The following is a 57,671-nucleotide window of genomic DNA, read 5'->3' as shown; positions in this document are numbered from 1 at the left end:
TTAAAGTTTTCCCGGGTCCCCTTCAGCTCCAGGACCATGATCCCTTCCCGGCGGGGGAAGATGTTGGCATGCAGGATGGCAAAGGTCAGTTCGTAGTCTCTGGCAAGGTAACAGACCACCGGTTCGGGGGAGGCCTCCTTGGGGAATTTAAGGATCAGTATTTTTGATTGCACGCGTCAGGTCTCCGAAGGTTGTTCCAGGGTAAAAAACTCGCCGAGGAACCTTTTTTGGTTCTTATCGGCTTATTAAGGGCGGGCCACGTTTGAAGGGCGGTCATGGTCAGCAGACCCCTTCTGCACTCGGAATACGGGCGGCACCCTGATTGTAAAGCTCTCTATCGTACCGGGTCTGATGGGGGGTGTCAATATAGCAGGGCCTTCTATGGATGGGCGTTTCATGGGGGAAGTGCGGCCGTTCTTTTTTTGGAAAAATGCAGACATACCTTTGCTATTTGGTTCTTTGCGGGTATCATTGACAAACAAGGGCGTGCGATGGTAGCGATTAAAAAACAATCAGAAGACAAATCAATTAGGCGGGGGCTTTTTTAAATTTCTCGCCACTCATACAGATGGAGACCGACCATGGACACCCCCCCCTCATTCGTCAAGGTCTCTGCTTTCATGGCATCTCACCTGCCTGATTTCTTTGACCATTACGGTATGAATTATTGTATTGACGGGCCTCAACTTGAATATTTTGTTTACAGCAAAGAAACGGGCTTCGATGTTTCTTGCTCTTTAACCGTCAATTTTGACGATGATGCCGGCAAGATCAATGTCATGAGTTTCTACCCTGGCCTATTCCAGCACCCAGGAACCCGTTATTTTTCTGCCGTCTGTTTTTTTATGATCATGCAGCATTTTGCGAATTTTAATAACATAAAACGTGAATGTCGAATCTGCCTCAATACAAAAAAAACTGTATTTTACTCTTTTTATGCATTGCTCAAGGATTTTGATTTCCACCTTGAGGTGTTTGGTGAAAAAGATCGGGTCGATTTAGAGAGCTTTTTTCTGTCCTTAAACATGGATACCTCCATGGTCATCGAACGCGACCTTGTGGACTATTAGCCGTGGCGATGCCCCACCCGCTTCTCCCCATCCCCGTTGTTCTCCTCTCCAACAACGTGTTTTTAAATAATCAACACGCCAATTGCATTGAAACTTATTATCTTTGTCCATGGCGTAAAAAATATTTACAAGGGCGGGGTGCTTGGGTTTAATGGAAAGAAGGTGCCTTTTACCCGGCATTCGGCAAAAGCGTCCCAAACGGCAACCCCCCCAATCATCCCAACGGCTGTGTTTGTATGAGACGTATACCCATCCGGATTTTCATATTTATCTTTATCTCCCTTATCATTGCGATCTCTTCCATCGGTACCGGCTTTATCCTGATGCGTGAGGCGGAGTACGCCCTGCTCCAGGAAAAACAGCGCAAGCTGTTCGCATTGGCCCGTGTGCTGGACTCCGTCCTGGTGGGCACCTTTGACGAGATTCTGGACAGTGAGGGTCTTGCCGGGGCTTCCCGGGAGGCCCGCATCGGTGCACTGAACCGACGGTTACGGGCCGTTACAGACCGGGTTGCCCTTTCGGAACCGGGGGTGGGGGTGGGGTATTACTCCCGAAGCCTGGATGCCATCATCACCTACGGTCCCAGTGAGACCTTAGGGCATAAGGTGGGCCAGAGCATCAGCGCGGATCATAAGGGGCGGTTTGTCATGGCCACGGGAATGCCGAGGGTGCAGACCGCAGGGCTGGTCCGTGGCGAGATCATGAACTGCATGTATCCCATCAACAGGGACGGGGAGGTGATCGGGTACATCTGGTCCAACGAGTTGATGGACGACATCAACGACCAGATCCGCAAGATGCTTTACCGATTCTATGTCGCCATTGCCGCAGGGATTGTCTTTTCCTTTGCCGGTACCGCGTTTATTGCCCACGCCGTGGGACTCAGGATCCGGGAGATCAAGCGCGGCATAAAAGCCATCGAAACCGATGTCACCCACCGCATTGCCCCCATGGGAGGTGAGCTCGGCGAGATAGCCGTGTCGGTCAATGAGTTTGCCGAAGTCCTGGAGTCGAGGCGGCGCCTTGAGGAGCAGATGCAGAGGACAGATCGCCTGGCCGCCTTAGGGGAAATAGCAGCGGGCGTGGCCCATGAAATCCGAAACCCCATGACCTCCATCAAAGGCTTTGTCCAGCTCATCGAAACCGGCATGGAACCGGAAGACGTCCGGCGCAAATACACGTCCATCGTCATCGCAGAGGTGGATCGCCTGAACAAGATGGTAAGGGAGCTCCTCTACTATGCGCGCCCCTCCGATTCCCTGAAGCTGGCCGTGGACATCAACGGGATTCTTGCCGATACCCTGCTTCTCGTGAATCTCAACGCCACCCGGCAGCATGTGCAGATCGTGATGGACTACGGAGAAGACCTGCCCCGGGTGGTGGTGGACCAGGAACAGATCAAGCAGGTCTTCCTGAACATCCTGATCAACGCGGTACAGGCCGTTGAAAACGGGGGGCACATTCGCGTGGAGAGCATGGCCTTGGACCGTGGGGTGGCCGTTGTGGTGGAAGATGACGGCAAGGGCATCGAACCCGCACAGGTTGCGCGTCTGTTTGATCCCTTTTTTACGACCCGGGACAACGGAACTGGCCTGGGTCTTGCAGTTGTTCAGAAGATCATTGATCTTCATCACGGGGTGGTGGAGGTGGAGAGCCGCCTGGGAGAGGGGACACGTTTTCGGGTGGTTTTACCGGCAAAGCCTGAAGGGGATGGGGATGGGAACTAAGAAAATGCGCGTGCTGGTGGTGGACGATGAGTCCCATGTCCGGATTCTTCTTTCCGAGGTACTTAAAATGGAAGGGTTTATCTGTGTTCAGGCGGAGAACGGCAAGGATGCCCTGGCATGCATGGAGGCTGAACCGGTGGACCTGGTCCTCATGGACATCCGCATGCCGGTGATGGACGGCATGGAGGCGGTTCGCATCATGCGGGACACCTGGCCCGAGGTGCCTGTGATCATGACCACCGCCTTTGCCGGGGTGGACACCGCCGTGGAAGCCATGAAGCTGGGGGCATACAATTACATCTCCAAGCCCTTCAACAATGAGGAGATCATCGTCAATGTCAAGCGCGCCCTTGAAATCCAGAGCCTGACCCGCGAGGTGGAAGACCTGAGGCGGGTGGTGAGGACCCGCTTTTCCATCAACAACATCATCGGAAAATCCGCCGGCATGCAGGAGGTGTTCAAGGGCATCGGCCGGGTGGCTCCCACCAACTCCACCGTGCTGATCCAGGGCGAGAGCGGAACCGGAAAAGAGCTTGTGGCCCGGGCCATTCACTACAACAGCCGACGGAGCCAGGGGCCCCTGGTGAACCTTAACTGTGCCGCCATTCCCGAAGGGCTCCTTGAAAGTGAGCTGTTCGGCCATGAAAAGGGCTCCTTTACAGGGGCCATGAACCACCACCCCGGAAAGTTCGAACTGGCTGCCGGTGGAACGATTTTTCTCGACGAAATCAGTGAGATGAGCCCGAACCTTCAAGCGAAACTTTTACGGGTTCTTCAGGACCGGACCTTTCAGCGTGTGGGAGGGACCCGGACCCTTGCCGCCGATGTCCGGGTGATCGCAGCCTCCAACAAGGACCTCTCCGAGGCCATCCGCCAGGGGAGCTTTCGGGAGGATCTCTACTACCGCCTGAACGTGGTTCAGCTGGAAATTCCCCCGTTGCGTGATCGCCGGGAGGACATCCCTTTGCTGGTGGACCACTTCATTGCCCGCTGCAACAAAGAGATGGGAAAGCAGGTGCAGCAGATCTCCCATGAAGCCCTGAAGCAGCTCACGGCCTACGCCTGGCCCGGCAATGTCCGGGAGCTTGAAAATGCCGTGGAACGCGCCGTTGTCATGGGGCAGGGGGGCGTGATCATGACCGAAGACCTGCCCGTATCTCTCCAGGGGATTCAGCCCCGCGCCGTAACCCGGGTGAACCAGGACCGGGGAGGCTCCCTCAAAGAGATGATGGAGGCCGTGGAAGCGGATATTCTGCAAAGCGCCCTGGACGACACCGGGTGGAACCGCGTGAAAACGGCGGAAGTACTAAAAATGAGCCGCAAGGCCCTGATTTATAAAATTGATAAATATGGATTAAGCCAACGCTGAACCCCTTTCCCCTTTGACCTCGAATTGTCTCTGATCTCTGTGTAAACCTTACACAGCCTCCTCCCGAACTTTGCACACCTTTTTGACGTATTATCCCGATTGATTTGTGGGTTTTTCTTCGGATCGGTAACAAAATAAGCGCATTGCGGTCGATGTCTGTTCCTTGGCATGCTTGGTGCTAATTCCTAATGGAATGCGTTGGGTTTAACTGTGGGTGCGGTGCCGTGACAAGGGTGTTTCGGGTTGCGCCACAACAAGGGAGGAATCACTATGATACGAGGTCTCGCTGCCTTTTTCAGCAGAATTGTCCGTCGCTGGTTGCCGGATGCGTTTCTTTTTGCCGCTATCCTGACCTTTCTCGTTTTTATTTTCGGCATGATCTTTCAAGGTCAATCGCCGGTTTCCATGGTGAAATACTGGGGTGAGGGGTTCTGGAAGCTTCTCGCCTTTGCCATGCAGATGGTGCTGGTGCTCGTCACCGGACACACCCTGGCCCGAACCCAGGTGGTGGAGTCCTTTCTAAAGGCCATCGCCGGGGTGGCCAAGACACCGTCCCAGGCCATCGGCGTCACCACCTTCGTGGCCCTTGTGGCCTGCTGGGTGAACTGGGGCTTCGGCTTGATCGTGGGAGCGCTCCTTGCCCGGGAGATGGTCAAGAAGGTCAAGGGAATCCACTACGGCCTTCTCGTGGCATCGGCCTATACGGGTTTTATTATCTGGCACGCGGGACTCTCCGGGTCCATCCCCCTTAAGGTGGCCGATGCCAAAGGCTTCATGGCAGCGATTACAGGTGGCACGCAAATTCCTGTGTCCGAGACAATCTTTGCCTGGCAGAGCCTTCTGATTTGTGTGATCCTTCTTGTCTCCCTTCCCATCATCAACCGCATGATGATGCCCAAGGCCGAGGATGTGGTGGAAGCTGATCCCGCGCTGTTTGCCGATGAGCACGAGGAGGCACCTCAAAAGCCCCGTTCCGAGATGACCCCGGCCGAACGGCTGGAGAACTCCATGGTGATCTCCATGCTTCTTGGCGCCATGGGCTTCGGGTACATCATCTACTACTTCGTCACCGGCGGCAAGCTGGGCCTCAACAGCGTGAACCTTATCTTTCTGTTTGCAGGCATCATCCTTCACAAGACACCTGCCAACTACCTTCGGGTAATGAACGACGCCATTAAAAACACCGGCGGCATCGTGCTGCAGTTTCCCCTTTATGCGGGCATCATGGGGATGATGGTCCATTCAGGCCTTGCTGCCGCAATCTCTCAGTGGTTTGTGGAGGTCTCCACCGTAACCACCTTTCCGTTTTTTACCTACCTTTCCGCAGGGATCGTCAACTTCTTCGTGCCTTCCGGCGGCGGGCAGTGGGCCGTACAGGGTCCCATTGTGATGCCTGCGGCCCAGGAGCTGGGGGTTCCCCTTGGCAAGGCGGCCATGGCCATTGCCTGGGGCGATGCCTGGACCAACATGATTCAGCCTTTCTGGGCCCTGCCCCTCCTCGGGATCGCCGGGCTCACCATCCGGGATATCATGGGCTACTGCACCGTGGCCCTGCTCTGGGGAGGTTTCGTCACCTCGGCGGTGCTGATGCTTCTTTAACCAATCTTCAGGATCTACAGGATATATTAAACGGCCTTCGGAGGCATATATGAACAAGGTAAAGACGCTGGACCAGGCGGTCCGGAGCATAAAAAACGATGATGTGATCATGCTGGGCGGGTTTATGACCGTCGGCACCCCTGAGCTGCTCGTGGACGCGGTGGTGGCCAAGGACCTGACGGGCCTGACCATCGTCTGCAATGATGCCGGCGTTCCCGGGAAAGGGGCGGGCAAGTTCGTGCGCCAGGGGTCGGTGAAAACCTTTTACGCTTCCCATGTGGGGCTTAACCCCGAGTTCGGCAAGGCCATGACCGAAGGGCGCATTGAGGCCATCCTCGTGCCCCAGGGCACCCTGGCCGAGCGGATCCGTGCGGCCGGAGTCGGCCTTGGCGGGATCCTTACCCCCACGGGGGTGGGCACCGAGGTGGAAAAAGGAAAAGAGACGATTGTTGTGGACGGGCGGGCCTATCTGCTGGAGCCCCCCATCAAAGGGGACGTCGCCCTCATCAAAGCGCACAGGGCGGATCGGGCCGGGAACGTGATATTCCGCAAATCAGCCCAGAACTTTAACCCCCTGATGGCCATGGCCTGTGAGTACGTTGTTGTGGAAGCCGAGCACATTGAGGACACAGGGACCATGGATCCCGACCATGTGATGCTTCCTGGAATTTTTGTGGATGCCGTTGTGCAGGCAGGGGAGGTGGAAAATGGCTGATAAACCAACAGGCAGAGAACTGATTGCGCGGCGCATCGCCCGGGAGTTCAAGGATGGCGACATCGTGAACCTGGGTATCGGCATGCCGACCCTCGTGGCCAACTTTATCCCCGAGGGGGTGGAGGTGCTGCTTCAATCCGAAAACGGGTTCATCGGTATCGGACCGGCGCCCGCGGAAGGGGAGGCGGACCCGGATCTCATCAACGCCGGGAACCAGCCTGTTACCATCTTGCCGGGGGGGTGCTTTTTCGACAGCGCCACCTCCTTCGGCATCATCCGGGGCGGTCACATCGACGCCACGGTCCTGGGGACCCTGGAGGTGGACCAGGAGGGCAACATCGCAAACTACATCATTCCCGGAAAAATGGTGCCGGGCATGGGGGGCGCCATGGATCTGTGCACCGGGGCGAAGAAGGTGATTATCGCAACGGATCACACAAACCGGAAAGGGGAATCCAAAATCCTCATGCGCTGCAACCTGCCCCTCACAGCCGTCCGGGAAGCCAACCTTATTGTTACGGAACTGGCCGTCATGGAGGTCATCGAAGGTGGCCTCCTGCTCAAAGAGACCGCTCCGGGGGTCAGCGTGGAAGAGGTCCTCGCCAAGACCGAAGCCGTGCTGATGGTCCCGGATACCGTGGGGTCCATGATCTGAGGACTCCTACTCTCCCACCGGTAGGTCTCTGAAATCGGGGGAGCCCCCTGGCCGCGGGCTCCCCTCCACCCCTTCTTGTTTTCCTTCCTTTTTCCCATCATTTCTCTGCAGTGACTTTCTGTTGACATTTCATTATGAACGGATCATTTTGCAATGACACCCGGTGTGTGGTATGCCGATCGGCCGTACCCGGCCCGGGGGACTTTTTTCTCGTTGCCGAGGGCTCTTCGTGTCATGCCCTTTGTGAACCGCTTTGGAGAACGGAGCCATGGTAAGGAAACAGGTGGGTCAGATTTTAACGGCGGTGCTTCTTGTGTTTTTGGTCGCGTGTTCAGGGGACGAGGAAACAGAGACGCCCCGGATGTACGATGCGCAGCGGGAGGCCCTTGAACAAGCCCGGGAGGTGGAGGCCGTGCTGCAGAAGGCTGATGAAAAAAGGCGTGAAGAGATCGAAGAGATGGAAACCCATTGACGGCACGCAGTGGCCGTTGCTGAGCAGATAGTGAGGTGAAAAGATGAGACGATTTGTGATGTGGGCGGTGAGTGCGTTGTTCCTGGGCGTTTCTTTTGGGGCCGGTGCAGAAGAGGTGCCCGTGTCGGTGTTTGTGAGCATTGCTCCCCAGAAGGCTTTTGTGGAGCGTATCGGCGGGGACCGGGTAGAGGTGAAGGTTCTGCTCTCCCCTGGAGAAAGTCCTGCCATGTACCGACCCAAACCGTCCAAGGTGGCAAGCCTGGCGGAAGCCGATCTTTTTTTCCGCATGGGCCTTCCCTATGAAACCCATCTGATGCCCAAGATTACGAGTATGGCAGGGGACCTGAAGGTGGTGGATACCCGAAAAGGGGTGCCCATGCTGTCCATGGCGGAGCACCACCACGACAAAGAGCACGGGGGGCACGACCACCACGACCACCATAATCACCACGATACCCATGAAGGCATGGATCCACATATATGGCTTGACCCCATGCGGGTGCAGATTCAGGCCGTCACCATGCGGGACGCCCTTATCTCCTTGGACCCGTCGGGGCGGGCAGTGTACGAGGCCGGGTGCAACGCCCTGATAAACGAGTTGGATGCCCTCCACGGGCAGATCTCAAAAGCCCTGGCCCCCCTGGCCGGGGAGACCCTTTATGTGTTTCACCCTGCCTTCGGGTATTTTGCCGATGCCTACGGGTTGGTACAAAAGGCAGTTGAGGTGGAGGGGAAGAGCCCCAAGGGCAAAGCCCTTGCAGGGTATATCGGGCAAGCCAGGGCCGACGGTGTCCGTGTCATTTTTGTCCAGCCCCAGTTTGACCGCCACACCGCCGAGAAGGTTGCCGCAGCCATCGGCGGAGCGGTGGTTCCACTGGATCCCCTGGCGGGTGATTACTTCGGAAATTTGAGGGAGATGGCTGATAAGGTGTCAGAAGGGTTGAAAGACCAGGGAAAATAGGCGTACCCGTATGGATTGTTACAGGACGGCTTTCCTCTGAGGCGAGGTAAAGCCGTTTATGATTTCTGGCCCTGGGTCAGCAATTGTGTTAGATATGGCCTTGGGTTTGGGTGTTTTTCAAGCAGGGGGAATTCAATCAGACAACCTTGGGTCTTTCGGCGCTTTCAATGGAAACGTGAGCATGCTCCGTTTTCTACATGGCGTCGGGAACGCAAGGGGCGTTGGCATAATCCGAGGGTCTCGGGTGTCAGCGTCATAGCAGGCAGGGCCTGGTCTGGAGGGAAGGGTGCTGGATAAATGGTTGGTGACGGAAGGTGGTCCAGATACCGGTGAGTCTCACCGGGCGGGCAGGAAAGGAGAAGAAGGGGGCGATATGCCTGCGCAACTTCTTCTTCAGGCCAAGGCAGGCGTGGCATGCATCGGGCTGGAACCCTCCGGCGAGATCTCCCAGTGGGAGAGCTCGGCCGAAGCGCTGTTCGGCTACGGGGCGGCCACCATGGCCGGCCGTGATTTGAGTTTTCTTGTGCCTTCTCCGGAAGAGGGAGAGACCCTGCGGGGGTTTATCAAGGCCTGCCTCAGGGGGGCGAGCGCCTCGGAGGTCTCCACGGCCTGCATGACCGAACGGGGGGATGTTTTTTTCTGTCGCTGGTATGCGGTGCCGGCGGTTCGTGAATCCGGTCTGGCAGGGCTGGCTGTGCTGGTCAAAGATGTCACAAAGCAGATCCTTGCCGTCAATGAACTCAACCGGGCGAGGAATCAGGCCCGGAGTCTTTTCAGCAGCTCACCCATCGGTATTTTCCAGGCAGACATCAGGGGGCGCATCCTTGTGGTGAACCCCGAACTGTCCTGGATGCTCGGCTACGAATCCCCCAGGCAGCTTACGGAGATCCAGGATGATGTCTCGTCCCTTTTTGCCGACCCGCTTCGGGCCGAGTCTTTTTTGTTTCAACTCTACGAAGGGGAGCAGCTGAACCGTTTTCGCTGCCAGCTGTGTCGGCGGGACGGGGAAAAGACCTGGGCCTTGTGCTACGGTCAGGTGACCCGTAACGCCAAAGAGCGCGTGAACGGGTTTTACGGTTTCTGCATCAATATTTCCATGACCGTCCGTGTGGAGCAGGAGCTCAAGCGCGTGAACGAAGAGCTTCGCAAGGCATCCATCATGGACGCCACTACCCGGATTGCCAACCGGGGCCACTTTGACGAGTGCATTGTCACGGAATGGAACCGTCACCTCCGGGAACAATCGGAACTCTCTCTGATCCTCTGCGATATCGACCATTTTAAGCTGTACAACGACACCCACGGGCATCAGGCAGGCGACCATTGCCTGGCCTGTGTGGCCGGGGCGCTTGTCTCCTGCGTGCGCCGGCCCGGGGATCTGGTGGCACGATACGGGGGGGAAGAGTTTGTGGTGATCCTTCCCCATACCGACCTTAACGGAGCACGGCACCTGGCCGAAACCATGCGGCGCTGTGTCGAAGGGCTGGCCGTGACGGATGAACGATCCGAGGCCGTAACCCACGTCACCTTGAGCCTCGGGGTGGCCTCCCTGTTTCCGGGGTCTGAAACCCGGGAAACCGAGTTGGTGCGACTGGCAGATGAAGCGCTCTACAAAGCCAAAGAGCAGGGGCGCAACCGGTGTGTTGTAAGTGGAGAGTCCGTAGGCGGGGAGATTCCGGCGTAACAGCAACTGGGAAGGATTCATAAAAAAAGGCACCCTGATTTAGGGTGCCTTTTTTTATGGAAACCATGTATCCGAGGAGAAGGGCAGGGCCCTTGACTAACGGATAATCATCGTCTCGGGGTCAAGGACGGCTTTTTTGTCGGCCTTGGAGCCTTTGACGGATTTTACATAGATGGTGTTGTTCTCCGGGATGATCTGGAGCATGGTGGAGAAGATGTCATCAACGCCGGCAAGCTGAACGGGCAGGCCGTTTTCAGCAGGCGCTTCGTGGCGGTGGGTCTTGACGGTGAAAAGGGCAAAGTATCCCATGCGTGAGGCAAGGGCCTTGAGCTCTTCCATGTCGGCGCGGCCCTTCTCTTCGAAGGGGTAGCCATCGATGATCATCATGTCCGGGTTGAACAGGTCCTGCTCGACCAGGTCGTTGATACGCTCTTCCAGGCGGGCCATGGAGAAGCCGTCCACGTTCATGGTCAGGATCATGCGGTTGGGAAGAATCTCGTCGTATGCGGACTGGGGCTCTTCCACACGGTTCAGGTCTGCCAGGTTGGCGAACATTTCGTTGTACCAGACGCTGACCTTGTTCACGGGCTCGTCCAGGCTGACATGAAGTACCTTCTTGCCGCAGGCCATGGCGTGGAGCGCCATCTGCACAACCAGGGACGTCTTGCCGAGGCCGGCACGGGCCATGACGGCACCGAGTTCACCCCCGTTGATCATGTCATCGCAATCGATGCCCAGTGCACCGAAGGGGTTCCTGAAGATCAATTCCTTTTTCGTCATAGTATCCTCTCTTGTCGCTGAGGTTCGTACTCAAAAATGACCCCATGGTGTCAACCCGGCAGTCCTCCCAACCAAAAACCGGATGTTCGGATAGCTGCCGGGTGATGTGTTCCATCAGGCTATCTGGCAGCTTTCTCTTCGTTCACTTTTTTGACGATCTCTTCCGATACGGAGGTGGGCACGGTCTTGTACGTGCTGAACTCCATGGTGTACTGGGCTTTGCCCTGGGTGGAAGATCGAAGAACGGTGGAGAAACCGAACATCTCAGCAAGGGGAACCTGAGCTTCGATACGGCTCATGGTTCCTTCATCCTGTGAACCAAGGATAATACCACGGCGCTGGTTAATCAAGCCCATACATGGACCCTGGAACTCATTGGGGCTTTCAATCTCAACCTTCATGATGGGTTCCTGGATCACAGGCTTGGCTCTGTCGTAGGCCTGTTTGAATGCGCCACGTGCCGCAGCCTGGAAAGCCATTTCAGAGGAGTCGACCGCGTGGAAGCCGCCGTCAACAAGGGTAACGGCAATGCCGGTGACAGGGAACTCAAGCTTGGGACCTTTGGCCATGCAGCTTTCAAAACCCTTCTCACAAGAGGGGATAAACTGGGTGGGGATACGTCCACCGACCACCTTGCTTTCGAAGGAGAACTGCTCTTCTTCGAGGGGCTCGATGTAACCCATGACTTTACCGAACTGGCCGGAACCACCGGTCTGCTTCTTGTGGGTATAGTCAAATTCGGCGCGGCGCGTGATGGTTTCACGGTAGGCTACGCGGGGCTTTCCGGTTTCCACTTCGGCGTTGTACTCACGCTTCATACGCTCAACATACACCTCAAGGTGAAGTTCGCCCATGCCTTCGATGATGGTCTCGTTGGTCTCGTCATCGATGAAGGAGCGGAAGGTGGGGTCCTCTTTGGTGAATCGGTTGAGGGCCTTGCTCATGTTGATCTGTGCTTTGTTGTCCTTGGGCGTGATGGACAGGGAGATTACGGGCTCAGGGACAAACATGCTCATCATGGAGTAGTTGATGGCGGAGTCGACAAAGGTGTCGCCGGAGGCGCAGTCTACACCGAAGAGGGCGCCGATGTAACCGGCAGGAATCTCGGTGATGTCCTCCATGTCGGAGGCGTGCATGCGAACCAGGCGGCCCACTTTGATTTTACGTCCGTTTTTGGCGTTGTTGACCGTGTCGCCTTTTTTCAGGGAACCCTGATACACACGGATGTAAGTGAGCTGGCCGTACTGACCGTCCTCGAGTTTGAAGGCCAGGGCCACGGTGGGCTTCTCGCTGTCGCCTTCAAGAACCACGGGAGCCTCTTCGTTGTCGAGGTCCAGGGCTTCGTTGGTGATGTCGTCGGGGGTCGGCAGGTAACGGGTTACCGCATCGAGGAGGGGCTGAATCGCTTTGTTCTTGTAAGCGGAGCCCATGAAAACGGGGGTGATCTGGCGCTCGATGGTACCGATACGGACCGCGTCCACGATCATTTCCTGGGTGATCTCAGCCTCTTCGAGGATGGCATCGGTGAGGGCTTCGGAGAAGAGGGATGCCTGGTCGATAAGCTCTTCACGCTTGGCCTGGGCCTCGTCAACGAGCTCTGCGGGGATCTCTTCAACACGGATCTCTTCACCGTTGTCGCCGTCGAAGTAGTAGGCTTTCATGGCAACAAGGTCCACAACGCCCTGGAGGTTGTCCTCAAGGCCGATGGGCAGCTGCATGGCAACGGCGTTGTGACCGAGCTTGTCGTTGAGCTGCTCGATAACGCGGAAGGGGTTGGCACCGCTTCGGTCGCACTTGTTGACGAAGGCGATACAGGGAACCTTGTAACGCTTCATCTGGGCGTCAACCGTAATGGACTGTGACTGAACACCGGCCACAGAACAGAGAACAAGGATGGCACCGTCAAGGACACGCAGGGAACGCTCAACTTCGATGGTGAAGTCAACGTGGCCCGGGGTGTCGATGATGTTGATCTCGTGTCCCTTCCATTCGCAGTACGTGGCTGCCGAGGCAATGGTGATGCCCCTTTCCTTTTCAAGTTCCATGGAGTCCATGGTGGCGCCGACGCCGTCTTTGCCCTTTACATCATGGATGGCATGGATCCTGTCGGTGTAAAAGAGAATGCGCTCGGTCAGGGTGGTCTTCCCGGAGTCGATGTGGGCGCTGATGCCTATGTTTCTAACTTTCTGCAAGTCGGTCTTCATTGTCACGTATCCTTCTTGAAAAAACGATCGAGGCAGCACATGACAACCCAAAAGGGAATGATGAACGTATCATTCCCTGTCCGGTGGGTGTGAGTCACACGTTACCCCGGTTTAACGAGCCTTTCCAGATTTTGCTCATGGTGGTTTGTTTGCTTAGACCAGACAAAAGGCCGGCGTCAGGAGCAATCAAGGGCACCGAATATATACAAAAGCATACGATTGTCAATGTTAAATTCTCATGAGGGAACCTTTTTTTCTCAACAAACGGGCGCGGCAAGGGGCAAAGGGGATGCAATCGGGAACAGTGAAGGCGCGAAAATGGGGGTGGATAGGGGGCTCCGTCGCAGGTCGCAAGGGGTATGGATCGTTGTTTGGGAAAAAGTGTGTGGTTGGCGTCAAATCTTGGAATCTTGGATAGTTATACTGGATTGGTACCCCGGGGTCAATGGTGAAAATCCGGGCTGCCGGTAAATCCGTCGGCAGACACCTGCTCACCCGGAAGGGCTGTTCCAAAAAATCATGGGACTGTCTGCCCCGCCGAGCCCCGGAAACAGAGGCTCGGCTGCCGCCGGGGCCTTCGGGAGGCGTTGGGGAACCCTTCGGTACGCTCCGCCGGTTTTCCTTGCGCGGGTGGTGTGGAGATGCTAAAAGGAAGCCACAATCAGTTGTAACTTTGCTGGGGGTGCCCTTAACCGGGCTGAGACGGAGATATTCCAACCCTTTGAACCTGACGCAGTTTGTACTGCCGTAGGGAAGCCCACATACACGTTTTTTAAGTCACCGCCGAACATAAGGCTGTGACACCTCACGTATCAGGCTGCCCGCGGGCGGCCTTTTTTTATGGCCCCTTGCGGGCCGGTCCATGGCCCTTGCCACACAGGCTGTTGGATCTTTCCCGGGATCATCGGTCCTTCGCCATGGAAATCCTTTCCTTGGTATCTCCCCTTATCATGCATGCTCTTGCCCTCCAGCTCATGGCCCGGAACCGGTGCGCCTTCTGCACGGTTTTCTTGTGCGCACACAGCGCGCAAGGGGTTCCGGGAATATCAGGAGGTGACTCTATGATGGTCAACGGTAGTGAAGAGAATCTGTCCGAAGGGGGTATGACCCTTGAGCGGTTCCTTGAGAACAAAGGGCTTCCCCCCGGCAGTGTGGTGGTGGAACGCAATGGAGAGGTGGTGGAACGGTCCCGGTTCGGGGCGGTGACACTGGATGATACGGATAATCTTGAAATCCTGCGATTTGTGGGAGGGGGGTGCTGATGGACGATTGTTTTCATATTGGGGGGAAAGAATTTTCAAGCAGGCTTTTGGTGGGAACGGGCAAATACCCTGCCGACGGGCTGATCCCCGCCGTGTGCGAGGCGTCCGGCGCCCAGGTGATCACCGTGGCCCTGCGCCGTGTTGATTTTGCCTCGGAGACCGACAACGTGATGAAGCACATCCCTGAGCACATGGTGCTTTTGCCCAACACCTCCGGGGCCAGAAACGCCGAAGAGGCAGTGCGCATCGCACGGCTTGCCCGCGCTGCCGGGTGCGGGGACTGGATCAAGATCGAGGTGATCAGCGATCAGCGGTACCTGCTCCCCGACAACCTGGAGACCACAAAGGCCACGGAGGTGCTCGCCGCCGAAGGGTTTCATGTGTTCCCGTACATGAACCCCGACCTGATGGACGCACGGCGCATGGTGGATGCCGGGGCTGCCGCTGTGATGCCCTTGGGGGCTCCCATCGGCACCAATCGGGGGATCCGGACCCGTGAAATGGTACGGATTCTCATTGACGAGATCTCCCTTCCCATCATCGTGGATGCAGGGATCGGCAGGCCTTCCCAGGCGTGCGAGGCCATGGAGATGGGAGCTGCTGCCTGCCTTGTCAACACGGCCATTGCCTCCTCGGCCGATCCCGTGGCCATGGGGCGTGCCTTCGGCCAGGCCGTTGAAGCCGGTCGTGCAGCTTACCTTGCAGGGCTCGGCGCATCGCGCACCGAGGCCTCGGCCTCCTCCCCCCTCACCGGGTTCCTCGGGCAGGGGAGGGCGTGATGGGTTTTTTCGATGTGTGGAAATCGTTGGACCCGGGTGAGATTTTACGCCGCATCAACGCGGCAACGGAACGTGATGTGCGTGCCGCCCTTGACGCACACAGATGTTCCACAGACGATTTAGTGGCCCTGTTGTCGCCGGCGGCGGTCCCTTTTCTTGAGGAAATGGCTCAGAAAGCCCATGAGTCCACCCTGCGGCAGTTCGGTCGCCAGATCCTTTTGTTCACCCCCATCTATATCTCCAACCACTGCATCAACCAGTGTGTCTATTGCGGGTTCAACGCCAAGAACAAGATCCATCGGCGGCAGCTGAGCCTTGAGGAGGTGGAGTTCGAGGCGGCGGCCATCGCCAAGACCGGTCTCAAGCACATTCTTCTGCTCACCGGCGAGGCACCGAACGTGGCGACCCCCGGTTACATTGAAGAGAGCCTGTCCATCATCTCCAGGTATTTCACCTCCGTGGGGATCGAAATCTACCCCGTGGACGAGGAGGGGTATGCCCGGTTCGTGGACGCCGGAGCCGACAGCCTTACCGTGTACCAGGAGACCTACAACGCCGACCTGTACAAGACCCTGCATCCGGCCGGTCCCAAACGGGATTTCAGGTTTCGGCTGGAGGCCCTGGAGCGTGGCGCCCGGGCACGGATGCGCGGGATCAACCTGGGAGGGCTCCTGGGACTGGATCACTGGCGCCGTGAGGCCTTTTTCACCGCCATGCACGCCGACTGGATCATGACCACCTTTCCCGAAGTGGAGCTGGGGCTCTCTCTGCCTCGGATGCGGCCCCATGCCGGATGCTACGAGCCCGCCCATATCGTCTCGGATACCGACATCGTCCAGGCCATGACCGCCTTCCGGCTGTTTCTGCCCCGGGCCGGGATCACCCTGTCCACCCGGGAGAGCGCTGCCTTCCGGGACAACGTGCTCCCCTTGGGCATCACCCGCCTGTCGGCGGGCTCCTGTACCTCGGTGGGCAGCCACACGGAGGAGGAGGGCTCCGGGCAGTTTGATATCAATGACGAGCGCAGCGTTGTGGATATGGACGCGAACTTGAGGGGGCATGGGTATCAGCCGGTGTATCAGGACTGGAGGATGGCCTGATGGATACCCTCTGGGGCTCCCTGACCGCTCGCCTGGGCAAAGAACCCATGGGACGCGTTTCCTCGGCGCGCATCGGCATTGCTGGGGCCGGGGGCCTGGGCTCCAACTGCGCCATGCACCTTGTGCGTATGGGGTTCCGGCGGCTTGTCATCGCCGATTTTGACCGGGTGGAGCCTTCCAATCTCAACCGTCAGTTCTTTTTCGCCCGTCAGGTGGGGGAGAGCAAGGTGACAGCCTTGAGGGACAACCTTTCCGCCATTGAGCCGGAGGTGGCGGTGGAAACCCACTGCGTCCAGGTGACCCGGCAGAACATCGGAGAACTCTTTGACTCGTGCGATGCCGTGGTGGAGGCTTTTGATCAGGTGGAAGCCAAGCAGCTCCTTGTGGAGCGTTACCTCAACAAAAAGACCTTTCTGGTGGCCGCCTCCGGCATCGGGGGGTGGGGAAATGCAGATCGCATCGTCACGCGCAAAGTTACCCCCACCTGCTATGTGGTGGGGGACGGGGTCACCGAAGCGGACGAGGCCGCCCCTCCCATGTCTGCTGTGGTCTCCATTGCGGCGGCCAAGCAGGCGGATTTGGTGTTTGGATGGGTGGTGAAAGGGCTTAAGGGCTAAGGGCGAAAGGTAAAAGGCTAAGGTTAAAAGGTTTGCAACTATTCAGCTTACGCCTCCGGCGGCCTTGCCGAGGGCTAAACTTTTGCCTGATTTTATAAAGGCGGGTTTTACAAACAGGTTTTAAAAAACAGTTGCAGGCCAACCTGGATCAAAGGCGGATGTGTTTTGACCCGAGGGACGAGGGGCAAAGCGAATCCGCAACCTGCTTTCAAGGTGGCACACCTTGCCGCCGGAGGCCGCTTTTTAACAGGAGAATAAGAAACCATGAGATCCATAGCGGGTGCCGATATTTACGGCATCACCGGGGAGGAGCACTCCCGGGGTCGGGACAACATCACGGTGGTGAAGGCGATGATCGATGCCGGTATCACCCTGATCCAGTACCGGGAAAAAGAGAAAACCATGCTGGAGAGATACCGGCAGTGCGAGATCCTGCGCAGGCTGACACAGGACGCGGGGGTCACCTTCATCGTCAACGACCACGTGGATCTTGCCCTTGCCGTGGAAGCCGATGGCCTCCATGTGGGGCAGGACGACCTGCCCATTCCGGTGGTTCGGAAGCTTGCGGGGCCGTCCATGATCATCGGGCTCTCCACCCACAGCCCGGCCCAGGCGGCAGCTGCTGTGGAGGCGGGTGCAGACTACATCGGTGTCGGCCCCATTTTTACCACGCAGACCAAAAAGGATGTCTGCGACGCCGTGGGGCTTACCTACCTCGATCATGTGGCACAAAGGGAAGACATTCCCTTTGTGGCCATCGGGGGAATCAAGGAACACAACATCGCCGAGGTGAGAGCCCACGGCGCGGAAACCATTGCTCTGGTGACGGAGATCGTCGGAGCCGAGAATATTTCAAAGCGGGTCAAAGCCATCCGCAAAGCCATGGAGAGAAACTAAAATGAGCTATACAACCCAGATGAACGCGGCCCGTAAAGGGATCGTTACCGGCGCCATGGAGACCGTGGCCAAAAAAGAGAACATGCCCATAGAGACCCTTATGGACCGCATGGCCAAGGGCACGATCGCTGTTCCGGTGAACAAGAACCACACCGTCATCGATCCCGAAGGCGTGGGCGAAGGGCTGCGCACCAAGGTCAACGTCAACCTGGGGATCTCCAAGGACTGCCGCGATCTGGAAGTGGAGATGGCCAAGGTCCGCGCCGCCGTTGCCATGAAAGCCGAGGCCATCATGGACCTCAGCTGCTTCGGCAAGACCCAGGAGTTCCGCAACCGCGTCATCGCCGAATGTCCTGCCATGATCGGCACCGTGCCCATGTACGACGCCGTGGGGTTCTACGACAAGAACTTGAAGGACATCAGCGTGGACGAGTTCTTCAGGGTGGTGGAGCGTCACGCCGCAGACGGGGTGGATTTTGCCACCATCCACGCAGGCCTGAACCGCGCCACCGCCGAGAAGATCAAGCGAAACGATCGTCTTACTGGGGTTGTCTCCAGGGGCGGGTCCCTCTTGTACACCTGGATGATGTTAAACGATGCGGAAAACCCCTTTTATGAGCACTACGACCGGCTCCTTGAGATCTGCACCAAGTACGACCTCACCCTGAGCCTCGGCGACGGCTGTCGCCCGGGGAGCATCAACGACTCCACCGACGCCGCCCAGGTGGAGGAGCTCATCACCCTGGGAGAACTCACCAAGCGCGCCTGGGAGCAGGACGTCCAGGTGATGATCGAGGGCCCCGGGCACATGGCCATGGACGAGATTGCAGGCAACATGATGATGGAAAAACGCCTCTGTCACGGTGCGCCGTTTTATGTCCTCGGCCCCCTGGTCACCGACGTGGCCCCCGGCTACGACCACATCACCAGCGCCATCGGCGGGGCCATCGCAGCGGCCAACGGCGCCGATTTCCTTTGCTATGTCACCCCGGCCGAGCACCTGCGCCTCCCCGATCTCGAAGACATGAAAGAGGGGATCATTGCCACGCGCATCGCCGCCCATGCCGCCGATATCGCCAAGAAGATCCCCGGCGCCCGGAATTGGGACAACGCCATGAGCAAGGCCCGCGCCGACCTGGACTGGGAAGGCATGTTCTCCCTGGCCATGGACCCTGTAAAGGCACGAAGCTACCGGGAAAGCTCCAAGCCCGAGTTCGAGGACAGCTGCACCATGTGCGGTAAGATGTGCGCCGTCCGCAACATGAAGCGCGTCCATGAGGGCAAGGATATTCAGTTGAATGATTAAAAACAGGCCATAAAAGCAGGTGACAGATCATAGGTAAATAGGTTGTTGGGAGGGCGTTTGGGGCCATGTTGAACCCGCTTTATGGCTCAGACAATTAATAAATGTAGGCCTTGATCATCGTTAAGGCCACCTTCCCGTTTATCGTACCACCCGCATCATGAAGCCCGGCAGTATCCCATAACCAACATGGGTTCCCGTCTTCGCGGGAAAGACGGTACAGAGTGTGATGCCCTTCGCACCTCCTCGTCTTCCCCGGCTGCCCGGGAAAAAAGGCCGGTTGTTCCGTTTTGCTGTTCGGCACTTGCCACCTTTCGTATCGTCAAGTGGCCGGGGACCCATGCCCGGAATTCCATGTTCCGTCTGTAGTATGGCGACCAAAGGTAATTCGCGGTTTTTATGGTCCTGGTCGAAACGATGACTAAGGTCTAAATGTACAAGTTGACTGTGAATGCCGCAGTGATTTAACCCGATGAATCCGCCTGCGCTCAAGGCTATGCGTAACCATCCAACCCACGTCAATGGGCTACGGCGCGACAAACGAGGGGTGAAGCGCAGCGGCAACCAGCTTTCAAGGTGGCTCACCTTGCCGCCGGAGGCAGCCAGGTTAAAGACGCCTCCGGCGGCCCTGCCGGGGGCCAAACTTTTGAAAAGTTTGACAAACAGGTTTTGCTCAATTTAACAGAAACCTTCGCGGAAGCCCTCACCCTGAGGAACGAAGGGGGAGGGCTTTCGCAACCTGGGGTCCAGGGGATCATCCCCTGGCCGCCGGAGGCAGGTTTTCCCTGCCCACTTTAACCATAGAAGGCATCGCTTTTGTCTGTCTTGCCTTGCGGTCCTTAATTAATGAAATGTAAAAAAGTGTCGCTTGTTTTCATTAAAAGATGAAGGCGGGCGGCATTTTTTTTTAGATATTTTTGATTGCTGCCGGGTGGGGATGTGGGGGGCAGTTGGCGCCCCTGGCTTGGGATGGGGTGGGCATGGCGGCAGGGCACGTTGGTGTCGGCTGTGTAGCTGTATGGCCCCGTGATAATGGCTGTTTCCGGCTTTTTTAGCTGGAGCGGGGTGGGGCTCTCCTTTTGAATTTGGTGCTTCCGGGGTGATCCTTAAACGGGAACGCTTGTTCGGTTCGGACCGGTGGAAAGGGCTTGTAGCCCTTGGGATGCAACCGGTTCCTGACTTGACAGCCCGGAATTGTCCCGGCTAAGAAAGAAACCGCAATCCTTGAAAAATGTGATGGGGCAGGCAGGTTCGTCGGAGCTGCGGGGCCCCTTTTTTTGTAACCGGAAACGTTAAGGACACCTTCGATGATGACAGCGCTTAAAAAATGGACGATAGCGGTTGTGTGCCTTTTGATGCTCCCGGCTCTTTCCGAGGCGGGGTATAAAAAGGAGTACAAGCTCAGTTGTGTGGTGGGGCCCAAGATGCCCTGGGGGGAAGGGGCGACCCTGTTTGCCGATCTGGTGCGGGAGCGCACCGAAGGCCGGGTCAACATCAAGGTGTACACGGCAGGCTCCCTCATGGCGGGCAAACAGACCAACGAATTTCTCCTGCTGAAGCGGGGCGTGGCAGATTTTGCCTTTGCGTCCCCCATCAACTGGTCATCCACCCTGAAACCCCTGAACCTTTTCAACCTGCCTTTTTTCTTTGAGGATTACGCGGCCCTGGACAAGGTGACGGCAGGGGAGGCGGGCAAAGCCATTGAGGCCATGATCGCGAAAAAAGGCGTGACGGTCCTGGGCTGGGGAGAAAACGGATACCGTGAGATCACCAACTCCAAGCGGGCCATCAAAACGCCTGCGGACTTAAAAGGGCTGAAAGTCCGCGTGGTGGGCACCCCCATCTTCATCGATATCATGAAGTCCATGGGCGCCAACCCCGTGAACATGAACTGGGGCGAGGCCAAAATCGCTTTTCAGCAGGGCGTTGTCGATGCCCAGGAAAACCCGGCCGTTGGCATTGAGATCCCGTTGAAGATCTGGCAGTTCCACAACCATGTCTCCTTCTGGGGGTATGTCATCGACCCCCTCATGTTTACCGTGAACCAGAAAACCTGGAAAAAATTCTCGGAAAAAGACCGTGTGATCATTCGTCAGGCGGCCGTGGACGCCGGCCGCATGCAGAAGGCCGTCGTGAGAAAAGGCCTGGTGGCACCGGACCTTTCCGCCCATGAGCTGATGCGGGAAAACGGCATGGAGGTGACGGTGCTCTCTTCCGAAGAGAAAACAGCCTTTCGGTCTCTCACCGAGCCTGTGTACAAAAAATGGGTGCCCCGCATCGGTGAAGAGCTGGTGGAGAAGGCCAAAGCGGACATGGGGAATTAGGCCTTCATGAGCACCCTGAAACATATTGTCCGCAATTTTGAGGAAGTCTTCGGAGCCCTGCTTCTGGGCTCCATGTTTGTCCTGGGGCTGGCAAACGTCGTTACCCGCTATTTTTGCGAATTTTCCCTGGCGTTCACCGAGGAACTGGAGGTGGCTGGCCTTGTGTGGCTCACCATGCTTGGAACCAGCGCGGCGTTCAAAAAGAGCCACCACCTGAACCTGCAGTACTACGAGAAAAAGCTCTCCCCGCGGGCGGCCACCATGGTCCGCATGGGAGGGCTTGTGCTGGCCATCGTTTTGTTTGCGACCCTTGCAGGCCTCAGCTGGTTTCACATCTACGACCTCATCGACCTTGAGATCACCACCGAGGCCTTGGAACTCCCGGAGTGGATTTATGCCCTGGCCATTCCTGCGGGATCCGTCCTCGTGATTGTCCGTATCGTTCAGGTGCTCATCGCCGAAAAGGCGAAACTCAAAGGAGTGTGACCATGGGATTGCTGCTGTTTTTTCTGTTCATGGTGCTGCTCCTCTCCGGCGTGCCCATTGCCGTTGCCATCGGGCTCTCCTCGGTGGTGGTCATCTGGCTGGCGGATTTGGGCATCGCCGTGGTCTCCCCCAACTTCTATTCGGGTATCGCAAAATTTCAGCTCCTTGCGATTCCTCTCTTTATCTTTGCCGGGTTCCTGTTCGAACGCTGCGGGATTTCAGAGCGCCTGGTGCGCTTTGCCAACCTGCTGGTGGGGCGCAAAAAAGGGAGCCTTGCCATTGTGGCGGTGCTGGTGTGCGTCTTTTTCGGGGGCATCTCCGGATCGGGCCCGGCAGATGCCGCGGCCATCGGTGCCATCTTGATCCCTGCCATGATCCGGGACGGGTATGACCGGGGTTTTGTGGCCGCCCTTATCGCAGGGGCGGGCTCCACCGCCATCATCGTGCCCGTGAGCATCGCCTTGATCATCTATGGCGCCCTGACCAACACCTCCATCACCACCCTGTTTGCCGCCGGAGCCATCCCCGGTGCCCTGGCCGGGCTCTGCCTGATCCTGCCCGCCTGGTGGATCTCCAGAAAAAGGGGGTACGGAAGCCGGACCTCCATGGAATCCGATATGGGGTTGTTTCAGGCTTTTCGGGAGGCGTTCTGGGGGCTGATGGCTCCGGGGATTATTCTCGGCGGGCTTTATGGCGGGGTCTTTACGCCGACGGAAGCGGCTGTGGTTGCCGTCTTCTACGGTTTGGTTCTGGGATTTTTCCTGTACCGGACCCTGACCCTCAAGGCCCTCTACGAGATCCTGGTGGAGGCGTCCAACGCCTCGGCCGTGGTGATGCTCATCATCACCTTTGCCGGACTTTTCTCCTGGACGGCCAGCACCCTGGGGGCCATGGACGCCATCTCGGCGTCTCTTCTGGGCATCAGCGACAACCCCTACGTGGTGCTTCTGATCATCAACCTCATCCTTTTTTTCGCCGGGATGCTCATTGATGCCATCTCCATCTTTTACATCTTTATCCCTATCTTCCTGCCCATCATGGGGCGTTTCGGTTGGGATCCCATTTGGTTCGGCATCATGATGACCTTCAACCTGGCCATCGGCCAGTTCACACCTCCGGTTGCCGTGAACCTCTACGTGACCACCCACCTGGCGGAAATTCCCGTGGAGGAGACCTTTAAAGCGGTGATTCCCTTTATCCTCGCCATGATCGCAGGCCTTGTGCTCCTGACTCTCTTTCCAGGCATAACCCTGTTTCTTCCGCGTCTTTTCGGAATGAGTTGATTTTGGGGCTTCGGCCCGTGTCGATGCGTTCCGGGTGATTTCAGGCGCGCCTTGTGCCTTGCCCTGTTTTGCGGGCAAGGTACAGGTGCGCTCTGCCCTTCATCGACGGGTGGCCGATAAATGGCTTGTGCCATGGTCGCTGCTTTGATAGCTTATTAAGCTAAGGTTTTAAAATACATCCTTTTTTAGATTTTGCGTGAGGCATTCTTTTCACGCGGAAAAAGCCAAACCCTCCCTTCACAATTCAGGTCGCCGGTATTCCGGACAGTGACTCGCCAGATGCGACCCTCTGTAGAATGATCGACACACTGTGTGCGTTTGACCCGGTTTTTAAAGCCACGCGCCTTGTCGTCGTTTTTCCTATCCTGTTTGTCCCCACTGACTCTTTGTTCACTACATGGCAAGGCGCCCATTGTGTTTCGCGTGATGAAATGCGTCGTTCGTACAGATTTTTTTAGTCAAAATCGTGGGGCTTGAGTCAAACGACACCCATCCAACTCGAAAATCAAGGAGTGCGGTATGAAAAAGCGCGTGGGTATGATTGCGGCCGTAGTACTGGGCATTGGCTTGTCGGGCATGGTCCATGCCGAATGGCGTCCTGGCGAGGCGCCGGAGCCTGTACCCGCCGGTCCGGGGGCATTCGCACAAAAAGCAGACCTGGAAGTAGACCGGGAAATACGGTCCATGGAATGGCGTTGTGTGGGGCCCTTTGTGGGGGTTCGCGGTTGCGGTGTGGCGGTTCATCCCACGGATAAGAACCGGTTTTATCATGCCCACTCATCGGGCGGGGTCTGGATGACCGAGGACAACGGGCAGTATTGGCTGCCGATCACCGACGGGCAGATCCATGTGGGGCCGGTGGGTGCCATTGCCCTGGCACCCAGCAATCCGGATATCATCTATATCGGGACGGGGGAGCCGCAGCTTCGCGATTGCTCCACCTGGGGTGACGGAGCCTACAAATCAACGGATGGGGGTGCGACCTGGACACACATCGGCCTGGAAAAAACAAAACGCATCTCAAGGGTCCGCGTCCACCCCGACAACCCGGACCTGGTCTACATGGCCGCCATAGGAAGCCCCTTCGGGCCGAGCCAGGACCGCGGCGTGTATCGAAGCAAAGACGGGGGGAAATCCTGGAAACAGGTTTTTTTCAAACACGAACAGGCCGGTGTCATTGACCTGGTGCTGTGTGAGCATGACCCGACTATTTTGTACGCGGCAACATTTGAGGTGTTCCGGCGCACCTGGGGGCTGAAGGCGGGGGGCCCCAACAGCGGCATCTTCAAGTCAATCGACGGCGGGGACACCTGGGTCGAAATTACCCGCAACCCGGGCATGCCCACCGACGACCTGGGCCGTATCGGCCTTGCCCATTCCAAGAAAGCGCCCGAGCGAATCACCGCCCTGGTGGACTCCAAAGAGAAGCCGGGGCTTTACCAGTCCGTGGACGGCGGCAAGACGTGGGCCTTTGTCTCCGATAACGTCAACATCATCCAGCGGCCTTTCTACTACATGCACCTCCACGCCAGTCCCCACAACGGGGACGAGCTGTGGGTCCTTTCCAACAAGCTCTGGCAATCCATGGACGCCGGAAAAACATGGGTTCAGCGTTCCGGCACCAAAGATGACTTCCATGACATGGCCTTTGATCCGGAAGACCCTGATCGCATGATCATCACCCACGACGGTGGGGCCATGGTGACCCGTAACGGTGGGAAAACCTGGTCCAATCCCTATACCCAGCCCAACCAGCAGGTGTATCGAATCAATGTGGACAATGAGTTCCCTTACAACCTTTATGGCAACAACCAGGATCTAATCGGGTACAAGGTCCCTTCCGCGTCCATATACGGCGGTATCTCCCAGGCCGATGTGACCGTCATCGGCAGCGGTGAATCCGGTGCATCCGTACCCGACCCCAAAGACCCGAACACCATCTACCATCTGGCTCAGAGTACCTTTGCCGCGGGGGGATGTCCTATCCAGCGGGTCAACCTGAAGACGGGGCAGTGGGAGCAGGTCAATGTCTGGCCCGTGATTACCTTCGGGAGGGGGCAAAATGAGGCAAAGTATCGCTTTAACTGGCATGCCCCTGTCCTGTTTGACCCCTTCAGGCCGAAGGTCCTGTATACCGCCGCCGAGGTGGTGTTTCGAAGCAAAGACCGGGGGCAGAGCTGGAAGGTTGTCAGCCCGGTGTTGACCAGGGACGACCCGGAAAAACAGCAGCCGGGAGGGTCCCCGTCGTCTCTGGAGACTTCCGGCCAGGAGGCCTACAACACCATCCACCGCATGGCGGCATCCCGCGTTAAAAAAGGGGTGTTCTGGACCGGCAGTGACGATGGGCTGATTCATGTGACAAAAAACAATTGCCGGAAATGGACAAACGTTACCCCTCCCGATCTTCCCGAAGACTCGGATGTCTATGAGATCGAGGCATCGCCCCATGACGCAGGAACGGCGTATGTTGCCGTCAGCCGCTATCGGACGGCCAATGACTTTTTGCCTTACCTTTACAAGACCTCGGATTATGGAGAGACCTGGACGGAGTTAAGCAAGCATTTTCCGCAGACAGAAATAACGCGGACCATCCGTGAAGATACGGTGCGCAAAGGTTTGCTTTTTGTGGGGACCGAGACCGGTGTGTTTGCCTCCCTTGACGACGGGATCTCCTGGAAGCGGCTGAACCTCAACCTGCCGGCGGTTCCGGTTCATGACATGAAAATCAAGGATGAAGATCTCTGCATCGCCACCTTTGGCCGCAGCTTCTGGATTTTAGATGACATCAGCCCCTTGCGTCAGACCTCGGAGGCGATACAGGCCAAGACGGCGCATCTGTTCAAACCGCGAACCCATACGCGTCTGGGCATCAACTGGTGGGCTCTTTACGGCGGGGGTGTGGGAGGTGAGCAAAAGAACTACTTTGTTCAGAATGGGCGCATGGGGCACACCTTTATCGAACTCGGGGTGGTCAACGGGGAGCGTAAACGCAAATTCCTCGACGCCGGCGGAGCGCGACCCCGCGGTGCCATCATCTACTATCTGATCGGTGATGATGCCAAGGACGTCAGTTTGAGTGTTCTGGACAGCAAAGGCGAGCTGATAAAAACCTACGAGGGTGACACCCTGAGCCAGGAGGTCGGCCTGAACCGAATGATCTGGGACATGAACTATCCCGATGTTGTCCCGGTTCCCGGCAAGCCCCCGGCGGGTATTGTCGTGGAGGCGAAGCCCGATACCTACATTGCAAGGCTTACGGTGGACGGGCAGTCCCAGGATCAGAGTTTCGAATTGCGCATGAACCCCAACGAAACCTGGAGTCAGAAAGATGCCGACGCCCGTTTTGAACTGTGGTGGCGCATCCGTGATATTTTCGAGAAGACCAACAAAACCATTATTTCCGCCATGGAAACAGCTGAGGGCGCTGGAGAGGATTCAGAGATCGCAAAGGAAGCTTCGGTTTTTATCGGAAAGCTGGTGCCCATGGGAGCCAACCTCTCGCAGATCGCCAATGAGCCATCAAAGCTGCTTTCGAAGTTGCAAACGGTTCACTGGGTGTTGTTTCAAAGCGAAGGACGTCCGCCCCAGTCCGCCTATGATGTGGTTGATATGCTGGAAAAGGAGATCGACGCCGAGCTCACGGCATGGGTTGAGTTTCTGAAGGACGGGGAGATGACTGTGGCCCAAGCCCGATAAAGAGCAATAGACGATGGGGGGATGCGAACGATGTTGTGTTCGCATCCCCCTCCTTGCAAAGGGGGTGAACCCTCATGAGAGCCGTGGTGTTGAACAGAAAGATACACCGATGGGCCGCCATCGCAACGGCTTTACCGGTTTTTGTTGTCGTTTTCAGCGGAGCCGTTCTTCTGATGAAAAAGGAGGTGGCGTGGATACAACCGGCGACAAAAAAGGGCGTGGGGCACGAGTTGGCGCTCAGTTTTGATGAGATTTTACGCATTGCCATGACCGTCAAGGCCGTCGGAATTTACGGATGGGCGGATGTTGACCGTCTGGATGTGAGGCCCGGCAAAGGCCTGGTTAAGGTTCGGGCTCGTAATCACTGGGAAATCCAGGTTGACATGAAAACCGGTGAGATCCTGCAAGTCGCAGTCCGGCGTTCGGACCTCATCGAAAGCATCCATGACGGAAGTTTTTTCCATGAACAGGTCAAATTCTGGGTTCTTTTCCCGACGGCGATTGTCCTGGTCGGTGTCTGGGCAACAGGTGTCTATCTGTTTTTCTTCCCCTATGTGAAAAAAAGAGGTTGAGATCGAAGCGATGATGAAAACAAAATGGTGCATTGTCATGTTGATCGTCTCTATGGGGGTTGTCTTGGTATGCGGAGCCTCCGAGGTATCAACCGAGGGCAAGCTCAGGCCCAGGCTTTCGCCCGATGAGGTTGAGAACCAGATCACGTTGGATCAAAAGGCCAACCCCCTCTATGAATCGCGGCTGTTGTCCCCGGTACGGGAGTGGCGGGATGGCTTTGCTGAAAAGACCGGGTTGCACCTGGGTCTTGATTATTCAGCCCTTTACATGCACGTGAGCGACAGCCCGGGGGAAGATAAGGCTTCAGGAGGGATTGCGCGTTTTTACGGGTACTGGGACCTGGTGAACCGAGGAGGGCCAAACAAAGGCAGCCTGAACTGGAAAATTGAAAATCGCCATGCGTATTCGGATATTGCTCCCAGTGCCCTGGGGTTTGAAAGCGGGTATGCGGGCATCATCGAACCTCCGTTCAGCGACCAGAAAGCCCGCCTGACAAACCTGTACTGGAAACAGTATGTGTCTGAAGGAAAAGGCGTGTTCGTGGGCGGGTTTCTGGATACCACGGATTTTATTGATGTCTACCTGCTCTCCAGTCCGTGGACAGGTTTTGCCAACTTTGTTTTTTCAACGGGTTCCGCCTCCATGGACCTGCCCAATGATGCCACCCTGGGGGCGGCTGCAGGCGCTATGGTGAACAGCTCTCTCTACGTTCAGGCCGGAATCGCCGACGCCAACTCCGACCCCAGGGATCCCTTCCAAGGGTTCGAGTCCGTCATTGACGACAGTGACTTTTTTAAATGGGTGGAAATCGGTTTGACTCCCGGCAAGGACAAGATCTATTTCGACAACACCCACGTCACATTCTGGCAGGTGGACAAGCGCGCAAACGGCACGGATGACGGCTGGGGAGTCAACCTCTCCTGGCAACGCTGGATTGATGACACATGGCTGCCCTTCATCCGGGGAGGGGTCACGGATGACAGCGGCAGCCTTCTGGAAAAATCGGTATCGGCGGGCGTTGGCTGTCAGCCGGTGCCCATGCGTGGTGTCATCGGGTTTGGATTCAACTGGGGACGCCCAAATGGGGCATCGTTTGAAGGGGCCGATGACCAGTACACCGCCGAAGTGTTCTGGCGCTATCAGCTGACAAAGGAGCTGGCCGTGACCCCATCTGTTCAATACATTAAAGATCCCGCTCTCAACACTGACGAGGATAACCTGTGGGTTGTCGGGTGCCGGCTCCGTGTGGCGCTGTAGCGGAATGGAATTCAGCTGAACGAAGTTGCACGTACGATTGGATTGGGGGGAGGATGAAACTACGATACGTTGTGCTGCTCTTCATTTTTATCGTTATGACGGTGTCTGCCTTTTTGCGGTTGGTTTATCCCGCCGATTCTTCCGGGGAAAATCGCCCTGCGGACCGGTCTCGAAATCATACGGTATACGTGCTCCGGACAATAGATGGGCACGCTTCGCGCTTTGCCCATCCCACGGGGTTTCGTATTATGGCCGGTGGCGGTAAGCGGGTGCTATCCATGAAGTCCTTTAGCGTCGCATGAACCCAACGCCATGCGTACCGCGTGAACTGTTGGATGGGCAAAGGGTGTGCCGTGCCCACCGGGTGCGCGCTCAACTGAATTAAGCCGTTTCCTGCAAAGCAAATTACCGACCCGTAGTCCCCATGACACACATCACGGATTAACCCTTCACCTTCAGCCACTCACCCTTTATTCCATTTTTCCCTTCCACATACCAGGGACACCCTGATTTAAGGCACTCCTTGTTGATGTTGAACTGGAAGCAGTGGGTGGTGCCGTCTGCCAGAAGGGGTATGGGGAGGATCTCCTGTGAGAGATCGGCCGCGATTTTAAAGGCGGTGAGGGTTTCCCTGCGGCAGCACCGGGCCGCTTCCAGTTCGCCCAGAGCGGTGATGATCTGGCCTGTGACCTTTTGGATGATCTGGCGCTCGGTGGCTTTGACGGGTGTGCTCTTGAGGATGACACCGAAGGCAATCCCGGTTCCCAGGGCCGCGCCGCAGCCGCCCCAGAAGGCGCAGGTCCCGCCGGGGATGTCCGCACCGCGCCGAATGGCCGAAAGGATCTCCTCGTCTCCGATGGCGCCTCCCGCGTTGCGGTAGGCCGCGGTGATTACGCCCGGTACGATAAAGTGGTGCTCCGGGCCGTGCAAAGGCACGGACGGGTGTTTTTTTATCCTGTCAAAGAGGGTGATGGTGTCGGTCTCTTTGGTGGAGAGGCAGAGGTGCTTGACCACGGAGAGGGCGTCTTCGCTGTGGCAGAGGTCGCAGACGAAATGGCCGCTTTCGCAGAGGGCGTTGGCCATGGCGGTCTCTCCACAGAAGCTGCAGGTCTCTTCCCGCTCCATGTCAAGGTAGGTGAGGGGCCGCCCGCAGCGCATGCAGCCCGATGGCTTTTTGCCGGTGCTCAAGATGGTGGCGCCGCTGGGCTGTGCGTTTTTTTTCTCCTTGTCGACGGGCTGGTAGCATGCGCAGCTGTTCTCCGCATCCTGGTTGGTGATGTTGCCTTCTCCGTCCAGGACAAAGGCGGACGGGTCGGAATGGGTGGCCGACGGCCATGGGGCCTCCAGGATACCGCCCCGGGGGATGACCTCGCCCTGGTCCGTGATGACCCCCGCAAAGGGACCGGGATACAGGACGGCGGCCCGTGTCGTATCGGGTTTTACGGCCTGGTAGGTGAGGGAATAAAAGCTGTATCCTTGTACCTCGCGATAAAAGAAACGCTTGATGATGCGGATGTTGGTAAAGCCCGTGGCCTCCAGCATGGCCATGAGGCGGGACTGGACCATGGCACCGCCGATGCACTCCCCGCGGAGGGTCGGGTCGTTCTGGATGGAGGCGGGGAAGGGGGCATCGGTGGTCACATCGGAAATGACGGACCTCCCGCCGGGCTTTAAGATGCGGAAAATTTCCGCAAAGGTTTTTGTCTTGTCCTCGGAGAGGTTCACCACGCAATTTGAGATCACCACATCGGCGGTCGCTTCGTCCAGGGGGATGCTTTCAAGGTATCCCTTTTTAAACTCCACGTTCCGGTACCCCAGCCGTTGCCCCACCTCATCCTTTGCCTTCCGGGCACGCTCGAGCATGTCGTCGAGCATGTCGACACCGTAGACTTTGCCCCGTGCCCCCGTGATCTTTGCGGCGATAAAGCACTCCACCCCCGCCCCGGACCCTAAGTCCACCAGGGTTTCCCCTTCGTCAAGGTCCGCGTCCTGCACCGGGCTTCCACACCCGTAGGAACGCACCCTGGCCGATTCCGGGATGTGATGGATCAGCTCCTCTTCGTAACAGACCGGGTTTTTGATGTCGGTGTTGGGCGCGTCGGCGGCCTCAGCGTAAAAGGCTCCCACCGTGCCCCGGGTACCGGCAAGGGAGAGCACGCAGTTGGAGTGGGTGAGGGCCACGTCGCCTTCGGCGTGGCTGCACTCGGTGAGACGATCGCCCATCTGGAGTCGGATGCCGGGAAAGGCCTCGGAGTCGGCGATGGGGGTTGCCGCCGTTTCGATGAGGTGCAGGGCGATGGCTTCATAAAGATCCAGGTAGGGGTCGTGTCCGATGTAGTCGTGGCCTGCGTAATAACTGTGGTCGATGTCTCCGCCTCCTATAATATACCGCAAGGGGCTGGCCTGGCATTTCTCGTCCATGACAACGGATAAGCGCCGCAGGGCGCTGAGTTCATCGCTTTGTTTCCAAACCTGTTCGATGCCTTCCTTTATATGTCCGCAGCATGCCGAGCTGTTGCCGATGAGGGCCGGGGTGGGGTAGATGCTGCCGTCGGGCCCCACGGCCAGGGATTCCCAGCCGGCATTGCCCAGATCGTGCCGGATACCCGGTGAGGAGAAGACACGGGCCTCCATGCTCTTGAGGTTGTCGATGGTAATGCCCAGGGGCTCGGCCGCTGTTTCTGCCTGTACAAGGTTTGCAAAGAGTTCGTCCATGGGCACATGGGAGGTGTCCCGGGCCTTTCCGGCGGCGAAGAGCCAGAGGTAGTGGACGTCGGCGATGCCGAACCCTCCGGCAAGGGTGACGATGTCGGCCATCTGGTGAACGTTGCCCTTGTGAACGGCCATGGCAAGGGAGGTGTTGAGCCCCGCCTCGGACAGCAGGGTGAAGACGGAGAGCAATCGGTTGAAGGCCCCCCGGCCTCGCATGGCGTCGTGATTCTCTTCCAGGCCGTCAACGCTGATCTGAAAGTGGAGCCTGTCTTTGGGGAGGGTGCCAAGAAATTCCAGGTGGTCCGGCAGAAGCAGGCCGTTGGTGAGGATCGCCAGCCGGGTGGTCTCTTTGGACAGGAGAAGGCGGCAGATACGTTCAAAATCGGGGTGAAGCAGGGGTTCGCCCCCGGTGATATAATAGGTCTCTGTGCCGAGGGCCTCGGTTGACCGGTACAGGGCCTCCACCTCCTCAAAAGAAAGACTTTTTCGTGTGTTGGGGGAGCAGGAAAAGAGGCAGTGGCGACACGACAGGTTGCAGTGGTCCGTAAGGTGAATCCAGCATTCGGTGAGGCGATCCAGGGACAGGACGTCTCCACGCCCCGAATAGGGGGCGGGCTTGCGCTGTGGTATCAGCTTGAGGAACTGCTGTGTCCTGAGATGTTCCAGGGCGTTTTTGGTATGGGCTGCGCCCGGTGTGTTGTCTTTTTCTCTTAATTCCTGGATCAAGCGATCCCCGGCGGTATTGGGGACAAACCAGTGGGGCGCATTCGGGGAAATATAGATTGGAATGTCAGTACCTGAAAGACGAGTGAACGTATCGGGGAAGATCATGGACATGGCTCATTGCCTTCTCGTTTGCGGGGTTGTTGGGGTGTGGCTTTTTTAAATACAGTGATGATGGAGGGGATTGCGGAGACGCTTTTGATTTTTTTACTTTACATGCCGGACGTGGGATTGTCAAAACCTCCCGGGGCGCCTGTAACGGGTGGATCGATATGAAGCAGAATCAATGGCGGGTCATCGCAGATACTCATGGGGGACGGTGGTTCGGCGATGATGTTGGAAATGCGTTACTGGTTTTTTGTGTTGTTCCTGCCCAGATGACTCTTTTACTTGAGTCTTTGGTGTGGAATTGTTAAAAAGGATATTTCTAAGACAATAGAAAAAAGCAAAAATGTTTTTGGTTGTTACGCAGATGGTATAGGTAAGTCTATTGACAGGCCGGGTTTTATCGAGTATGTGTCCCTGTCTTAAAAAACTAGTTAAATTCTGGCTCTATTTGATGTTGGTTTGGGCATAGGTCAGAAAATTCAGTTGGTTAATCCGTGGTGGGAGATTATTCTGGTATGTGCAACAGGTTGTTCCATTGGGTGATCCCGGTGGCAGTTTTGGTTTTATCGGTGGCAGCCGTCGTCTCGGCAGAAGACGAAAGGGTGGCCTCACGGACCATGACCTTGAGTCAGGTCCTCGACATCGTAACGAACACCAACCCCGAAATTCTTGAGGCCCGAAAGAGATACGAAGGGGTCCTTGCGGAGCGTTCCATTGCCAGGAGCGGGTATCGGCCCACCATCGGTGCCGAACTGGCCGCAGGGCCGGAAGTAACCGACGGCGAAGATACCAATGATGAACGTGAGGAATTGACGGCCGCAACAGCCACGGTTTATGCACGCATGAATCTTTTTAACGGCGGCAGAACGCGGGCCACCGTGCGGGAGACCGATGCCCGGATCCTTTCCGCGGCCTATGAGGTGCTCAACGTCTCCAACCGTGTGTTTCTGGACACGGCAGAGGCTTACCTGGGCGTGCTCCAGGCAAAAGAGATGCTGGCTCTGGCGAAAAAGAACGTGGCGACCCAGGAAAAGATCCTTAAGCAGGTCAGGGAAAAGGCCGAATCGGGGTTCAACAGGATTTCGGACCTGAAGAACTCCGAAGCCCGGTTTGCCCTTGCGCAGAGCAATTACATCTCCAGGCAGCAGAACCTCAATCAGTCGGTGGTCAAGTTTCACCGGCAGTTCGGCAGGTTTGTCTCCCCAGACAGCATGGAGCGTCCCGCTCCCTCCTTTGGCGTTCCCGATACCGTTGAGAAAACAGTTGATATCGCGTTGAAAAATCACCCGGCCCTCTGGGTCTCCCGATCGAACATTGAGGTGCGGAAACATGCCGTGGATAAAGCAAAATCCGCGTACTGGCCCACACTGGACCTGGAGCTCAAGGCTCAGCATCGCTCCGACACCGGAGGGGATGAAGGGGACACGGATCAGGCCTCGGCCATGCTGAAACTCAATTACACATTCTTTGACGGCGGCGTGAGAAAAGGGGAGACCTTAAAAAATAACAAGAACCTTCACGGGGAGAATTACAGGGGCTACCTTGAGCGCCGAAATGTCAACGAGTCGGTGAGACTGGCCTGGAACATCCTGCAGGCTGAAAAACAGAGGGAACAATACCTCGGTGACCATGTGAGGCTCTCATCGGACACGCTGGCGGCCTTTAAGGAAGAGTATCATCTCGGGCGCCGGACCCTCCTTGACCTGCTCAACATGGAAAATGAGTACAACTCCGCTGAGAGCGCACTGGTTGAATCCGTTTACTCCTGCCTCGTGGCGTCCTACAGGATCGCCGGCACCACCGGCTTGATGCTTCGTGAGTACGATCCCGGCCTCCGTAAGGAGATGGGGCTTCCCGCCGAACCAGTGACGGAGTGCCTTGTCGACGACGAGCTGGAGCACAATCGTGATCTTGACTCGGTGGACGATCCCTGTGATCAATGCGACAATTCCATAAGAAAGAGCCGCACCCCGGCCTCGGGGTGTGCGGGCGGGCACAACCTGTCCGTGGGCTTCGACAAGGCCGGGGCCTTGGATCCTTATATCGTCCCGGAAAAAGGGACCCCTGAGGCCCTGGATCTCAAAATCGACACCTCCCGGAAGGAACAGACCATCGCCCTTGAAAAGATTACATTCAAGCGCAACTCAGGGGCGCTGACGACAGATGCCAGGAGACAGCTTGCCTATGTCGCGGACCAGCTCAAGGCCGCCGACGGCTTTTTCATTGAAGTGATCGGCCACACCGACACCGATGGGAGCAGGGCTTACAACCTCAAGTTGTCCAAAAAAAGGGCCCGGAGTGTGTGTGAGGCCCTTGTGGCTTTGGGTGTCAGCCGTGAGACGCTTTCATGGTCGGGCAAGGGCGAGAGTGAACCGGTGGCGGACAACACCACCATGGAAGGAAAACGGAAAAACCGGAGGACGGAGTTCAAATTGACCCAAAGGGTCCGATCTTAGGGTGGCAAGGGCACGCTTCGCCCCTGAAGGCTTTTTTGGGAAGGACCTTCAAATATCAGTCGGAGACTCAGTGCGTCGAGCCTTTTTCATACTTCTGGTATGTTCACAGCTTGTGGCAGCACGGGAGGCGAATCGTTTCTTTGTGCCCGAAAACGCTGCCGCATCTTACCGGGAGACGTACGGAGAACAGGCTACCCGGAGGCTTGACGGCCTCCTTGTCCTCATGGAAGGCCTTGTCAATGCAGACGAAGAGCAGAAGGTGGCGGAGGTAAACCGGTTCTTCAATCAGGTGGCGTATGCCACGGACCGGGTGGTGTGGGGCCGGGATGATTACTGGGCAAGCCGCCTGGAATTCCTCGGCAAGGGCCGGGGAGACTGTGAAGATTTTGCGGTGGCCAAATACCTGACCATGGTTCAGGTGGGTGTGCCCGAAGACAAGGTGTTCCTCACCTATGTCAAAGCCATCGGCTACCCGGACGCCGCCCATCTCGTCGTGACCTATTACGCCGCGCCCGGCACCGTTCCCCTTGTCCTTGACAACTACAAGAAAACCATCTTGCCCGCCACCGAACGCCGCGACTTGATCCCTGTCTACAGCTTTACCGCCGACGACCTGTACCTCCAGAAACAGCAGGGCCTGGGCAAGCGGATTAACAGGAAACCCTTGAAAAACCAGAAAAAGTTGAAAGCCGTTGACCCGGAAATCCGCGAAAGGGGAAGGTCATGAGTCTTTTCAGACAGATACAGGTATTGATTACCGTGGTCCTTGTCATCATGCTGAGCATCGTGATGAAGATCAATTTTGACAGGGCACGCGATTTTACCGGGGTTCAGCTCTATACCGGAGCCAAAAACACAGCCAACGTCCTGGCCCTGTCCCTGAGCTCGGCTCCTGCCGACGAGGGGTTTATGAAATCGGCGGTCAACGCCATGTTCGACGGGGGCTATTATGAGCGCATCGAGCTTGTCCGGGCAGACGGCAGGTCATCGTACGAAAGGCATGAGACCGTTCGCGTGGAAGGGGTCCCTGCGTTTTTTATTCGATTGGTAAGCCTGGACACGCCGGTGGCCGAAGCCCGGGTGATGAACGGGTGGTCTATTTTCGGCACCCTCAAAGTCAAAGGGCATCCGGGCCATGCCTACATGCGGCTCTGGGACACCTTCAAGCAGCTTTGCCTCACCTTTGTCCTGGTGGGAGGGGCCGCGCTTTTGATCTGCTGGCTTATCCTGAGGTTTCTGATGCGGTCCCTCACGGACATCAGGCATCAGGCCGAAGCCATCAGCAACCACGAGTTCATTATCAACCCCAATCTTCCGGGCACCCCAGAGCTCAAAGAGGTGGTCATGGCCATGAACACCATGGTCGAGAAAGTAAAAGCCATCTTTGACAGGCAGCTTGAAACCATTCGGAATTATCAGGCGCTTCACTTCAAAGACCCGGACACCGGGGTGTACAACCGTTCCTATTTTGTGAAGCAGCTGGGGCATTTTCTTGAAAGCGAGTCCGGGGGTTCTGTGGGGGCGGTTCTTATCCTCAGTCTGGACGGCATCGACCGGGTCGGTCTTTCAGGCGGCCACCCCGTGATGCACCGGTTTTACTGCGGGCTCGTGGAGATGATGGGCGTCGAGGCGGGGCGGGTGCCGGAACATGTGATTGCCCGGTTGTCTCCCCATGAATTCGGGGTGATTTTACCCGGATGCCTCCGTGAAGATGCCCTGGCCATTTCCGATGCCATCATCAAGGGGGCCCATGCGCTGACGTCCGGGCATGTGGAATTTAAAGGTGTGGTCACCTTCTGTGGTGGCCTGGCGACTTATGGGGCCGAGGACCGGGTGGGCAGCCTTCTGTCCAAGGCCGATTACGCCCTGTCCGTTTCCAAGTCCGGGGCCCCCTGGATGGTCAAGCCTTACAGCGGTGGTTCAGCCCCTGGCCTTTCCGGAAAATACGAGTGGAAGCGGATGCTGGAGGATGCCTTTGAGGCCGATCGGTTTCCCGTGGACGCGCAACCCGTCGTGTCTGCTTCCGGTGAGCTTCACCGGGAGGTCTACGTCTCTTTGGTGGATGGCGACGGGGTGTTGCACAAGGCAGGGCAATTCATGCCCATGGTCATCACCCTGGGGTTCGCGGCCCGGCTGGACCGGTACGTCCTTGATGCCACGGCAGCCCAGATTGCACGGAACCGCCACGGAGTATTTGCCGTGAACCTGACCCGTGAGTTTTGCAGGGACCGGGAGTCCTTTTTGTGGCTCAGGCGCTTTTTGTCGTCACACCTTCCTGTGAAAAATCGTCTTGTCTTCGAGTTCCAGGAGGCGACACTCCTGAACTGCCCTGAGATCTGCATGGATCTCGCCGGGCTTTTCCGGGGCATGGGATACGGATTCGGCCTGGACCAGTGCACGGTGCAGGATGCCTCCTTGAACCTGTTGAAAGACTTGAAGCCTGATTACATGAAGGTGGATGCCGACTACCTGGCGGATGCCGGGCAGAACGGGGCGTCGGACGTGGCGCTGAATGCCCTTGCCACCATTGCGGACAGCCTTGGGATACGGCTTGTGGCATCGAAAATTGAAACAGAGGATCAAAAGAAGATGCTGGAGAAAAGAAACATCCGTTTTTTTCAGGGCCGTGCCATCGCCGAGATCGAACCGCTGGGGAGCCCGTCATGAGTTACGACATTTCCACCGACCCGGTGATGCAATGCCTGGTCGTGCTTACGAAGTTGAACAACAAACCCGCATCGGCAGAGGCTTTGGCCCACGGGCTCCCCTTTGACCCCACGGCTGAAAAACAGCGGCTTTTCAGTTTGGACAAGGCCAAGTCCAACGTTTCACGGGCCGCTGCCAAGGCGGGCTTTGAGTCTCGCCTTCAGAAGCGGACCCTGGCTGAAATTCCGTCCGTTGTCCTGCCCGTTATTTTAATGCTTAAAGACGACAAGGCGTGCGTCCTTACAAAGATTTCCCACGGCCGGGGGATTGCCGAGATCATCGTGCCGGAGGTGGACGACACCCCCCGGGAGGTGGATCTTGAGCGTCTGGCAGAGGAGTACCTGGGGTATGTTTTTTTTCTGAAACGGACCTATGAGGGCACATCCGGGGAAGACGAGGAGTTTGGGCGGCCCTCGGACGGTCACTGGTTTTTCGGGACCATGATGCGCTTCAAGGGGATCTACGCCCGGGTCCTTTTGGGCACGCTCCTGGTGAACCTGTTCGTGGTGGCAGGGCCTCTGTTTACCATGAACGTGTATGACAGGATCATCCCCCACAACGCCGTGGAGACCCTGTGGGTCCTGGCCTCGGGGATCAGCCTGGTTTACCTGTTCGACCTTGTGATGAAGAGCATCCGCACCTCCTTTCTTGAGACCGCCGCCAAAAAGAGCGATATCATCCTTTCGTCCATCCTCTTTGAGCAGGCCATGAACCTCAAGTTAAAGGAGAGGCCACGGTCTGTGGGCTCCTTTGCCAACAACATCAAGGATTTTGAGAGCATTCGGTCCTTTTTTACCTCCAGTGCGGTCACCGCGTTCATCGAGGTGCCCTTTGCCGTGCTCTTTATGATCGTTATCTATTCGATCCACCCGGTGATGGCGCGGGTGCCCCTGACCGTCATGGGGATCATTCTCCTGACAAGCCTTTGCCTGAAAAAGCCCATCTACAGGATCGTTGAGAGCACCCATGAAGCCTCGGCCCGTAAAAACGGGATCCTGGTGGAGGCCCTGGCCAACCTGGAGACGATCAAGGCGTTCAACGCGGGCAGCTCCATGCAGTGGCACTGGGAGGAGAGTACCGGGGATATCGCCACAAAAAGCCTGAAATCCCGGGTGATGTCCAACTCCCTGAGTATCTTTTCTGCGTTTCTCACCCAGTTCAGCTCCGTTGCGATTATCGTTGTGGGGGTGTACCTCATCAAGGCAGGGGAGCTCTCCATGGGGGGGCTCATCGCCATCAACATGCTCTCTTCGCGTACCATCGCGCCCATGTCCCAGGTTGTGGCGCTTCTCTCGGGCTTTGAGCAGATGCGGGCCGGGCTGAAGTCCCTTGATGAGTTGATGAACAAAGAGGTGGAACGCCCTCAAAACAAGCAATTTATCCGGCGCCAGGATATCCGGGGTGACATTGAGCTCAAGGATGTGAGCTTTGCCTACCCCGGTGAGCAGATCAATGCCCTGACGGATGTCAGCTTCCGCATCAAGGCCGGGGAGCGGGTGGGCATCATCGGTCAGGTGGGCTCCGGGAAATCCACCATCAGCAAGATTCTCATGGGCTTTTATGAGCAGGACAAGGGCTCGGTGTTCATCGACGGCCTGGATGTCCGGCAGATCGATCCCGTGGACTTGCGCCATCACTTCAGCTATGTGCCCCAGGATGTGGTTCTTTTTTCCGGCACCGTTCGGGACAACATGACCCTGAAATCTCCCCACGCGGATGACCGGGCCATTATCAGGGCCGCAGAGATCGGCAAGGTGAATGCCTTTACGGATCGCCATCCCCTGGGCATGGACCTTCAGGTGGGGGAACGCGGCGCCAGCCTTTCGGGGGGGCAGCGGCAGTCCGTGGCACTGGCACGCTGCTTTATCGATGAGACACCCCTGGTGCTGTTGGATGAGCCCACAAACGCCATGGATTACAACACGGAGCTTCAGGTTATTTCCAACTTAAAGAAGGTGACCCAAGGCAAGACCACGGTCATCATTACCCACAAACCGACGATTTTAGAGGTCGTGGATCGCATTATCGTGATGAACAACGGATCTGTTGCCATGGATGGCCCCAAGGCTGAGGTGCTTGCAAAGCTGGGGGGGGCGCAGTAAATGGCAGAAAAAGAGAGTGTGCAGAAACGCGGCGCAGAACGGCCTTCCCGGTCTTTGTCTGCCACGCGTTACAGCAGCGAAGACATTGAGTTTATGAACAGCTTGAGTGCCGCCGTCCTTGCAGGCACCCCCAAAAAGTCAAATCTTTTCCTGGTGATTATCGCCGTGCTTGTGTTTTCCCTCATCGGGTGGATGAGCGTTGCACGGCTGGATGAGCGGACTCGCGGTGCAGGAAGAGTGATTCCTTCGCGCCAGATTCAGGTGGTGCAGAACCTTGAAGGTGGCATCATCAAAGAGATCAGGGTCAGGGAAGGGGACGCGGTGACCAAAGGGGAGGTGCTGATCAGCATCGACGACACCGGCGTGGGCAGTTCCTATGCGGAGAGCAGCTCCGTTATCAACGAACTCAGGGCCCGCTCTGTCCGTCTGGCTGCGGAGGCAGGTATTTTATCCTTTGACTCGGGTGTGGCTCGGGAAAAGAAGATCAAGGCCCTTCTTATAAAGGAGAAACGCCTTTATGAGACGAATGTCCGCCGGAAGCAAAGTGAAATTGAGGTGATGCGCGAAAGGCTTCGCCAACGGGAGATTGAGCTGGCCGAAGCGCAGATGAATACCCGGATGCTTGAGAGCAGCACCCGCATGATCGCACGGGAGATGGAACTCACCCGCCCCCTTTACACAAAGGGGCTGGTCTCGGAGCTGGAGTTTATCCAGCTCAAGCAGAAATCCCTGGACAGGAACCATGAACTGGAAAGCGCCCGGAAAAAAGTCGAGACCCTCAACTCCCGGATCGTGGAGGCCAAAGAGCAGAACAGCGAGCTTGAGGAACGCTACCGCAGCGAAGCCCAGGAGGAGTACAACAAGGTCATGGCCGAGATCGAGCGCCTGAACCAGGGCCGCCTCGCCATTGAAGACAGGGTTCAACGCACGAGTGTCCGTTCCCCCGTGGACGGAACGGTCAAGCAGATCCTTATCAACACCGTGGGCGGGGTGGTGAAGCCGGGCATGGATATCCTGGAGATTGTTCCCAATGAAGAGTCCCTGGTGGTGGAGGCCAAGATCAAGCCCTCGGACATCGCTTTTCTTTACCCGGGGCTCAAAGCCGTCGTCAAGATCACGGCCTACGATTTTGCCATTTACGGCGGCCTTGACGGGCAGGTGACACACATCAGCGCGGACACCATCACCGATGACCGCAAGGAAGAGTATTACCTGGTCCGCATTGAGACCGACCGGAATTACCTCGGCACCGAAGAGAACAAAAAAGAGATTATTGTTGGAATGACGGCCCAGGTGGACATCATCACCGGCAGCAAAACCGTGATGGCGTACCTGTTGAAACCGATTTTGCGGGCCAAGGAAAATGCGTTGGGGGAGAGATAATTCATGATTTGTGTGTGCAGTACCGATCGCCGGTGGGTGGACTCCCTTGCCGGCCTCCCTCTTGTTGACGATACGCTCGTGCATGTCGCGGGCGTCGGCGAACTCTCCGATATGGAGCCGGGCTCAGTGAGCGTGCTCCTCATCGATTTGAAAAGCTGTGGGGAAGAGGACCTTGCGTCCATCGAGCCCCCCATGATTGCCCTTGCGGAAAGACCGCTTTACGATCAGGGCATGAGGCTTCTGCGGCGCGGGGTCCGCGGCTACGGAAACCGCCACATGCACCGGGACAATCTGGTCCAGGCCGTCACGGCCGTCAAGGGCGGTCAGGTCTGGATGCCCCCTGAGTTTGTGGCGCGGATGATCGCTTCACTCACTCCAGCTGAGCCGGAAAATGCCCTTCCCGAGACCATGGAGCCCTTGAGTAGACGGGAAAAAGAGGTGGCAGGGTTTGTTGCCGAAGGCCTTTCCAACCGGGAAATTGCTGATAAGATGGCCATCACCGTGCGTACGGTAAAGGCTCATCTTACCTCCATTTTTGCCAAAACGGGGTTTCGTGATCGCCTGGAGTTGGCTGTGAAGATGAAGAAGGGGTAAAAGTCAGATTATCCTCGTGATGGCTTAGCGTGCCTCGGGGCCTCGGGCGGGTCGCTTTTTTGAAAAAGGTTCAGCTCCGCCGAGACAAGCCTTAAAAAACGTCTCTAATCAAATGGATTGCCAGGCGGCTCCGATGCGTCGCCTGGAAGGAGTGGAGATACCCAAGGACCAAGATTCAAAATTTAAAGAAGATTGGAATCCTTCATGGTCCCGCCGTTATGTGCGGAAGCGCACGCAAGAAGTATTGGCGCATGAGCAAGGTCAAATAGATAAATTTCGCGCTTCCATCCAGATATTTCTTCTCTCGCGGAACTCCTTTGATCGGCCGAACCGCCAAGGTACGCGATCTGTATGCCAAGTGATGTGGGAGGGCTCTTAAGTGATGGAGGGTCCTATCCCGTTAGAACATCGCTGATGTAATGACAAACCCACCCACCAATGTTGTTCCTGACGCAACTATAAACCCAAGGCAAGTTTTAACTATTCCACCAGCTCTTTTCGCTTTATTTTCATTGTCTGACTTGAGGAATATGGGTAAGGAAATAAAGAGAACGATAATAGCAATAAATATGCAGATTGCTGTAAAAACGATCGATGAGATAACCACTACCAAGTGGATTACCCCACCGCCTAATTCAACAAAAAAAACGCCTTCCTTGATATAATTATCAGAACAATATTTTGCGGCTTCTAAAAGACTTCCATGACTTTCAATTAGAATTTTTTTTAATTCTGATTGAAGAAATTTATTCAGTTTCGCGTTTTGTGTTTCATTAAGCCCAGAGCATGCAATCTCTTCGGAATCTTTTGGGCTAATATAAGTGCAAGTGTTTCTGTCGGCTTTTTGCGATCGCAACTCAACGTCATGCGGGGTTAATAACTCATGCCCATGATTCTCATGTAGCATACCAATATATATAGCTCCACCCCATGCCGACAGGATCATTACCAGCAGCACGATAAAGGGAACTTTCCATTTAGCTTTAAGTGTTGAAATCTGCCTAAATTGCATATCTATTTCCTATGCTCTAACGAGCCCGTAGAAGAAACCTATTCTCAGGAATGTCTCTTCGAGCTGATTTTAAAGTGTACTTATCAGCCGCTATCACGAGACTGTCAAATGGACTGTAAAAAGTTGGCGCGTCATGAATTTTAGTCTTGAGATTTTATGGAAAAGGGTCGCGTCTTGACATTTGACACAACCTCTTTTTATTGCTTCTTGATTTTTTAATTAGCTGATTGAGATCCAACTTTGTACGGGTCGAAAAGATTGAGAAACGCTTGTCAAGCGACATCAGAAATTGCCCCCTTAGCGACACGAAGAATTGACCCCTTTGTCGTTATTGGATTGCAATAAGACCGATATTGCATGAAGGGATTTGCAAGAATGTCCAATGTCAAGACGCGCCCCCTTCTCCCGACCCCTTCTCCATTGCCCCTTCCAGGGGTTATTCCAATACCGGCGCCCCTGAGGTCGGATCTTTAATTTTAATAATATTCTTCAATTAGCAACGCAATTAGGGGATGAAAACAAAAATACTTTCTTTTTTTTGCTTTTGACAATATGGTTCTGATTTTAGTTTCTGGGCTTCGCAGCTTGTTCCAATCAACTGGACTATTGTTTTCCTCAAAAATAATAAACTCAATCCTAAGAAGAAAGTAAATAAATATTTTTTGCTCTTCATCATCAAGCCCCATTTCATTGAGTATTTCTAATAAAATATATATAGGGATCCGTATATTAGTGCTGTTTTCATTTTTTATCTGACTTAAAAGCTCTCCCATGTTAACGTTGAACGGTAACGATAAAAACTCAGCCTCAATAGATTGACCTACGTGTGATGCATATGCTTTTAGAGCTTCTGAGAACATTTTTGTAGATATTTTGTCTTTTCTTAGAGATATTGATAATTGTATCAAATAATTGAATAAATATACATAATCCCTAGGCCTATTATAAACGAATTTCTCAATTTTTTTCATTAATTGATTTATATTAAAATCTTCTGATAAGATATTTGCTATGTGCTCTATTGCATTTTCTTGAAACCGTCGATTTATTAGTTGTACGAGTTGATCTTTTTTCCATTTATAATCAACGATATTAATCTTATCTTTTTCTGTTATTTTATCTTTAAAGAAATGGTATAAATCATTTCTAATAAAAAGATTTATGGTATAATTAGAAACTTTATTTGAAAAAATAGTTGAACAAACTTCATGCAGGTTGAATAAAATAATAGATATTTGTTTCGGATTTTTTTTGATTGATATATTAGAGTCTAAACCATCTATATTAAGGTAGAGATATTGTTCTGATTCTACCAAATATTCAATAACCTCTTTTTTTAGAGTAATAAAATCAGGAGTGTAAAAACGTCTCTGAATATCGGATACACTTAAGTCTTGTTCCTCTCTTATTTTAACAACAATATCAACAAGATTTTCAGTTATTGATTTGTCGCTATTAAGTAGCCAAAAACCCTCATAAAATGTAACAAATCTATCAACGCCAGCTCTTTCATTGGGAAGAAGGTAGGGATTTTCTATATCCGCCTGTATCGCTTTGTAAATTTGCTTTGAAACTACAGATAAGATGATAAATTTCCAGAATGACTCTGAAATTTTGTTTTTGTCGTTGTCGCTGGGAAAATTGCTTATCAGGTCATACACATCATCTAAATTGTATTTATCAAAAAGCTGATGGATAACGATGTCTTTAGAATCACCTCCGTCTCTTTTAAAAACGGAAAAAGCAGCACTTTTGCCAACTCCTTTTCTGCCAGTAATGATATTGTACCCAATTTTATTTAATTCTAAGTATTCTGGGGTTTCGATAAAAGTCTTTTTTAGTAACAGTCTATCGTTTTCGGCAACATGTTCTCCAAGGTTAACTGAGCTTAATTTAGAGACTTCATCCTTGCATAAAGTATCAATATAAGCATTAATTACAGCAAGCTCATTTACATGCTGACTCAAAAATTTGTGCACTTGCTTAGCCGCATCCTTTGAGTTTTTATAGCTATCTATAATTGATATGATATCGGAGGGCTTATCGGCGTGCACAGAATTTATTATTAACACCCTCCGCCCAGTACTGATAGCAACACCGGCAACTAATGCACATTTTAAAAAATGATTTTGATTATCTGTATTGGATGACATTCCAAGATCAATAATTACTATATAAGATTTTTTCACTTGTTTCGCATACCATGATAAAGCATATGTGTCCTCATGTGGATCATCGACAATCAAGTCAATATCATTTTTCATTAATTCATCTTCGATTTTTTCAGAGACTTGCTGGTCATCTGCATTTTTTAAATAGAGCACATGACTTGCCTCTATTTCAGTGCTATCAGTCAATAGATCATGTGTATCAAAACTATAAATTGCCTTGTTATTGTCTTTTTCCCAAAATCTTTTTTTTCGAATTTTTTTTGCAAGTTTTTTATTTTCGTAAGTACCAAAGCCAATCCCGAGCATTGGCCTGAGAAAGCGCTCGACATTTCTGAATGAAAAAGTCTGGTTAACTATCGGATGTATTTTTTTATTTAACCCAATTGAGTAGCCGTATTCGAAAATGACATTGAAGTTTAAATCTGATAACTCAACCAATATTGCTTTGGAAGAAATAATATTTTTACAAATTTCACAAAATATTATTTGATTTTCAATTTCTAAATCTTTTCTCCAAGAAAACCAAGTTGTATCGGTTTTGGCGTTAAGCGTCTCAATAGCAGAATCAAGTTCATTTAAAATATCCATACTTCGACTTGAAAAGGCAGAAAAAACTTTATCTTGTTCTCGGAATTCAGAGACCCCATTGGGGCAAATTCCTTCACTCAACTGGCAATATTTTTTAGGTGAAATCATGTTTTCATCCCTTGCTATTACTTTTTGAGAGGATTTGTTTTTTATTACTGATGAGGACGAAGTTGTTCGGCATAGTAAAAACTTCAAAGTTTACTATATTCAAGTTGGTCTTGGATCATCAAATGTCGATTGTAATATGAGCAATGCTGTCCCAAAATCTTATATTTTCGATTTGTTTGACAGTCTTGCGTCATGGCGTTGGTGTTTGTTTATGTTAACATTGTTGTTTCTGAGATCGCAAATCGTTCTTTTGGGTATTCATCTGTACGTTCAACTCAAAGGCGACTATCTGTTAAGCATCGGATCTATTAAATTCTTACTCTTTGAATTGAATAATTGCAAGAAGGTATTTGTGTGGCCTGACCTTTTGCTACAACGAGGTGCTTGAAATCAAAATTGTTTGCGAGATCAAAGCCTTTCAAACAAAAAACGGCGCGCCTGCTAACCGTGCTGACGGAGGTGTCGCTCCACTCCATCAATTCATAAGAAATACGCACTGGCAGTTCAGGAATCAGTGGATTTTCCACTGCGAATGCCTACGAATCGGCTCTTTGCAGGTCGCGGCCCAAATGATGATTAAGGCCGCTAAAAATAACAAAAGCCGTCCCATGCAACCATGGGACGGCTTTTTAGTCCGTCGCTACCCGAGCCGCACTGGAGTGCGGCGCTCCAGAGGACAAGGGTGCTTGGGGGAATGTGAACAGACCTGTGGCCTTACGATGACCAAGGTCGACGTTTGATAGAAAGGCGGGTGCGCTATGACCCGAGGAATCCGCCTAAGCCCATGTCGATGCGTCCCCATTCGACCATCATCAATGGGCTACGGCGCGACAGGCAAGGGTCAAAGCGCACTCGCAATCTGCTTTCAAGGTGTTTTCGCTACTGTGGCTTGGCCACCCTCGCCGCCGGAGGCAGCTTTTCAAGAGCTAAACAGTTACATTGCATTTTGCATTTTTGACATATCAGGGTCAGGGTGATCAGCTCAACTTATGCCCGCATGCAGGACAGAATTTGAATCCGTCTCCGGTCACGGGTTCCGAACAGTTGGGGCAGGTACTCTGCACAGGGCCAAGTTCGACGATGAGCTCTCCCTCCCGCACCGGCACCATTTTTTTGTCTTCTTTGTAGTCGGCGTATTTGACGATTCGTTTGACCACGCCGTCCATGGGGGAGAGAACCGCCTTTTCCTGTTTCATGATGGTGATGTTGAAGAGTTCTTCCCCTTTTTTGACAATGTCTCCGGGGAGGACGTAGACGATCCACAAGTCGCCGTTGGTGGGGGAGGCGACCTGGGCCGGGTTGGCTTTGTCGGCCATCTCCACGGCGCCTGCCTTGCCGTTGACGGCTTCACCGACCTTCACCGGATAGCTGTAGGTTTCGGCATCCAGGGTGTAGCGCACAAAGCTCAGGCCCTGGTCATCGGGCTCGGAGATGTCGATGACGGACATCTGGTGGGGTTTGCCGTCGCTGTCTTTGAAGTTCAGCTCTGATCCCACCTTGAGGCCCTCAAACCAGATGTCCAGGGGGAGCCTGTTGGGGTTGCCGAACTGTTGCCGGAACCGCATGGTTTTCAAGGCATCTCCGGGGTGGTTGAGGTACATGACCAGCTCATCCCTGGAGGGGTTTCGCTTCAGGTGTGCCTTTAGCTGCCGGGTCTCTTCCTCGATATCGATGTCCGCAATGGACGCCAGGGGGGACTCTTCGGTGCGTTGCTCCAGGGCCTCCTTGAAGTTGGCTCCGAAGGCGCTTTCATACACCCAGTCCGGCGGGAACCCCAGGGGCAGGCGGCCAAAGCGTCCTGACAAGAGGTTACGGAACGCGTCGTTGCTTTCCCGGTAGAGTATCAGGCGCTCTTTTTTGTACACCGCGTCGACCTCATTTTCGGGGACCCCGGCCACGGCATCCATGATATCGATGAGATGCCGCACTTCTGCTTCGCCACCCCGCTTGAATGCAGCGGTCACCGCCAGGAAGGAGGTGTTCCATGTGATCTGGGATCCCGGCGTCACGTCGTGGTAGCGCACGATCTTGCGGGTCCCAGCAAGGAAGCGGAGCATGTAGGGCAGAAGGTGGATGTAGCCCTGCTGTTTGGCCCCTTCCTGGGAGGAGGAGGTGGCACCGCCCGGCATGGCGTGGGAGACGACGTCATGGTCGATTCCCTGGAAGTAGGGGGCGGTGTATCGGTCATAATACGGCATGATCTGTTTGAGGACAAAGCCGGTATCACGGATCATCTCTTTGTTAAGATTGGTTTTCAGGCCCAGCTCGCCTTCCATGTAGGCGGCCGTGGACAGGACCTCTCCCTGGCCATACCACCGCACTGCGGCGCCGATGCCGGTATCGACGATATGGGCTCCGGCAAGGGCTGCCTCGCCCACAGCGGGGACAAACAGGCCGTCGGTGCAATGCCTGTGGTAATGGATCACCAACTCGGGGTACCGCTCTTTGATGGTTGTAACGAGTTGCCGCATGAACCTGGGCGGGCACACACCGGCCATGTCCTTTAAGCCGATGATGAAGCTCCTCACCGCCTGGGCCTTGGTCAGGCCGCTGACGGAGGAGACCATGGAGATGATCTCTTCAAGGACGTTCATGTAGTGGGGAACGTCGAACCCTTTGGCCCAGGAGAGAGAAATAGCGGGCTCGAATACATTGCCCGGGGAGTTCATGACCACCTCGGCAATGGGGCGCATATTTTCCACATGGTTCAGGAAATCAAAGCAGCGCACCACATCAAAGTCCTCGCAAATCATTTCGCCTGTCAGCCGCATGAGTTTGGGGGGCTGGGGCTTGTACCCGAGGAGGTTCGTGGACCGGACCAGGATCTGCTTGGGGGTCTTGGGGGCAAAGCGGTTCCACTCCCGGGCTTCGTTGAACGGGTAGGTCATGTTGGCCAGCATGGCGACGTGGAAGTGGGCGCCGCCTCCGTTCTCCAGGGAGAAGAAACCGCACTCGTCAAGGTAAGGCCCCACGATCATGTCTTCGGCAAGGCGGAACCGGTTGCCGCTGTTGGACTGGGTGATGTCCCGGGCCGTTGTGTCCGTGAAGTGAACATGATCGGTGTCCCTGACGTAATCCAGCAGGGCCTTTCGGTCACACCTCGGATAGGGGGAGGGGGCATTGCCGGGCCTGACCTCCGGCAACACCGGTGTGAAGCTTCCAAGGCGCTTGTCTTCTCGCCCTCTGTAGTCTCCCAGCTCGACAAAGGGGTTGTGTCCGAAGGCCGAGATTTCGGCCACAAGTCGGCTCAGCCTGACAGATTCCTGCTCATTGTCTTTGTAGTGGAGCAGCTCCGGCGTGTTCAGCACAAATTTGGTGTCACACTCTCCGGCCTTGAACGTGGGATGGTTGATGATGTTGGCGTGGAAGGGCAGGGTGGTTTTGAGTCCGCCCACGATATACTCGGTGAGGGCGCGGTTCATCACCTCCAGGGTCTTGGGCCAGCTCTGGCCGTAGGCGATGAGCAGTGCCGCCGCAGAGTCATACTGGGAAGGAAACTCATAGCCGGATGAGATGCAGGAGTCCAGGCGGATGGACGGGCCTCCCGGGGAGATGTACCGGGTGATCTTTCCGGCGTTGGGTGCAAAGTTATCCTGGGGATCCTCACAGTTGACCCGAAGCTGCATGGCGTAGTTGTTGGGTTTGCACGTCTCGTCATTCAATCGCAGGGGGGCCCCGAAGGCCACGGCGATTTGCTCTTCCACCAGGTCGACCCCATATCGGCATTCGGTGATCCCGTGCTCCACCTGAAGGCGGGTGTTGACCTCGATGAGGTGGGGAGTACCGTCGGCATCCAGCAGGAACTCCACCGTTGCCAGTGAGTGATAGCCGATTTCCCGGACCAGCTTTCGGGCGTACTCTTTGAGCTGGCTTCGAATATCAGGGGTCATCCCGGCCCAGGGGGAAGGGGTGATCTCAATGAGCTTCTGGTGATTTCGCTGGACCGTACAGTCCCGCTCGTCAAAGGCGAAGACGTTTCCGTATTTGTCCGCGATCACCTGGATCTCGATATGGCGCACTTGGGTCAACATTTTTTCTACAAACAGGCGGGGGTTGCCAAAGGTCGCGTGGGCAAGGGCAGTGGCCTTTTCGAAGGCGCTGTCAAGCTGGTCCTCACGGGTGATCTCATAGATTCCCCGGCCCCCGCCGCCGCCTTCCGCCTTGAGCATGACGGGCAGCCCGATTTTTTTGACGATGCTTTTCGCCTCTTCGATGGTCACGGCGCCGTCGGAGCCGGGCACAATGGGAACACCCAGTTCCCGGGCGAGTTTCCGCACCGCCACCTTGTTGCCGAGAAGGCGCATGGCATCGGTTTCAGGACCGATAAAAAGGATGTCCGCCTGGGCGCATTTTTTAGGGAAGATGTCATCTTCCGAGGCAAAGCCCCAGCCGGGGTGAATCGCGGTGATGTTTCTCGCCTTGGCTTCTGCGATGATCTGATCGATATTGAGATAGGCCCTGGGGTTTTCACCCAACAGAATGAGCTCCTGGGCGCCGGCGGTAAAGGGGGCGGTCTTATCCACATCCGTTGCCGTTACCACCGGGATGGCTCCGAGCTCCCGTATGGAACGCGCGATGCGCCTGGCCGTGATCCCCCGGTTTGCCACCAATATCTTCATGCCTTTCAACTCTTGAACAACCTGCTTAAATGTTGCTTCTTTCAACGTGATTCTCCTTTTCTATGTCAAACATACAATAGGGTAGATGCTTGCTGACCGGACGACGGTTGTTCCGCTGCGTGTAAGCAGCTTCAAGCCGCCGTTGGATGATAAACCGAGTATCTTGGCTTCATAAGGTGGGTTTGCATAATCTTCGACCCGTACCTTGTCTCCCGCAAATGCCAGATGTGAGTGGAGCCTTGCCATAAGCGCCGGAAGATCGGATGCGGTGACCGTATTCAAAATATCCCGTATAGTCGTTACGAGGTGCCGCCAGAGGGGGAGGGGGGACAGGTCCCCATGGCCAACGTCCTTCAAGCACGCAGCGGCAAGGGCGTTGTCGCTGCGAAGCTTTTCTTCGGGCGGGCTTGAAGTCAGGTTGATGCCGACGCCGACCATCCTTACGCCTCCCTTTTCTTCGATGAGGATTCCCCCCACTTTTTTGTTGCCCATGACCAGGTCGTTGGGCCATTTCAGCTTCACTGTCACGCCTTTGGCCCCAAGGGCTGTGACCAGCGCATACCCCACAAGCAGCGGGAGGCAGTCTTCTTCCAACAATGCCGATGAGGGCAGGCGCATTGTTCCGTAGATATTACCCGCCGGTGAATGCCACTGCCTTCCCAGCTGACCCTTGCCGGCCCACTGGCTTTCTGCCAGCACCGATACCCATTCGGGCAACAGGTTTTTCCGGTGGAAACACCACGCCAGCTTCATGCTGGAGGCACAGGGGCCGGTCACAAACACAGGCAGGTTTTCGCCTTTTCCTGATACCCAGCATCTGCTTCGGGGGCCTTCCGAAACGAGGCATGCCGGTCTCCAGTGCAAGGGGGACTCAACATCCGGCCCGCAGACACGGGACATGTCCCGCAATTGACCGGGGCCGACCCCTTCGGCAACATCCTCTATGCCGGTACCCCACAAAATTGTATCGGCCATTGGTTAACCTTCCCGTTTCGTTTATCCCGAATATTTCATGAGAAAACGATTGAACTGAAGCAATAAAGCGTTATTGCAGGTGGTTACTGTGAAAAATTAAAGCATTTTTAAAATACAAAATGTAATTCACGGTTTTCTGCTCGATTTTCTCACCCTTCGGGCGAGGGAGCCATGTATTCAGCGGTCCAAGGTGCGCGAGGGGTTTTCCTGCACGTCAGGGCCACCCGCTATGTGTTGAGAGGAGCCTGGGGGAATCATTCTGCCTCCATGTTCTGTTGGGCTCATTCTCCAATTATTCCATTTATTTGAAGCTTCCACAAGCCCCCCGGTAAAGTAAAGGGCCTTTGATTTACGCACAAAAAAAGGCCAACAGCGATTACACTGTTGGCCTATTCAAAGCTGATCTCCTTAAAAGAAGGTATGATCCTCTTATTGTCTACCAAACTACCTTTAAATTTTATTGACGCCGAGCATATTGAAGATCAATTCAGGTGTCAATTATTATTTGTCTGCATGGCCGGAGGCCCCATGGACCCTTAATCCGCGTGAGTTACGTCAGTGGGCGCCTGTCATCGCAGTTCTTTTATTTATATACTGAAACCATCAGCTGTAAGAAAACTTTTCTTCCACATCCTGCTCAAATGTAATGACAATAATCCGTTCTCCCGCTTTGGTGCTGATGTCTGTATGAAAGCTAACCACATTGATGCCGGTAATGCCGGTGATGACATCCCCCAGAATGTCGCAGGAATTTTCCAGAAGTTTAGCCCGGACCTGCTTGATGAGCTGCGTACCGGCGTCATCCGTTGCAAGATGTCGCTCAGCCGGTGTCAATACGCCTTTCAGGCGAATCAGCACCATGTCCTCAATGATATGGCTCCTCACATCCACCGGACCGCGTCCCATATGCTCTTTTTCAAACGTGAGCAGCGCACTGCTTATTTCAGCCTCCACCTGTCCCTTGCTTTTCTTTTGAGCCGTGCGCGTTCGTTTCTTAATAACCTCTGGTTTATTCATCGTCATCCTGCTGCTGGTTGGTGTTTTCAAAAGCACCACAATACTATAGGGGCTGGCGGCAGGTCAATGTTCAGGGGCCCGGGGCATCCGTTATAACGAAAGGCACATTGAGCATGTGTGCCATGATGTCTCAAGAGGGGGCAGGGGGGCTCCCCAAGTTCGACAGTTTCACCAGATAAGAGTGGATAACTTTTTATAAATATTAACGATTCATCACGCTAACCCGGATCTTTTATGAGAAAACGGGCTGAGTGTGACAATGATGAGTTATTACAATCGCTTATTGATAGAAAGTTGGATGTTTTAAAAATACAAAATGTAATTCACGGCTTTCTGCTCGATTTTCTAAACCTTCGGCCCGTGAAATATCCGGGCTAAGCGAGACGCACTGAAACGGAGCGCCGCACTCCTGTGCGGCTTTTTAGTCCGTTGTTACCTATGCCGCACCGGAGTGCGGCGCTCCAGGGATCAAGGGGAACTAAATGGTGATGAAAACACGCTGATGGTCGAAACGATGACCAAGGCCAAAAAGAAAGGGTATTGGCGCCTTTAGGCGCAGAAATAGACCGCTTTGAGCGGTTAACATTCAAGCCTCCTGTTCGACGGGAGGTTATGTCTCCGGTGGGCCGTTTTTGAAATAACGACCCACCGGAGACACGTTGGACAGGTGCGGCCTTTATTAGATGGCCGTGCCGTCGTCGGTGAAGATGGGGATGTGCTTGTCCGCATCGTCCACGGAGACGATCTGTACCTGGGTACCGTCGGTGTTGGAGAAGAGCCCGTTGCCGTCGTGTGTCCACCCGTCACCGGAGTTGGAGAGATCCACGGTGACCTGGTCGCCGTCGCCGCCCGAGACGTGGAGCACGTTTTCCGGTCCGGTCATGTCCAGCACATTCTCCAAGGTGAGGGAGACGGTTTGGGCATTGTCCGAGGTCAGGTCCAGGGCTTCGATGTTGGTGACCGAATCCTTGGTAAGGGTGCTGAAATCCAGGACGTCCTGGGAGATTTTCAGGGTGTCGGTGCCTTCCCCGCCGTCGATAAGCGTGTCCTGGGTATCAAAGACAATGGTGTCGTCTCCTCCGCCCCCATAGATTGTGTCGTGGCCCTGCCCGCCGTCGAGGATTTCGTCGGCGTCATTTCCGCTCAGCACATCGTCTCCTTCGTTGCCGTAGAGATGGACAGGGGCGTTGTCGGTGGTGCCGTCTATGGTGAGGTGGCTTGTGTTGCCCTGGTGGTCATAGGTCCCGGAGACCTCGGTGCCATCGCTTAAAGAGACGGTGATGCCGACATCCTGTTTGCCGAAAGCATTGCCTTTGTCATTTATGTTATGACTTAGGAAATCCGTGTCGATACCAAACCGGAATTCGTCCTGTGAGGTAAAGGTCCCCGGTTCGAAGGTGATGGTCATTTTTGAATGATCATCGGAAAACGAAAAGTTCACGTCGCTGGATGAGATCCCCCTGGTCTCATCTCCAATAAACGGACCGTAACTATCGAAATCATAGTAGTCGGATGGATCAAACACCGCATTCAAATCGCCTCCGGCACTCAGGTCGATAGTCACGGCCAGAATGGACAGGGAGGTATTGCTCGTAAACTGGATGCCCATTTGATTTGATGAATCACCGGTCCAGCCCCTTTCGACATCAGCCTGGATAGAAAACGTACCGGAATTGGACCTTGTGTTCACAAGGATATCGTCGCCGATGGTACCGTAAAGGTTCGCATTATCCTCCACCACAACCTCGACCTTGGCCGTGTCCGAGACGTCCCCCGAAGAGATGTCGTAGGTGAAGGCGTCGCCGTCGGAAAGGTCGTGCAGGGTCACCTGATCGGATGACTGGGTCAGCTGGGTACTGCCTTCGGCATGGATGCTTCCGTCATCGATACTGTTTGCCCCTGAGTCGTTTGCCAGAAGGGCGGAAAAATCGATGGCGAGGTCATCCCCCAGGGCCGCGTTGGTGATGATGGTGTCGTGGTTGGCATCAATGGCGGCCACGTAGTCCAGATTGATGATGAGGTCCACGGACGTGGTGTCGCCGTCGCCGTCTACGGCTGTGAGGACAAAGACTTCCTGCTCTCCGGAGACCGTGTCGTGGGGGTTGATGGTGTAGAAGTACTCACCGGTTTCGAAGTTGATGTCGATGATCCCGCCTCGGGCCGTGGTGATGCTTTCCGTGGGTGAACCGGACGGATCGTAGGTGTGAAGCTGCCCGTCTACCAGGATAGACTGGAGGTGCCCGCCGTCTGCGCCCAGGTGGATGCCGTCGTTGCCTTCGGTGGTCAGGAGGGTCGCATCGCCCTTGACGATTCCTTCGGATACCGTCTCAAGCAAGGTCTGCTTGAGGTCGAAGGCGTTGTGGACCTGGACCACGTGTGGGTCGGGGTCGTTCGGGTCCGCAGGGTTGGGCCAGGCGATGGGGTTCAGGGCTTCCAGCGTTGAATCTTCGGTAATTCCGATTCCAAAGACCGTATCGATAGAGCTTCCTTCGCCCTGGAGGAAGTTTTCCCATTCGGTCTGGTCGCACTCATCGCCCCGGTTGGGCTCTCCATCAGAGATGAAGTAGAGCAGTGTGCTGTCTGCCTCGGGGGGATCGAAATCGTGCCTTACCGTGTCCAGCGCGCCGTCATAGTCGGTGCCGCCCCAGGCATGGATATCGTTCAGGTACGTGTTGGCCCCGGTTTTATCGTCCATGAACCAGTCGGATTTCACGGCTGAGTTTTCAAATCGGACAAACTGAATGTTGACATTCCCGAGGTTGTCGTAGGAATCGAACATGGCGGCAAGGGCATCCTTTGCGATATCCATGCGAACGTTGTTCGGGTCAAAGTCCGGAGAATTTTCGCGGTTCCCATCCATGTCGAAGGCCATACTGCCGGATCGGTCCAGCACTATAATAAGGTTGGTGGTCTTTACGTCCGCCGCGTCTTCATGGATATCTGCCGTTACGGTCTCACCTGTCGGGGCGTCGTCCTGGATGTTTACCGCAAGGGAGCCGGTCAGTTGTTCTCCGTCGGAATCCGAGATTGTGTAGCTTATGGTGTCCACCACATCGTCGCCCTGGGACGGGTGCTCCAGGGTGTATTCGTAATCACCGGCTCGGTGAAGACCGTCGGATTCGGTGTATACCGTGATGGTTCCGTGGTCCGTCTGAATACTCAGCTGGCCGCCGGATGCCTCCGTGTCGCTGTGGGCTCCGCTGGTGATGCTTGAGATGAAGGCATCGCCGTCCACACCCATGTCGTTGTCCAACAGGTTACCGGTAACGGTCTCTGAATCGGTGGTTGCCTCGGTTCCTTCGGGCAGGCCTGCCTCGTGGGCAACGGCGCTGTCGGCGACCGTAGACAGGTTATCATGGCGGATGGTGACGGAAGCCGTGGAGCTGTCGCCGTCCGAGTCGGTGATGGTGTAGTCAAAGCTGTCTTCGAGGTTCCACCAGTGGGGATGCCAGTGCTCTGAGGACGTGTAGGTGTAGCTTCCGTCCTGATGGATTTGCAGCGTGCCGTGGTCTCCCACAATCGTATTGTTTGTGACTATATCCGATCCATTCATCAGGGAGCCGTCCTCGGCAAAGGTATAGGTCGTCCCGTCAAAGGAAATGGACGAGAGGGTGACGTCATCCGCATCCACCTCGTCTGCGCCCATGTCTTCGCCTCCTTCACCCAGGATGACATTGCCGGTGGCCGTGCCCCTGAAGCCGACACTGTCCGTGTCATCCACGGCAACGGGAGCAGAGTCCATGACGTAAATTTCCAGGGATGAGGAGGTTGACGCCGAAGCGCCGCCGTCCCCTTCCGTGGACGTTGCTGTGGCCGTCAGCGTATAGGATTCACCAAAGCCTCCTGCGTTGGCATAGGCGGTGATGGTCAGGTTCGACAGGTCCCAGTCGGTGACGTTCATCTCGTGGAGATCGTCCGTGGCGGTAAAGGTGTGGGTTCCGTCGGAGAGAATCGCACCCGTGGGGATACCTGAGAGCACAATGGAGGTGATGGACTCCGACCCGTCCGTGTCCGTCGGTTGTGCCCCAAGGGTAATGGAGACCGGGTCGCCTTCCATACCGACAAGGTCGAAGCTTGACTGATTGGACTCATAGGTGTGGATCTGGGAGATCTCTTCGTCCGTCAATACCCTGTCGTACACACGGATGTCATCGAGCTGGCCTTCCAGGTACGTGTGGGTGCCGTCGGAGCCGAAGGTCGCACCGAACCCGCTGAGGTCCATGCCATCCCTGATGCCGGGTTCTGTTACTCTGGTGTCCTCAAGGATACCGTCGACGTACATCTTGGTCTCACCGGTTTCATGATCCCGGGTCATGACCACATGGTGCCACTCCCCGTCGTTTACGGCCGTGGTGGACCCGGCTCCGGTGCTGTCCCCAACCCCCATGTTGATCTGTCCGTCGTCGTCGATCCATCCCCATTGGATATCGTCTGTCCCGCCGTGTTTCTCAGATCCGATGATACTCGGAGAGTTCCACCCAATGGTGTTGGTCCCGTCTCCTCCCGTATACCCGTCCGGGAGCTTGACCCAGACAGAAAGAGTCGCGGTGCCGGAAAGCGGCTCGGTGTAATCCCCGGAGACATCCACGTAGTCCCCGTCACCGTCCAGGACCAGGGCACCGTTGTTGTGGTCCGATCCTGCAGAGTGCGCACCACCGGTCAGGGTGCCTTCCTGGTCATTCACAAGGTCGTGGGTTGTTCCTCCAGGGGTACCATTTTCCTCAAAGACCCAATGTCCCACCAGTCCGTCACTCACCACATTGTCGCTGCTGACCTGAAAATCGATCACAGGCACATCCGCAACCGGCGTTACCGTAACATGGAGAGATTCTGTGACAGTTGCTGTATCTCCTCCGATTTCCGTGGCCGTAGCCGTAACCGTCAGGTCAAAATCTACATCACTGTCGGCCGGGGGCTTGATGGTAAGGCCGTCAAGCTGGTCCTGGGTCAGGGTCCATGTGCCGTCCCCGTTGTTGGTTCCTGCGCTGAGAATGGCGCCGTCAGGCACATCCCCGATGGTGATGGCAGACAGGGTCTCGCTGCCGTCGGTATCGGTGAGGGCGGCAGAGATGTCCAGAGGAATCTCTGTGTCCTCATTGCCTGTGACATCGGTTGTCTCCATGGACGGTGCGCTTGCCGTGGTGTCGACGGTGTGGGTGGATTCAGTAGAGGCGGTAAAGGGATTACCAGCGTCATCGCTACCGGTGACTGTGACGGTAAAGTCGGTGTCTGCGGCGAGATCGGAGCCCGCCACGTCCACGGTAAAAGTGCCGTCTGTGTTGACCGTGCCCTGGTAGTCCTTGCCGTTGACGGTAAAGGTGACCTCGTCGCCTTCGGCGGCGTCTCCACCGACGGTACCGGTGACTTCGATGGTGCTTCCCATTTCCACGGCATTGATGACATCGTCGTTGGTGATGGGGTTGACAGCAATGGTGGCTGAAGCGTCGGTGTCAACGGTGTAGGTGGCCTCGGCGCTCTGGGTAAAGGGGTTCCCTGCCTCATCGGTGCCGGTCACCGTGGCGGTGAACTTGGTGCCCGCAGCCAGGTCGGAGCCGGCCACGTCCACGGCAAAGGTGCCGCCGGC

37 protein-coding genes and 1 riboswitch (1 of these 38 running past the window's edge) are annotated in these 57,671 nt (G+C 55.3%); of the genes, 27 read left to right on the top strand and 10 right to left on the bottom strand.

Going from position 1 to position 57,671, the window contains the following annotated elements; translation table 11 throughout:
- Positions 1–173, bottom strand: partial view of an NIL domain-containing protein gene (locus tag BLQ12_RS23015; RefSeq protein ID WP_092214562.1) — the 5' end (the start) only. The gene continues 253 nt to the left of window position 1, outside the view; 173 of the gene's 426 nt are visible here — the first part of the coding sequence; the start codon lies at positions 171–173; the stop codon falls past the left edge of the window.
- Between the two features lie 408 nt (positions 174–581).
- Here BLQ12_RS23015 and BLQ12_RS23010 point away from each other — a divergent pair, with 408 nt between their 5' ends.
- From BLQ12_RS23010 to BLQ12_RS22970, 9 genes are all read left to right on the top strand, one after another.
- On the top strand, positions 582–1,070 hold the full coding sequence (locus BLQ12_RS23010; RefSeq protein ID WP_092214560.1) for a hypothetical protein: 489 nt from the start codon (positions 582–584) through the stop codon (positions 1,068–1,070).
- 236 nt (positions 1,071–1,306) lie between these two features.
- The gene (locus BLQ12_RS23005; RefSeq protein WP_092214559.1) at positions 1,307–2,797 is read left to right on the top strand and encodes an ATP-binding protein; all 1,491 of its coding nucleotides are present in this window, start codon (positions 1,307–1,309) and stop codon (positions 2,795–2,797) included.
- On the top strand, positions 2,787–4,166 hold the full coding sequence (locus BLQ12_RS23000; RefSeq protein ID WP_092214557.1) for a sigma-54-dependent transcriptional regulator: 1,380 nt from the start codon (positions 2,787–2,789) through the stop codon (positions 4,164–4,166). The genes BLQ12_RS23005 and BLQ12_RS23000 overlap by 11 nt, the downstream gene beginning before the upstream one ends.
- A 270-nt stretch (positions 4,167–4,436) precedes the next feature.
- The gene (locus BLQ12_RS22995; RefSeq protein ID WP_092214555.1) at positions 4,437–5,765 is read left to right on the top strand and encodes a short-chain fatty acid transporter; all 1,329 of its coding nucleotides are present in this window, start codon (positions 4,437–4,439) and stop codon (positions 5,763–5,765) included.
- Between the two features lie 49 nt (positions 5,766–5,814).
- A complete protein-coding gene (locus BLQ12_RS22990) occupies positions 5,815–6,480 on the top strand; it encodes a CoA transferase subunit A (RefSeq protein WP_092214553.1) in 666 nt (221 codons plus the stop codon).
- On the top strand, positions 6,473–7,135 hold the full coding sequence (locus BLQ12_RS22985; protein WP_092214551.1) for a 3-oxoacid CoA-transferase subunit B: 663 nt from the start codon (positions 6,473–6,475) through the stop codon (positions 7,133–7,135). Before BLQ12_RS22990 ends, BLQ12_RS22985 begins: the two co-directional genes overlap by 8 nt.
- Before the next feature lie 268 nt (positions 7,136–7,403).
- Positions 7,404–7,607 (top strand): hypothetical protein, encoded by a 204-nt coding sequence (locus BLQ12_RS22980; RefSeq protein WP_092214550.1) that lies wholly within the window; start codon positions 7,404–7,406, stop codon positions 7,605–7,607.
- 43 nt (positions 7,608–7,650) lie between these two features.
- A complete protein-coding gene (locus BLQ12_RS22975) occupies positions 7,651–8,568 on the top strand; it encodes a metal ABC transporter solute-binding protein, Zn/Mn family (RefSeq protein ID WP_092214548.1) in 918 nt (305 codons plus the stop codon).
- Positions 8,569–8,941: 373 nt separating this feature from the next.
- The gene (locus BLQ12_RS22970) at positions 8,942–10,252 is read left to right on the top strand and encodes a GGDEF domain-containing protein (RefSeq protein ID WP_092214546.1); all 1,311 of its coding nucleotides are present in this window, start codon (positions 8,942–8,944) and stop codon (positions 10,250–10,252) included.
- A gap of 96 nt (positions 10,253–10,348) precedes the next feature.
- Here BLQ12_RS22970 and BLQ12_RS22965 read toward each other — a convergent pair whose 3' ends face one another.
- Both BLQ12_RS22965 and fusA read right to left on the bottom strand, forming a co-directional pair.
- Entirely contained in the window at positions 10,349–11,032 is a 684-nt protein-coding gene (locus BLQ12_RS22965; protein ID WP_092214544.1) for an AAA family ATPase, read from the bottom strand.
- A gap of 119 nt (positions 11,033–11,151) precedes the next feature.
- Entirely contained in the window at positions 11,152–13,236 is a 2,085-nt protein-coding gene (fusA, locus tag BLQ12_RS22960) for an elongation factor G (RefSeq protein WP_092214542.1), read from the bottom strand.
- Positions 13,237–13,904: 668 nt separating this feature from the next.
- A riboswitch (TPP riboswitch) is annotated at positions 13,905–14,007 on the top strand.
- A gap of 290 nt (positions 14,008–14,297) precedes the next feature.
- Here fusA and thiS point away from each other — a divergent pair.
- The 12 genes from thiS (at position 14,298) to BLQ12_RS22895 (ending at position 28,813) form a co-directional block, all read left to right on the top strand.
- A complete protein-coding gene (thiS, locus tag BLQ12_RS22955; protein ID WP_092214540.1) occupies positions 14,298–14,498 on the top strand; it encodes a sulfur carrier protein ThiS in 201 nt (66 codons plus the stop codon).
- Complete coding sequence (locus BLQ12_RS22950; protein WP_092214538.1) at positions 14,498–15,277, top strand: thiazole synthase; 780 nt, start codon at positions 14,498–14,500, stop codon at positions 15,275–15,277. The genes thiS and BLQ12_RS22950 overlap by 1 nt, the downstream gene beginning before the upstream one ends.
- Positions 15,277–16,377 (top strand): 2-iminoacetate synthase ThiH, encoded by a 1,101-nt coding sequence (gene thiH, locus BLQ12_RS22945; protein WP_092214536.1) that lies wholly within the window; start codon positions 15,277–15,279, stop codon positions 16,375–16,377. Before BLQ12_RS22950 ends, thiH begins: the two co-directional genes overlap by 1 nt.
- Positions 16,377–16,994, top strand: coding sequence for a sulfur carrier protein ThiS adenylyltransferase ThiF (gene thiF, locus BLQ12_RS22940; protein WP_092214533.1), 618 nt, complete (start codon positions 16,377–16,379; stop codon positions 16,992–16,994). The genes thiH and thiF overlap by 1 nt, the downstream gene beginning before the upstream one ends.
- Positions 16,995–17,258: 264 nt before the next feature.
- Positions 17,259–17,891 carry a thiamine phosphate synthase gene (thiE, locus tag BLQ12_RS22935; protein ID WP_092214531.1) on the top strand — a complete coding sequence of 211 codons (633 nt, stop codon included), beginning with the start codon at positions 17,259–17,261 and terminating at the stop codon, positions 17,889–17,891.
- A 1-nt stretch (position 17,892) separates the two neighbouring features.
- Positions 17,893–19,197: a phosphomethylpyrimidine synthase ThiC gene (gene thiC, locus BLQ12_RS22930; protein ID WP_092214529.1), complete on the top strand. Its 1,305-nt coding sequence runs from the start codon at positions 17,893–17,895 to the stop codon at positions 19,195–19,197.
- A gap of 1,304 nt (positions 19,198–20,501) precedes the next feature.
- On the top strand, positions 20,502–21,518 hold the full coding sequence (locus BLQ12_RS22920) for a DctP family TRAP transporter solute-binding subunit (protein ID WP_092214525.1): 1,017 nt from the start codon (positions 20,502–20,504) through the stop codon (positions 21,516–21,518).
- A gap of 6 nt (positions 21,519–21,524) precedes the next feature.
- Complete coding sequence (locus tag BLQ12_RS22915; RefSeq protein ID WP_092214523.1) at positions 21,525–22,004, top strand: TRAP transporter small permease; 480 nt, start codon at positions 21,525–21,527, stop codon at positions 22,002–22,004.
- A 2-nt stretch (positions 22,005–22,006) separates the two neighbouring features.
- The gene (locus BLQ12_RS22910) at positions 22,007–23,287 is read left to right on the top strand and encodes a TRAP transporter large permease (protein ID WP_092214521.1); all 1,281 of its coding nucleotides are present in this window, start codon (positions 22,007–22,009) and stop codon (positions 23,285–23,287) included.
- A 519-nt stretch (positions 23,288–23,806) separates the two neighbouring features.
- A complete protein-coding gene (locus tag BLQ12_RS22905; protein WP_092214519.1) occupies positions 23,807–26,983 on the top strand; it encodes a WD40/YVTN/BNR-like repeat-containing protein in 3,177 nt (1,058 codons plus the stop codon).
- 74 nt (positions 26,984–27,057) lie between these two features.
- Positions 27,058–27,555, top strand: a complete 498-nt coding sequence (locus BLQ12_RS22900) for a PepSY domain-containing protein (RefSeq protein ID WP_092214517.1) — start codon at positions 27,058–27,060, stop codon at positions 27,553–27,555.
- A gap of 10 nt (positions 27,556–27,565) precedes the next feature.
- Positions 27,566–28,813, top strand: a complete 1,248-nt coding sequence (locus BLQ12_RS22895) for a carbohydrate porin (RefSeq protein ID WP_092214515.1) — start codon at positions 27,566–27,568, stop codon at positions 28,811–28,813.
- A gap of 441 nt (positions 28,814–29,254) precedes the next feature.
- Here BLQ12_RS22895 and BLQ12_RS22890 read toward each other — a convergent pair whose 3' ends face one another.
- A complete protein-coding gene (locus BLQ12_RS22890) occupies positions 29,255–32,251 on the bottom strand; it encodes a DUF5714 domain-containing protein (RefSeq protein ID WP_175470019.1) in 2,997 nt (998 codons plus the stop codon).
- Between the two features lie 653 nt (positions 32,252–32,904).
- Here BLQ12_RS22890 and BLQ12_RS22885 point away from each other — a divergent pair.
- The 6 genes from BLQ12_RS22885 (at position 32,905) to BLQ12_RS22860 (ending at position 41,597) form a co-directional block, all read left to right on the top strand.
- Positions 32,905–34,812, top strand: coding sequence for a TolC family outer membrane protein (locus BLQ12_RS22885; RefSeq protein WP_175470018.1), 1,908 nt, complete (start codon positions 32,905–32,907; stop codon positions 34,810–34,812).
- 70 nt (positions 34,813–34,882) lie between these two features.
- On the top strand, positions 34,883–35,539 hold the full coding sequence (locus BLQ12_RS22880; RefSeq protein WP_217640382.1) for a transglutaminase-like cysteine peptidase: 657 nt from the start codon (positions 34,883–34,885) through the stop codon (positions 35,537–35,539).
- The gene (locus tag BLQ12_RS22875; RefSeq protein ID WP_092214510.1) at positions 35,536–37,479 is read left to right on the top strand and encodes an EAL domain-containing protein; all 1,944 of its coding nucleotides are present in this window, start codon (positions 35,536–35,538) and stop codon (positions 37,477–37,479) included. The genes BLQ12_RS22880 and BLQ12_RS22875 overlap by 4 nt, the downstream gene beginning before the upstream one ends.
- Positions 37,476–39,620, top strand: a complete 2,145-nt coding sequence (locus tag BLQ12_RS22870; protein WP_092214508.1) for a type I secretion system permease/ATPase — start codon at positions 37,476–37,478, stop codon at positions 39,618–39,620. The genes BLQ12_RS22875 and BLQ12_RS22870 overlap by 4 nt, the downstream gene beginning before the upstream one ends.
- The gene (locus tag BLQ12_RS22865) at positions 39,621–41,003 is read left to right on the top strand and encodes an HlyD family type I secretion periplasmic adaptor subunit (RefSeq protein WP_092214506.1); all 1,383 of its coding nucleotides are present in this window, start codon (positions 39,621–39,623) and stop codon (positions 41,001–41,003) included.
- A 3-nt stretch (positions 41,004–41,006) separates the two neighbouring features.
- On the top strand, positions 41,007–41,597 hold the full coding sequence (locus BLQ12_RS22860; RefSeq protein WP_092214504.1) for a helix-turn-helix transcriptional regulator: 591 nt from the start codon (positions 41,007–41,009) through the stop codon (positions 41,595–41,597).
- Between the two features lie 400 nt (positions 41,598–41,997).
- Here BLQ12_RS22860 and BLQ12_RS22855 read toward each other — a convergent pair whose 3' ends face one another.
- From BLQ12_RS22855 to BLQ12_RS22830, 6 genes are all read right to left on the bottom strand, one after another.
- Positions 41,998–42,609 carry a hypothetical protein gene (locus BLQ12_RS22855; RefSeq protein WP_092214503.1) on the bottom strand — a complete coding sequence of 204 codons (612 nt, stop codon included), beginning with the start codon at positions 42,607–42,609 and terminating at the stop codon, positions 41,998–42,000.
- 476 nt (positions 42,610–43,085) lie between these two features.
- Positions 43,086–45,476 (bottom strand): P-loop ATPase, Sll1717 family, encoded by a 2,391-nt coding sequence (locus BLQ12_RS22850; RefSeq protein ID WP_092214501.1) that lies wholly within the window; start codon positions 45,474–45,476, stop codon positions 43,086–43,088.
- 977 nt (positions 45,477–46,453) lie between these two features.
- The gene (locus BLQ12_RS22845) at positions 46,454–50,140 is read right to left on the bottom strand and encodes a pyruvate carboxylase (protein ID WP_092214499.1); all 3,687 of its coding nucleotides are present in this window, start codon (positions 50,138–50,140) and stop codon (positions 46,454–46,456) included.
- Positions 50,141–50,155: 15 nt separating this feature from the next.
- Positions 50,156–50,848 carry a biotin--[acetyl-CoA-carboxylase] ligase gene (locus BLQ12_RS22840; protein ID WP_175470017.1) on the bottom strand — a complete coding sequence of 231 codons (693 nt, stop codon included), beginning with the start codon at positions 50,846–50,848 and terminating at the stop codon, positions 50,156–50,158.
- An 825-nt stretch (positions 50,849–51,673) separates the two neighbouring features.
- Complete coding sequence (locus BLQ12_RS22835) at positions 51,674–52,087, bottom strand: Na-translocating system protein MpsC family protein (RefSeq protein ID WP_092214495.1); 414 nt, start codon at positions 52,085–52,087, stop codon at positions 51,674–51,676.
- Positions 52,088–52,766: 679 nt separating this feature from the next.
- Positions 52,767–57,671, bottom strand: a 4,905-nt coding sequence (locus tag BLQ12_RS22830; protein WP_139164074.1) for an Ig-like domain-containing protein, incomplete at its 5' end; no start/stop codon positions are given.

This window comes from Desulfoluna spongiiphila, from assembly GCF_900101345.1.
GTDB lineage: Bacteria > Desulfobacterota > Desulfobacteria > Desulfobacterales > Desulfolunaceae > Desulfoluna > Desulfoluna spongiiphila.
The sequence above is the reverse complement of the archived record's forward strand: the minus strand, read 5'-3'. Positions and strand labels throughout refer to the sequence as shown.

Bases quoted from the DNA above. Each gene is read 5' to 3' on its own strand.
- BLQ12_RS23010 (WP_092214560.1), top strand. From the start codon at position 582: ATGGACACCCCCCCCTCATTCGTCAAGGTCTCTGCTTTCATGGCATCT.
- BLQ12_RS23005 (WP_092214559.1), top strand. From the start codon at position 1,307: ATGAGACGTATACCCATCCGGATTTTCATATTTATCTTTATCTCCCTT.
- BLQ12_RS23000 (WP_092214557.1), top strand. From the start codon at position 2,787: ATGGGAACTAAGAAAATGCGCGTGCTGGTGGTGGACGATGAGTCCCAT.
- BLQ12_RS22995 (WP_092214555.1), top strand. From the start codon at position 4,437: ATGATACGAGGTCTCGCTGCCTTTTTCAGCAGAATTGTCCGTCGCTGG.
- BLQ12_RS22990 (WP_092214553.1), top strand. From the start codon at position 5,815: ATGAACAAGGTAAAGACGCTGGACCAGGCGGTCCGGAGCATAAAAAAC.
- BLQ12_RS22985 (WP_092214551.1), top strand. From the start codon at position 6,473: ATGGCTGATAAACCAACAGGCAGAGAACTGATTGCGCGGCGCATCGCC.
- BLQ12_RS22980 (WP_092214550.1), top strand. From the start codon at position 7,404: ATGGTAAGGAAACAGGTGGGTCAGATTTTAACGGCGGTGCTTCTTGTG.
- BLQ12_RS22975 (WP_092214548.1), top strand. From the start codon at position 7,651: ATGAGACGATTTGTGATGTGGGCGGTGAGTGCGTTGTTCCTGGGCGTT.
- BLQ12_RS22970 (WP_092214546.1), top strand. From the start codon at position 8,942: ATGCCTGCGCAACTTCTTCTTCAGGCCAAGGCAGGCGTGGCATGCATC.
- BLQ12_RS22965 (WP_092214544.1), bottom strand. From the start codon at position 11,032: ATGACGAAAAAGGAATTGATCTTCAGGAACCCCTTCGGTGCACTGGGC.
- fusA (WP_092214542.1), bottom strand. From the start codon at position 13,236: ATGAAGACCGACTTGCAGAAAGTTAGAAACATAGGCATCAGCGCCCAC.
- thiS (WP_092214540.1), top strand. From the start codon at position 14,298: ATGATGGTCAACGGTAGTGAAGAGAATCTGTCCGAAGGGGGTATGACC.
- BLQ12_RS22950 (WP_092214538.1), top strand. From the start codon at position 14,498: ATGGACGATTGTTTTCATATTGGGGGGAAAGAATTTTCAAGCAGGCTT.
- thiH (WP_092214536.1), top strand. From the start codon at position 15,277: ATGGGTTTTTTCGATGTGTGGAAATCGTTGGACCCGGGTGAGATTTTA.
- thiF (WP_092214533.1), top strand. From the start codon at position 16,377: ATGGATACCCTCTGGGGCTCCCTGACCGCTCGCCTGGGCAAAGAACCC.
- thiE (WP_092214531.1), top strand. From the start codon at position 17,259: ATGAGATCCATAGCGGGTGCCGATATTTACGGCATCACCGGGGAGGAG.
- thiC (WP_092214529.1), top strand. From the start codon at position 17,893: ATGAGCTATACAACCCAGATGAACGCGGCCCGTAAAGGGATCGTTACC.
- BLQ12_RS22920 (WP_092214525.1), top strand. From the start codon at position 20,502: ATGATGACAGCGCTTAAAAAATGGACGATAGCGGTTGTGTGCCTTTTG.
- BLQ12_RS22915 (WP_092214523.1), top strand. From the start codon at position 21,525: ATGAGCACCCTGAAACATATTGTCCGCAATTTTGAGGAAGTCTTCGGA.
- BLQ12_RS22910 (WP_092214521.1), top strand. From the start codon at position 22,007: ATGGGATTGCTGCTGTTTTTTCTGTTCATGGTGCTGCTCCTCTCCGGC.
- BLQ12_RS22905 (WP_092214519.1), top strand. From the start codon at position 23,807: ATGAAAAAGCGCGTGGGTATGATTGCGGCCGTAGTACTGGGCATTGGC.
- BLQ12_RS22900 (WP_092214517.1), top strand. From the start codon at position 27,058: ATGAGAGCCGTGGTGTTGAACAGAAAGATACACCGATGGGCCGCCATC.
- BLQ12_RS22895 (WP_092214515.1), top strand. From the start codon at position 27,566: ATGATGAAAACAAAATGGTGCATTGTCATGTTGATCGTCTCTATGGGG.
- BLQ12_RS22875 (WP_092214510.1), top strand. From the start codon at position 35,536: ATGAGTCTTTTCAGACAGATACAGGTATTGATTACCGTGGTCCTTGTC.
- BLQ12_RS22870 (WP_092214508.1), top strand. From the start codon at position 37,476: ATGAGTTACGACATTTCCACCGACCCGGTGATGCAATGCCTGGTCGTG.
- BLQ12_RS22865 (WP_092214506.1), top strand. From the start codon at position 39,621: ATGGCAGAAAAAGAGAGTGTGCAGAAACGCGGCGCAGAACGGCCTTCC.
- BLQ12_RS22860 (WP_092214504.1), top strand. From the start codon at position 41,007: ATGATTTGTGTGTGCAGTACCGATCGCCGGTGGGTGGACTCCCTTGCC.
- BLQ12_RS22855 (WP_092214503.1), bottom strand. From the start codon at position 42,609: ATGCAATTTAGGCAGATTTCAACACTTAAAGCTAAATGGAAAGTTCCC.
- BLQ12_RS22850 (WP_092214501.1), bottom strand. From the start codon at position 45,476: ATGATTTCACCTAAAAAATATTGCCAGTTGAGTGAAGGAATTTGCCCC.
- BLQ12_RS22840 (WP_175470017.1), bottom strand. From the start codon at position 50,848: ATGAAGCTGGCGTGGTGTTTCCACCGGAAAAACCTGTTGCCCGAATGG.
- BLQ12_RS22835 (WP_092214495.1), bottom strand. From the start codon at position 52,087: ATGAATAAACCAGAGGTTATTAAGAAACGAACGCGCACGGCTCAAAAG.